Genomic DNA, 56,084 nt, shown 5'->3' with positions numbered 1-56,084 from the left:
CGCACCGGCCCGGGGGCGGCAGGGAAGCCTTCCGGGAGCTGAGCCCAAGAGGGCATGGCACGAGGCATGTCCGGGCGGGCGGGCGGCGTACGGCCCTACCCGGTGGCAGTCGGAGCCGGAGCCGGAGCCGGGGTCCGGGTCTGGGTCCGGCTCCGGGTCGGGGGCGGGGGCGGGACAGCCCCCCGTGGTCACCCGCCCCCGTCCCCCGCCGTCCCCACCCGCTCCGTGCGGAAGGCCCGGCGGTAGGCGGCGGGGGTGGTGCGCAGGGCTTCGTGGAAGCGGCGGCGGAGGTTGACCGCGGAGGAGAGGCCGACCCGGTGGGCGATGGTCTCCACGGGCAGGTCCGTCTCCTCCAGCAGGGCCCGGGTGGCGGCGATCCGGCGGTCCAGCAGCCACCGGCCGGGGCTGATGCCGAGCTGCTCGGTGAAGCGCCGGGTGAGGGTGCGGGGCGAGACGCGGGCGCGGGCCGCCATGTCGGCGACGGCCACCGGCTCGTGCAGCCGTTCGCCCAGCCACTCCAGGAGCGGTGCCAGCGAGTCGGCGACCGGTCCCGCGGCCGGCAGCTCCGCGTACTGGAGCTGGCAGCCCTCGCGGTGCGGTGGCATCACCATCCGCCGGGCGATGCGCATCGCGTACGCGGCGCCCTGGTCGGCGCTGACCAGGTGGAGGCAGAGGTCGACGCCCGCCGCCGCGCCGGCGCTCGTGGCGACGTCGCCGTGGTCCACGTACAGCACGGCGGGGTCCACGCGGACCCGGGGGAAGCGGGAGGCCAGTTCGGCGGCGCGGGCCCAGTGGGTGGCGGCCCGCCGGCCGTCGAGGAGTCCGGCGGCGGCGAGGACGAAGGCGCCCGCGCACAGGCCGACGACCCGCGCCCCGCGCGCGTGCGCCCGCCGCACCGCGTCGGCCACGTCCCGCGGCACCTCGCCGCCGGCCGCGGGCCCCCAGCCGGGCACCAGCACGGTGTCCGCGCGCTCCAGCGCCTCCAGGCCCGCGCCGACCAGCATGTCGTAGCCGGCCTCGGTCCGGACCGGCCCCGGCCGGTCGGCGCAGACCTCGAACGCGTACCGCGCCGGGACCGACGGCCCCTGGCCGCCGAACACCTCGGACGCGCAGGCCAGCGGGAAGGCCGGCTGCGGGGGCTGGAGCAGTGCCACGACCCGGTGCACGGGCGGGGGGCCGGACGGCGGTCGGAGCGTCATGGCGCGAAAGTACCCCATCATGTCGTTCGGGACACTGGGTTGGACCGCTGGTCCGGACCAGCATCGGTGCGGTGACCACCCAGCACCCCGACGCGCAGGCGCCGACCGCCCCCGCCCGACCGCACCGTCCCCGACCGCCTCTGTGGGACCGCCGGTTCACCCTCTACTTCACCGCCCGAGCGGTCTCCCTCCTCGGGGACGCGATGATGCCCGTGGCCGCCGCGCTGGCCGTCGGCGCCCTGTACGGCGTGACCGGGGTCGGCCTCGTCCTCGGCGCCTGGACCGGCACCTTCGTCCTGCTGGTCCTCTTCGGCGGCGTCCTCGCCGACCGGTTCGGCGCACGCCGGATGATGGTCGTCGCCGACCTCGTCCGGGTGGCCACCCAGGGGGTGCTGGCGGTGGCGTTCTTCGCCGGACGGCCGCCGTTCTGGCTCCTCGTCTCGATGGCGGCGGTGGCCGGCGCGGCCGTCGCCATGTTCCTGCCCGGGGTGAACGGGATGGTCCCGCTCGTCGCCCGCGACCCGCAGCGCGCCAACGCCACCCTCAAGGTGGCCGACGCGCTCGCCCACCTCCTCGGCCCCGCCTGCGCGGGCCTGCTGATCGCCGTGACCGACGCCGGCACCGTCTACGCCGCCGACGCCGCCACCTTCCTCGTCAGCGCCCTCTGCCTCGCGCTCCTCCGGCTCCCCGCGAAGGCCCCCGACTCCGCGCCCCGCACCGGGCGTTCGCTCCGCCGCGATCTGCGCCAGGGATGGCGGGAGTTCCGCGCCCGGACGTGGATGTGGGCGGTGATCCTGATCTGGGTCGTGCACGGCGTGCTCGTCTTCGGCCCGCTGGTACCGCTGAGCTCCGCCCTGATCGGTGCCCGGCTCGGCCCGGACGCGTACGGCCTGGCGGTCTCGTTCCTCGGCGTCGGCACGGTACTGGGCGGGCTCGTCGCCCTGCGGCTGCGCCCCGCACGGCCGCTCGCCGCCGGCGCCGGCGCGATGGTCCTCTACACCGCGCTGCCCCTCTCCGTGGCCCTGGACGCCGGCCTCCCGGCGCTCCTGGCCGCCCACGCCACGGCGGGCGCCGCGCTCGCCTTCTGGTCGGTGATGTGGGCCACCAGCGTGCAGACCCACACCCCGCCCGAGGTCCTCAACCGGGTCTCCGCCTACGAACTCGCCGGCTCCGTCTCCGGCATCTCCGCCGGCCAGATCCTCGCCGGCCCGGCCACCGCGGTGACCACCCCCCACCACTTCCTCCTGCTCTCGGCGGGCACCTGCGTGGCGGCGAGCGTCGCCCTCCTCGCCGTACCGGCGATCCGCGCCCTCCGCCGCGCCCCGAGCACCTGAGGCCGGCGGGGGCACCCGCCCCGGGGAGCCCGCGCGGGGCCCCGGGGCGGGACGGCCGAGGGGATGCCGCGCCGGTGTCCCCGGCCGGGCCGGTCAGCGGGAGGCCGCGCCGGGGTCCCCGGCCGGTTCCTCCGCGGGCGGGGACTCGTCCCCATCCCACGCGCCGACGTACGCGGCCGTGCCCGTGCGCCGGGCCTCGGCGAAGGCGGCGAGCCGGGTGAAGTCCCGCGGCGGCATCAGCGCCCGCCACTCCCGGAGCGGCAGGACCCGGACCTCGTCGTGCTCCGCCGGGTCGAGGACGAGGTCCGCGATCTGCCGGTCGGTCAGCCGCCCGCCGTCGAAGACGTACCCGGCGGTCGCCAGCGGCCACGAGGCGCCCGGCAGGCCGAAGACGGCCGCCAGCAGGCGCGGGGGCCCGGGCACCACGAGTCCGGTCTCCTCCTCGGTCTCCCGCACGGCGGTCTGCCACGGCCGTTCGCCCGCCTCGGCCGTGCCGCCCGGCAGCTGCCACGGGTGCTCGGCGCTGTAGACGGCGTGGAGCTGCACGGGCCGGTCGTCCATGTCGGTGAAGTACACGGCGCCGAACAGGGTCGCCTTCGGCAGCGTCGCGACGAACTCGTCGACCGGCAGCATCGCTCAGCACCTTCCCGGGGTCGGAAGGACGAGGGCGGGGGCGGGGACACGGACGGGCGCGGGGACAGCGACGGGGGCGGGGACGAGGGCGGGGACGGGCGCGGGCAGAGGGTGCATGTCGGCCTCCGGGGGGATGGGGGAGAGAGCTTCGCCCGGGTTCAACGAGCCCACCCCGCCCGGCGTGCACAGCTGTTTCGGACGCGCTGCGCCCCCGCGCGCCGGTCGGCCCGTCACCCCCGGCCCACCTGCGGAAACCGGGGAGTAGGGTGGCCGGACCAGCGCGCGCCGGGGGCGTACGCCGTCGGCCGCGTCCGGGCCGGAGCGCGTCCGACCGTCACGACCCCGAAAGGCCGCCATGAGCGAGCAGAGCGAGCAGAGCACCACCCCCGTCGTCCGCCGCGTCGACGAACGCCACCGGTACGAGATCCTCGTCGACGGGGCGCGGGCCGGGCTCACCGCGTACCGCGACCGCGACGACCGCCGGGTGTTCTTCCACACCGAGATCGACGACGCCTACGCGGGCCAGGGCCTCGCCGGGATCCTCGTCGAGCACGCGCTGACCGACGTGCGCGCCTCCGGGATGCGGATCGTGCCGGTCTGCCCGTACGTCGCCAAGTTCCTGAAGAAGCACGAGGAGTTCGCCGACATCACCGACCCGGTGACGCCCGAGGTCCTCCAGTGGCTGGACGCGCGGCTGGGCCGCTGACCCCCGGGGCGCCGGTCGCCCGGGCCGGTCCGCCGGGGCGCCGGATCCCTGCCAGGTCCGCCCCCCCAGGGCGTCAGACCCCGGGCGGGCAGGCGACCAGCAGCGGGAGGAGCGGCGCGGTGAGCACGGCCGAGGCCAGCGAGCCGCGCAGCGCCGGGTGGGGGGCCGGCCGGGGCCCCAGGATCCGCTTCATCCGCACCACCGCCGGGGACGGGCCGGCGGCGCCGAAGGCTCCCTTCGGCGGCCGGCCCGCCGCCAGTTCGTACATGGCGGTGGCGAGGACCGCGTCCGGGTGGCGGCGCAGCGCCCGGTCGTCGGCGCTCATCTCCAGGAGGAGCGCGACCTGGGCGCGGACGTGCCGGGCCAGCGGGAGACGGCGGAAGAGGGCGGCGAAGCCCTCGGCCGCCGCGAGCGGCAGGTGGTGCCGGCCGGCGACGTGCCCCCGCTCGTGCTCGACGACCGCGTCGAGCTGGCGGGGGCTCAGGAGCCGGACGGCGGCGTCGCTCACGACGACGCGGGCGCGCAGACCGGGCAGGCAGTACGCGCCCGGGACGGCGTGCGGGAGGACGGTGACCCGCAGCCGGGGGCAGCGCACCCCCACGATGTCGAGCCGGTCGCGGTGGCGGGCCCGGTGCAGTCCGGCCCGGGCGAGCCGGTGGAGCACGGCCCCGGCCCAGGCGGCGAGGACGGCGACGGGCAGGGCGACGGCGAGCCGGTCCGCCGTGCCGGGCTCCGGGTCCGCGGGGCCCGGGCCGACCCCGCAGGCGTGCAGCAGCCCGACGAGGCCGGCGTGCAGGTGCTCGGTGGGGGTGGCGAGCTGGGCGGCGGCGAGCGCGACGGCGAGGACGAAGGTGACGGTGAGGGCCAGCCAGACGGTCACGCCGAGCGCGGGCGCCCGGTGCGGCCAGGCGCTGCGCAGCAGCACGCGTGGCGCGGTGACGCCGACGAGAGCGGCGTAGCCGAGCAGGGCGGGGGCGGCGTTCATCCCTCGGTCCGCCGCTCGGCGTCGCGGAGCGCGGTGCGGAGCGCGTCGAGTTCCTCGGCGTCGAGGTTCTCGACGAAGCGGGCGAGGGCGGCCGTGCGGTCCTCGCTGGCGCCGAGGCCGTCCTCCATGAGGGCGGCGGCGTACGCCTCGCGGGTGGCCGAGGCGCGGTAGAGCCAGACCCGGCCCTCGCGGGTGCGGGTGAGGTGGCCCTTGTGGAAGAGGATGCCGGTCACCGTGGTGACGGTGGTGTAGGCGATGTCGCGGTGGCGGTTGATGTCGTCGACGACCTCGCGCACGGTGGCGGGGCGCTGCCACCGCCAGAAGCGGTCCATGATCTCCGCTTCCAGCTCCCCGAGCCGACGCATCCGTGCCTGTCCTCTCCGCCGTTCCCGGTCCCGCTCGCGGTCCGGGTCCCGTATCCCGCGACCGGCCTCATGGTAGTCGGGCCGGTCGCGGCGGCCGGGTGGCGGTGCGCCCGGGCTCGGGGGGTTCGGGCCCGGCCGCGCGGGTGGTTCAGGCGCGGCCGAGGTAGTCGTAGCCGGCGTCCTCGACGGTCTCCGCGACCACGGTGTCGTCGAGCGGGGCGGAGCTGTGGACGGTGACGCGCCCGGTGGAGATCTCGACGTGGACGGTGTCGACCGCGTCGAGGTCCCGGAGTGCGCCGCTCACGATCGCCTTGCAGTGGCCGCTGTTGACGCCGGCGACCTGGTAGGTGGTGGAGTGCGCGGACATGGGAACCTCCGTGTCGATTCTGGATCCGCGATACCCCTGGGGGGTATCGGCTCGGTTCATGTATACCCCGCCCCGCAGTGCGGGGGCAAGGGATCGCATGCCCCGATCGATACCCCTCAGGGGTATGGCCACCTGGGGTGTCGGTTCAACTCCCGCCCGGGCCCGGGATCGACTGCGCCCGTGCGTTGCGGTCCCACCCGGACCACAGCTCGTCGTCCCCGCAGTAGCCGCAGCCGGGGCCGAAGAAGACGCCGCGCGCGTTCTCGTCGCCCATCAGCCAGAACCGCAGCCACGCGGTCGTCGGGGCGCGGAAGTCGCCGCCGTCGCCGATGGACGACAGGTGACCGGCGCCGCGCACCTCCCCGTACACGGCCGGCAGATGGTCCGAGTCGCGGTACAGCGCCTTCACCAGCGCCGGCCACACCGTCAGATCGCGCTGCCCGGCGAGGTAGAAGAGCGGCACGTCGGTGAGGTCCGGGTCGGTCAGCGGCCCCGGCTGGATCGGCACGGCCGTGTCCACGCGCGCGTCGACCGCCGCGTTCACCGCCGCCGCACCGCCCTGCGAGTGCCCCGCCGAGCCGATGTGCTCCAGGTCCACCTTGCCGAAGTACTCGCTGCCCGGGTCGGCGTTCCGCCGCTCCAGCACGTCGATCCCGGCCCGCATGCTGATCGCGAAGTTGGAGGTGGGGGTGTTGGCGGCGGCGACGATGAAGCCGTGGCTCGCCCAGTGCCGCAGCAGCGAGCTGTAGATCCCGGGCACGGCGCCCGTGCCGTTCCCCCAGATCACCACCGGGTGCCGCTCGCCGGACGGGCCCATCGTCCGCGGGTGGTAGAAGGTGTGCACCGCCTCGATGTCCACGTCCACCTCGTACGGGCCCGGCGCGCCCCAGGCGGTGCCCACCGACGGGATCCCGCCGGCCGCCGCCGGGCCGGTCTCCGCGGTGGCGGCCGGTGTGGTGCCGAGCGCCAGCAGCACGGCGAGCAGCAGGCCGCCCCACAGGCGGCGCCTCGTTCTCCCTGGCATGGGAACTCCTCTGCGGTTCCGTACGGTCGCGCGTCCTCGCGACCGTGACCAGGGACATCGTGGAGCGGCCCGGACCGTATGTCTGTGCGCGCGGGCCCAGTCCTGCGCCGGCCGGCCTGTGCACCTGCCCATTCCGGCCGGGCCCGGCCGGGGTCGGCCGAGTCGCCGGTCCCGGCCGGTTCGGCCCGGTCGGCCCGCCCCGCCAGGACCGGCCCGGGTCAGTCGCCCGCCGGGGCGGCCGTCCGCGCCCGCAGGCTCAGCAGCGCGTACAGCGCGCCGGCCGCGACCAGCCCCACGAACCACCCGAAGTCGTCGAGCGGCGCGAGGAACGGCAGCAGCGGACCGTCCGTCCCGGCCCCCTCCGAGGAACCGCCCACCGCCAGCACCCCGCCCACCAGGAACGCGACGACGGCCCGCCAGTTCCAGCCGCCCGCGTACCAGTACGGCCCCCCGGCCCGGTACAGCTCGGCCGGCCGCAGCCGGGTCCGGCGCACGATCCAGTACTCCACGACCAGGATCCCGGAGACCGTGCCGAAGAAGCCCTCGGCCAGGTTCGCCCAGGCCAGCACCTGGTAGTCGCTGCTGCTCCGCGCCCACCACGCCACCGCCGTGCCGGCCAGCGCCGCCAGCACCGCCGCGCCCCGGAAGCCGATCAGCGACGGCGCGGTGCTCGACAGGTCGTAGCCCGCCGACACCAGGTTGAGACCGAGGTTGCCGCAGAGCGTCGCGACGACCAGCATCGTCGCGGCGACGAGGCTGCCGCCGGGCATGCCGTCCAGAGCGTGCAGGGTGAGCGAACCGGCGTACCCGTCCTTCCCGTACGAGGACAGCGACATCAGCGCCATCGTGTAGAGCACGGTCCCCGTCATCAGGAGCGGCAGCAGCAGCCCCACGCCCAGCCGCGTCCCGGAACCCTCCGGGCGCCGCCCGCGCGAGCCGAGGTGCACCAGGTCCGGCACGGTCAGGCCGACCGCGGCGAACAGGGCGGTCGCGGAGGCCAGGGCCGGGGCCGCCGCCAGCCAGAAGTCCGCCCCCCAGCCGATCGGCCGGACCGGCTCGGGCAGCAGCGGTCCCTCTCCATGCGCCGACGCCCAGAGGAACGCCACCACGAGCCCCGCGATCAGCACCGGCGCGGCGAGGTCCGCGAACCGGCGCAGCCCGTTCGGCCCCTTCGAGACGATCCACAGCTGAAGCCCGAGGAACACCAGATACGTGGGGCTGAGGACGTCGCCGTAGCCGGCGCCCAGGTCCCCGGTGAGCAGCTGGATGCCCTGGACGCCGAGGTCGGCCTGGAAGCCGAAGAAGACGCACGCCGAGACGAACCGCAGCAGCGCCGGCAGGGCCGCGCCCCGGACGCCGAAGGCGCTGCGCGCGAAGACCGCGAACGGCACCCCGTACCGGTCCCCGGCGTGTTCCACCAGGAACGACGGCAGCAGGACGACGAGCTGGGCGATCCCGCAGATGAGCAGGGTCTGCGGCCAGGTGAACCGGTCCTGGCCCGGCATCCCGGAGAGCATCAGGTAGGCGAGGCTCCAGGACACGCAGATCCAGAGGGCCGCGAAGTCCCACCAGCGCCAGCGGAACGCGCCGCTCCCGTGGGGGAGCAGGTCCGCGTTGGCGTACCGCCGGTCCGGCGCCTCCTCCGCGTACGGGGAGGGGGCCCCGCTCACCGCGCGCCCCGCCCCGAGCCGGTGCCGCCCCGCGCGCGGGCATGCCGCTTCCGCATCCGTACCCCCCGTACCCCCGTGGGCCACCATGGCCCAGCGGGCAGCATCGTCCCATGAACTCCCTTATCGAGAAGGGGAGTTAAGGGCAGATGGAGAAGGCGTGCGCCGGGCTCCGGGAGAGGTCCGGGTACCCGGGCGGGGCTGTGTTGACGCCGTCGGTTGACTTGTGTGACGGCAGGGGCGGGTTGTCAAGCAGGGGCCGCCGTGAACGACGTGGCCGGAATGCGTGCCGTCCGATCGGGGTGCCGGCCCGGCCCGCGACCCCCACCGGCCCGCATGCCTCCCGCCCCCTCGAACCCATGGCGGAAAGCCGACGGACCAGTCGGTAAACCAAGGGTGAAACAAGATCACCGCATCGAGGTAATGCCCCTCGTCTCTCCGGGCGGGGCGTGCTGACGGGCCGTTACTGTTCCCCCGGTCTGGACGGATGGCCAGACGACCTCCCTCCATTCCCCCTCCTCGACGGGTCCGGCGTGTCGCCGTGCCCGGTCACCACCCTCGCTAAGGAGACCCCGGTCCGATGACCGTCGACACCAGCCCGGAAGCCCAGGCGGCACCCCCGCAGCAGTCCCTCAGCACCCACGCCGCGCGGAACCTCGCCTCCACCACCAAGTCCGCCCCGCAGATGCAGGAGATCACCTCCCGCTGGCTGCTGCGGACGCTCCCCTGGGTGGAGACCAAGGGCGGCGCCTACCGGGTCAACCGCCGGCTCAGCTACACCGTCGGCGACGGCCGGGTGGAGTTCGTCCAGGACGGCGCCACCGTCCGCGTGATCCCCCGCGAGCTCGGCGAACTCGCCCTGCTGCGCGGCTTCGACGACGTCGACGTGCTGACCGCGCTCGCCGACCGCTGCGTCCAGCGCGACTTCTCCGCCGGCGACATCATCGTCGCCCGCGGCAACGCCGCCGGCGAGATCCACCTCCTCGCCCACGGCCGCATCAGCCAGACCTCCGACGGCCCCTACGGCGACGACATCGCCGTCGCCGTGCTCGGCGACGGCGACCGCTTCGGCGAGAACGCGCTCCTCGACGCCGACGCCACGTGGGACTACACGGCCACCGCCGAGACCGCCGGCACCCTCCTCACCCTCTCCCGCGCCGACTTCGCCTCGGTGATGGCGAACTCCCCGGCGCTCCAGGCCCACATCGAGGCGTTCAGCACCCTCCCCGACCAGCGCCAGAACAAGCACGGCGAAGCCGAGATCGCCATGTCCGCCGGCCACATCGGCGAGGCCGTCCTCCCCGGCGCCTTCGTGGACTACGAGCTCAAGCCGCGCGAGTACGAGCTCTCCGTCGCGCAGACCGTCCTCAAGGTCCACACCCGCGTCGCCGACCTCTACAACGGCCCGCACAACCAGACGGAGGAGCAGCTCCGCCTGACCATCGAGGCCCTGCGCGAGCGCCAGGAGCACGAGCTCGTCAACAACCGCGAGTTCGGCCTCCTGCACAACGCCGACTTCAAGCAGCGCATCCAGACCCACTCCGGCCCGCCCACCCCGGACGACATGGACGAGCTGCTCAGCCGCCGCCGGGGCACCAAGCTCTTCCTCGCCCACCCGCGCACCATCGCCGCCATCGGACGCGAGTTCAACGCCCGCGGCCTCTACCCGGACCACGTCGACCTCGGCGGCCAGTCCGTCCCGGCCTGGCGCGGCGTCCCGATCCTCCCCTGTAACAAGATCCCGATCACCAAGGAGCAGACCAGCTCCATCATCGCCATGCGTACCGGCGAGGAGAACCAGGGCGTCATCGGCCTCCGCCAGACCGGCATCCCGGAGGAGTACGAGCCCGGCCTCTCGGTCCGCTTCATGGGCATCAGCGAGCAGGCGATCATGTCGTACCTCGTCACCACCTACTACTCCGCCGCCGTCCTCGTCCCCGACGCCCTCGGCGTGATGGAGAACGTGCAGATCGCCCGCCGCCGCGACTGACGGCCCCGTCCGTCCCGGATCCGGGACGGACCCCCCACCCAGCAAGGAGCTGACGGATGCCCGACCCCGGGCTCTCCCCCCTGCCGGCGCACCTGCCCGCGGCGGCGGCCCGCCTCGGGGCCGACGTCCTCGACCGGGCCCTCGCCGGTCCGGCCGCCGAGGCGCCCGCGCCGCCGGCCGCGCCCCGCTGGATCCCCGGCGGACCCAGCGGACTCGGCGCGACCAGCGTCTCGTTCGCCCGTCCGGCACCCCTCCCGGTGCCGGACACCCTCCCGGCACCGGCGGCGGAACCGCCCGCCGTCCCGGCGGGGGAGCCGGCCGACGTCCCGGCGGTGGAGGGCCGGCCGATCCCCGGCCTCTACTTCCACCCGGTCCCGGACCCCGACCCCGCCCGCGTGGACGAGGTCAGCCGCCGGATCAAGGACTGGGCCGTGGACGAGGTCCAGCTCTACCCGGACGAGTGGGAGGGCCAGTTCGACGGCTTCTCCGTCGGGCGGTACATGGTGGCCTGCCACCCCGACGCCCCGACCGTCGACCACGTGATGCTCGCCACCCGGCTCATGGTCGCGGAGAACGCCGTCGACGACTGCTACTGCGAGGACCACGGCGGCTCGCCGATCGGACTCGGCGGCCGCCTGCTCATGGCGCACACCGCGCTCGACGCCCTCCACACGACCACGGAGTACGCCCCGGCGTGGGCGGAGTCGCTCGGCTCGGACGCCCCGCGCCGCGCCTACCGCTCCGCCATGGAGTACTTCGTCCGCGCGGCCTCGCCCTCCCAGTCCGACCGCTTCCGGCACGACATGGCCCGGCTCCACATGGGCTACCTCGCCGAGGCGGCCTGGGCCGAGACCGGCCACATGCCCGAGGTGTGGGAGTACCTGGCCATGCGCCAGTTCAACAACTTCCGCCCCTGCCCCACCATCACGGACACCGTCGGCGGCTACGAACTGCCGGCGGACCTGCACGCCCGGCCGGAGACGCAGCGGGTCATCGCCCTCGCGGGCAACGCGACGACCATCGTCAACGACCTGTACTCCTACACCAAGGAGCTCGCCAGCCCCGGCGTCCACCTCAACCTGCCGGTGGTGCTCGCGGAGCGCGAGAAGCTCTCCGAGCGCGACGCCTACCTCAAGGCCGTCGAGGTCCACAACGACCTCATGCACGCCTTCGAGGCCGCGGCCGCCGAGGTGGCCGCCGCCTTCCCCGTCCCCACCGTGCTGCGCTTCCTCAAGGGCGTCGCCACCTGGGTCGACGGCAATCACTACTGGCACCAGACCAACACGTTCCGCTACAGCCTGCCCGACTTCTGGTAGACGACTTCCACCAAGAAATGGATTCCTCTGTGACCACCGAGCTGACCTCCACCGACGCGTCCGCGATCATCCCCGGCCCGGCGACGCCGTACCAGGGCGACATCGCCCGCTACTGGAACGCCGAGGCCCGGCCCGTGAACCTGCGCCTCGGTGACGTGGACGGCCTCTACCACCACCACTACGGCATCGGCGCCGTCGACCACGCCTCCCTCGGCACCCCCGAGGACAGCGCGTACGAGAAGAAGCTCATCGCCGAGCTGCACCGCCTCGAGTCCGCCCAGGCCGAGGTCCTCCTCGACCACCTCGGCACCGTCACCGCCGCCGACACCCTCGTCGACGCCGGCTGTGGCCGCGGCGGATCGAGCGTCATGGCCCACCAGCGGTTCGGCTGCAAGGTCGAGGGCGTCACCCTCTCCTCCACCCAGGCCGAGTTCGGCAACAGGCGCGCCCGCGAGCTGGGCATCGACGGCCACGTCCGCGCCCAGGTCTGCAACATGCTCGACACCCCGTTCGAGAAGGGCAGCATCACCGCCTCCTGGAACAACGAGTCCAGCATGTACGTCGACCTGGACGACCTGATGGCCGAGCACTCCCGCTTCCTCAAGGTCGGCGGCCGCTACGTCACCATCACCGGCTGCTGGAACCCCAAGTACGGCCAGCCCTCCAAGTGGGTCTCCCAGATCAACGCCCACTTCGAGTGCAACATCCACTCGCGCCGCGAGTACCTCAAGGCGATGGCCGATCACCGTCTGGTGCCCCAGGCCGTGATCGACCTGACCCCCGACACGCTGCCCTACTGGGAGCTGCGCGCCACCTCGTCGCTGGTCACCGGCATCGAGGAGGCGTTCATCGAGTCGTACAAGGACGGCTCCTTCCAGTACGTGCTGATCGCAGCCGACCGCGTCTGATCCCCTGCGCGGCCGGTCACCGGGCCGGGTCCGTCCACCGTGACGGGCCCGGCCCTCAGCCGTCCGCGGCCCGCGCCGCGTTCCACCCGGCCAGCTCCGCCGGACGGTCCGTGATCACCCCGTCCACCCCGAACCCGGCGAGCACCCGCCACCGCGCCGGGTCGTTCACCGTCCACACGTGCACGGTCACCCCCGCCGCGTGCAGCTCCGCCACCACGCCCGGCCGCGCGGACAACGCCTCGTCCGACACGTTGTACGAGGCGAGGCCCAGCTCACGGGCGACCGCGACCGGATCCGCGTCGAGCCGGTCGCGCAGCAGCGCCCGCGGAAGCTCCGGCGCCAGCTCCCGCGCGTACCGCAGCGACACCACGTCGAAGCTCTGCACCACCACCCGCTCCGTCATCCGCTGTCCGCGCACCTCCTGGACGATCCGCGCCACCTCCGCCTCGGAGTGCGGCCCCTTCACCTCCAGGAGCAGCCGGCCGCCCCGCTCCCGCAGATCGGCCAGCTGCGCGGCGAGCGTCGGGACCCGGGCGCCCGCGAAGGCCGGGGCGAACCAGGAACCCGCGTCCAGCGCGTCCAGCCGTGCCGAGGAGAGCGCGCGCACCTGACCCGTCCCGTCGGTCGTCCGGTCCACGGTCGCGTCGTGCATCACGTACGGCACCCCGTCCCGGCTCGGCCGGACGTCGTTCTCGATCCACTCCGCTCCGCTCCGGCGTGCCACCTCGCCCGCGGCCAGCGTGTTCTCGGGCGCCGCCGCCGAGGCGCCCCGGTGGGCGATCACCGTCAGTGCGCCGGCGGGGGCCGCGGCGGGGGCCGGCGCGGGAGCGGCCACGAGGAGGAGGCACAGGGCGGCACCGGCGAGCGCGGCGCGGCGGCGGAGTCGTACGGGAGTCACGGCGGGGGAGCCTACCGTGGCCCCGGCGGCCGGGCCGCGACGCACCGGCGCCGAACCCTTAGGTGATTCGTCCGGGTCTGCGGCATCGTGGACGGGCGCCCGCAGCCGTGCCATCGGGGGACACCGGCCGGGCGGGGAGACAGGGGGAGAACGACCCATGGACCAGGGGACCAGTCCGAGACCCGACGGCCAGGAGCGGACCGCGTCCGCGGACCGGCCGGGGCGCGGCCGGGGCGTGCTCGAAGGGGCCTTCGCCCTGCTCGACGCGCTGCGCCGGTGCGGCGACGAGGCCGGCGTCACCGAACTCGCCCTCGCCTGCGGGGTGCCCAAGGGCAGCGCCCACCGGTTGCTCGACCAGCTCGTCGCCGTCGGCGCGGTCGAACGGCGCGGCAACCGCTACCGCGTCGGACCGGAGCTCTACCGGCTCGGCCAGGCGTGGGAGCCGCACCCGGGGCTGCGGATCGCCGCCCGCCTGCCGGTGCAGCGGCTGCGCGCCGCGACCGGCGCCAGCGTCGTCCTCGCGGTGCTCCGTGAGGACCAGGCCATCGTCGTCGCCTCGGCCCCGGGCGAGCTGGAGCCGCTGGTGCCGGTGCGCGACGGCACCGCGTTCCGGCTCGACACCGCCGCGGGCTTCGCCCTGCGCGGCCCGCTGCGGGGCGGGCCCGTCCTCGACCGCGAGGACGTGATGGACGGCGTGTGCTGCGCCGCCTTCCCCGTCCGGGGCCGGGACGGGCGGACCGTCGCCGCGCTCGCCGCGATGGTGCCGGCCGGGCGGCGGCTCGACGCGCTCGCCGACTCCGTCGCCGACGCCGGGGCCGCGCTCGGCCGCGCCCTGGCCCGCGGCGTACCGCACCGCGCGATCCCGTCCGCCGCGCTCGCCCCCTGACCACCGCGCTCCCCAACCCGCCCCGGAACGGGTTCCGTTGAGCGGAACGCGCGTAGAACGGGGCGGGGGAGGGGCGGCAGAGTGAGGGACGTGCCGGGGGAACGGCACGGAAGAACCAGGACGTACGCACACCTTCGGGGGAGACACACCATGCGCGAGAACCGCGTCGCACGCATCGCCGCCACCGCCCTCCTCGGGCTCGGCAGCCTCGCCGCCTTCGCCGGCACCGCCCACGCCGAGCCGATCGACTACGTACGCATCGAACTCGTCGAGCTGCACTGCCAGAAGAACAGCGAGGGCGACCACGACGAGGCGTACCTCAAGATCACCGACGCCAACGGCAACGCCGTCAAGGTCTGGCCGGGCAACGGCATCGGCTACCAGACGATGGGCTCCGGCTACGTCCGCTCCATGGCGGACGGCAACGGCAACGCCGCGCTCATCCTCGGCAAGGAGCAGGCCCGCACCCTGACCCTCTGGGACAAGGACACCTTCGGCGGCGACGACAAGCTCGGCGCCACGCTCGTCACCGGCAGCGAGGCCGGCGCCGAGACCCAGTGGCGCAGCGTCGAGGGCTCCGGCGGCGTCTATGTCATCGGCTACCGCGTCGTCGACATCTGATCGAGCCTCAAGAACACCTGAGGGCCGTGCCGGTGACCCGGCACGGCCCTTCGTCACGCCGCCGCTCAGACCGCGTCGGGCGCGTTCAGCCCGCCCGAGCGGGCCACGCCCGCGTACCAGCGGGCGCTCGTCTTCGGGGTGCGCTCCAGGGTGTCGTAGTCGACGTGGACCATGCCGAACCGCTTCGCGTAGCCGTACGCCCACTCGAAGTTGTCGAGCAGCGACCACAGGAAGTAGCCGCGGACGTCGACGCCGTCGGCCATCGCCCGGTGCACCGCCTCCAGGTGCGCGTGCACATAGGCGGTGCGCTCGGGGTCGTGGACCCCGCCGTCCTCGCCGACCACGTCCTCGTACGCGGCGCCGTTCTCGCTGATCACCAGCGGCAGGTCCGGGTACGCCTCGGCGGTCCGGCGCAGCAGGTCGTACATGCCGGTCGGGTCGACCGGCCAGCCCATCGCCGTCCGCTCGCCCGGCGCCCGGTGGAAGGCGACCCGGTCGGCGCCCGGCCAGGGCGAGTGGGCGCTGTCGCCGTGCCCGTCGTCCTGCGGCTTCTCCTCGCCGTCGGCGACGTGCGCCACCAGGGTGGGCGCGTAGTAGTTGATGGCGAGGAAGTCGAGCGGCTGGTTCGCCGCCGCCGCGTCGCCGTCCTGGACGAAGGACCAGTCGGTGAGGTGCCGGGTGTCGGCGATCAGGTCCGCCGGGTAGGCGCCCTCCAGCATCGGGCCCAGCCAGACCCGGTTGCCGACGGCGTCGATCCGGCGGGCCGCCTCCCGGTCCTCGGCGGAGCCGCTGAGCGGCCGCACCTCGTGCAGGTTGAGCGAGACCGCGATCTGACGGTCCGTCGGCAGGGAGGCGCGCAGCGCCTGGACGGCGAGCCCGTGGCCGAGGTTGAGGTGGTGGGCGGCGCGCAGCGAGGCGACCGGGTCGGTGCGGCCGGGGGCGTGCACACCGGAGCCGTAACCGAGGAAGGCGGTGCACCAGGGCTCGTTGAGCGTCGTCCACCGCTTGACGCGGTCGCCGACGGCGTCGGCGACGATCCCCGCGTACTCGGCGAACCGCTCGGCCGTGGCGCGCTCGGGCCAGCCGCCCGCGTCCTCCAGCTCCTGGGGCAGGTCCCAGTGGTAGAGGGTGAGCGCGGGCTCGATGCCGGCGGCGAGGAGCTCGTCCACGAGGGACCGGTAGAAGTCCAGGCCCTTCTGGACGGCGGGGCCCCGGCCGGTGGGCTGGACGCGGGACCAGGAGACGGAGAACCGGTAGGCGTTCAGGCCGAGTTCGGCCATGAGGGCGACGTCCTCGCGGAACCGGTGGTAGTGGTCGACGGCCACGTCGCCGGTGTGGCCCTCGAAGACCTTGCCGGGGGTGTGCGAGAAGGTGTCCCAGATGGAGGGGGTGCGGCCGTCCTCGCGGGCCGCCCCCTCGATCTGATAGGCGGCGGTGGCCGCGCCCCAGAGGAAGTCGGAGGGGAACTGGCGGACGGCGGTGAGCGGCCGGGTTTCGGACGCGGTCATAGGAGAGCGCTCCCAACGCAGGGTACGGGGCGGCCCGTCCGGGTCCGGCGACTGCGGCGGACCCGGACGGAGCCGAGAGGGATGCGGTACGGAGGAGGGGCGGGGCCGGTCAGCTCTTGACCGCGCCGGCGGTGATACCGCCCACGATGTGCTTGCCCAGGAAGGCGAAGACCAGCAGCAGCGGCACGGTCGATATCAGCGCGCCGGTCAGCACGATCGCGTGGTCGACGGTGTGGTTGCCCGCGCCGAGGCCGGCCAGCGCGACCTGGAGGGTCGGGTTGCCGTCCGGGGTGAGCGCGATGAACGGCCAGAAGAAGTCGTTCCACGCCTGGACGAAGACGAGCATGCCGAGCACGGCCATGGCCGGGCGGGCCACCGGGAAGACCACGTGCCAGATGATCCGCAGGCTGTGCGCCCCGTCCATCCGGGCCGCCTCGACGAGCTCCACGGGCAGTGCCTCGACCAGGAACTGGCGCATGAAGAAGACGCCGAAGGCCGCGACGAGCGAGGGCAGGACGACCGACTGGAGCTGGTCGAACCAGCCGAGGTCGGTGATGATCTGGTAGAGCGGGATGACGCTGAGCTGCGGCGGGATCGTCATCGTGGCGACCACGAGCGAGAGCAGCATGCCGCGGCCCTTGAAGGGCAGTTTGGCGAAGGCGAATCCGGCGAGGGTGGAGAAGAGGACGGTGGACGCGGCCACCAGGCCCGCCACCACGGTCGTGTTGATCAGCGCCGCGCCCATGTCGACCTGGTCCCAGGCGAAGCTGAGGTTGTCGAGGAGGCGGGAGCCGGGCAGCAGCGGGGCCGGGGCCTGGACCACGCGGTCGCCGGTGTGCGAGGCGGCGACCACGTTCCAGTACAGGGGGAAGAGCGAGACCACCGTGGCGACGATCAGCAGGACGTAGGTGAGCGGTCCCGCGTGGTGCTGCCGGCCCGCCGTCTGGCGGAAGCGGCGGCGCGCCGGGCGTTCCCCGGCCGTCTTGGGCTCGACGGGCGCGGAGGTGTCGAGGGTGCGGGCCATGGTCAGTCCCCCAGCTTCTTGCGGTTGCGGCGGGAGACGAGCGCCTGGATGCCTCCGACGAGCAGCAGGAGCGCCAGCATGACCCAGGCGATCGCCGAGGCGGAGCCCAGCGCGCCGGTGATCCAGCCCTTTTCGTACATGAGGAGACTCAGCGTCTGGAACTGGTGGCCGCTGCCGCCGCTGATGCCGACGCTGCCGCCGAAGAGCATCGGCTCGCCGAAGAGCTGGGTGGCGCCGATGGTCGAGACGATGATCGTGAAGAAGATCGTCGGCCGGATGGAGGGGATGGTGACGCTGATGAACTGGCGCCAGCGGGACGCGCCGTCCAGCGAGGCGGCCTCGTAGAGGTCCTGCGGCACGGCCTGCATGGCGGCGAGGTAGATCAGCGCGTTGTACCCGGTCCAGCGCCAGGTGACGATGACGGAGATCGCGATCTGCGCCGGCCACTTGGAGTTCTTCCAGTCGACCGGCCCGATCCCGGCCCAGTCCAGGACGCTGTTGATCATCCCGTAGTCGGTGTTGAAGAGCTGGGCGAAGACCAGGGTCGCCGCCGCGATCGAGGTGGCGTACGGGGCGAGGACGGCGACCCGGAAGAAGCCGCGGCCGCGGAGCTTGTAGTTCAGCAGATGGGCGAGGCCGAGGGCCATCAGCAGCTGCGGGACGGTGGAGATGACGCCGATGGTGAAGGTGTTGAGGAGCGCGTTCCAGAAGAACTCGCTGGTGGCGAGGTCGGTGTAGTTCTCCAGGCCCTTCCACTCGGCGGTTCCGCCGAGCTCGACCCGGTTGAGCGACAGCCAGCCCGTGTAGATCAGCGGGAAGAGGCCGAAGGCGGCGAAGGTGAGGAAGAAGGGGGTGATGAAGACGTACGGGATCGCCTTGACGTCCCAGCGGTACAGAGTGCTGCGCCAGCCGCCCGGGCCGGAGCGGCGGCGCCGGCCGCGCGGGGCGGGCGGGGAGGGCGGTGCGGCGGGCGGCGGGGTGCCGTCCTGCGTCGCCCGTACGGAGGTGGCCACGGGTGGCGTCCTTCCAGGTCGATGCGTGCGGTGGTGCGGACGGTGCCGGCCCGCCGCCGGCAGGTGGCGGCGGGCCGGCACGCGGTCCCCGCTACTGCTGGATCTTGTCGTCGACCAGCTTCTTGACGTTCTCCCATGCCTTGGCCGGGTCGGTGCCGCGCTGCTCGATGTCGAGGATGCCGTTGTCGGTGAGGAAGGTCTTCACCTGGCCGTCGTAGCGGCTGATGACGGCGGGGGTGATGCCGGCCGCCGCCGAGGAGAAGATCTTGCCGACCGGGGTGTCGCCGAAGTAGGGCAGCTTGGCGTTCTGCACGGCGGGGGAGAGGAGCGTGTCCTTGGAGGACGGGATGTTGCCGTTCACCGCGAAGACCTTGGCGTGCTGCTCGGGAGCGGTCAGCCAGGCCGCGAGCTCGGCGGCCTCCTTCGGGTGCTTGCTCGCCTTGGGCACGCCGAGGAAGGCGCCGCCCCAGTTGCCGGCGACGGGGGGCGCGGCGATGTCCCACTTGCCCTGGTTGGCGGGACCGGCCTGGTCCTTGATGATGCCGGTCATCCAGGACGGGCAGGCGACGGTGGCGAACTTCGAGTTCTTGAAGGCCGCGTTCCAGGTGCCCGCCTCGTCGAACTGCCGCAGCTTGGCGGTGAGTCCGCCCTCGGCGGCCTTGACGCCGAGCTCCCACGCCTTCTTCACGCCGGGGCTGTTCTCCCAGTCGAGCTTCCCGCTGGAGTCGGCGTACTGGACGGGGTCGCTGGAGAGCACCGCGTTGAACAGGCCGCTCGCGGAGTCGTGGAAGGAGGTGCCGGCGGGGGCCTTCTTCTTGTACGTCTCGCCGACCGTGAGGAACTTCGACCAGTCGCCGCTCCACAGGTTGGCGACCTCGTCGCGCTCGGTGGGCAGCCCGGCCTTGGCGAAGAGGTCCTTGTTGTAGCAGACCGCCATGGGGCCGATGTCGGTGCCGAGGCCGATGACCTTGCCGTCGGCGGTGGTGGCCTGCTTGACCTTCCAGTCGAGGAACTTGGAGGTGTCGGCGCCGCCCTCCTTGACGACGTCCAGCCACTTGGCGGCCATGGTCGGGCCGGTCGCCTCGGCGATGTAGCCGACCTCGATGGCCTGGATGTCGGCGACGCCGCTGTTCTGGGAGAGGCGCAGCTTCAGGGTGTCCCAGTACTTCTGACCGTCGGAGACGTTCGACTCCTCGATCTTGATGTTCGGGTGGAGCCGCTCGTACTCGGCGTAGAGCTTCGCGCCGGTCTTGTTGTCGTAGCCGAACGAACCGAAGGTGCCGACGCGCAGGGTGATCTTGCCGCCGTCCTTCCCCGCCTCGTCGTCCTTGTCGCTTCCGCAACCGGTGAGCAGGACCGTGCCGGTCACCACTGCGGCGACCGCCGCGGCGGCCGTGCGGCGTCCGCGTCTGCTGCTGGAAGTGCGCATTCCACTCTCCTCGTCCAAGGTGGTGCTCGTTGTGCGCCAAGAGGTCCGGCCGGCTGCTCGCGGCTCGGCGGGCCCTGCCGGGACCTGATGCAGGCTGTCTCGCGCCCTGATGGGAGCGCTCCCACGTCGTTGCCGGAAGGTTGCCGCCGGGGGGGTGGGGGTGTCAAGACATGAACGCGGATTCGTTACCGGAAGGTGTTCGGCGGGTTTCGGGCCGCCGGGGCCCGGGTCTTCACGTCATCTCCTGAACGCACGCGTGGCGCGGCGGGAGCGCGGTGCTCTAGGGTGGGAGCGCTCCCATCCCGGTGTGGCCCCTCACGGGCACCTTCCTCCGGCACGGCCGCTCCGCTGCGTCGGAGGGCCCGCCCCCGCCGCGGCCCTGGTGAGCGGCACGAGGTCCGACGAGGGGAGTACGGCGACGGTGAACGGACGGCAGAACAGCAGACCCACCCTGGAGCAGGTCGCGGCCCGCGCCGGGGTCGGCCGGGGCACCGTCTCACGGGTCATCAACGGCTCCCCGCGCGTGAGCGAACAGACCCGCGCCGCCGTGGCCCGGGCGGTCGCCGAACTCGGCTACGTACCGAACCAGGCCGCCCGCGCGCTCGCGGGCAGCCGCACGGACGCCGTCGCCCTCGTCATCCCCGAGGCCGAGGCGAGGCTCTTCGCCGAGCCCTACTTCCTCGACCTGATCCGCGGCGTCAGCGCCGAACTGGCCGAGGCCGACAAGCAGCTCCTCCTGACCCTGGTCCGCAGCGAGCAGGAGCGCCAGCGCTTCGAGCAGTACCTCGCCGCCCAGCGCGTCGACGGCGTCCTCCTCGCCTCCGTCCACGGCGACGACCCGCTCCCCGACCGCGTCCGCGAGCTCGGCATCCCGGTCGTCATGAACGGCCGCCGCTCCGAGGCCGAATCCGTCCCGTACGTCGACTCCGACAACATCGGCGCCGGCCGCGCCGCCGTCGCCCACCTGGTCGGCCGCGGCAGGGAACGCATCGCCACCGTCACCGGGCCCCTGGACATGTACGTGGCCCGCGCCCGGCTCGGCGGCTACCGCGCGGGCCTCGCCGAGGCCGGCCACGCCCCGGACGAGGGCCTGGTCGCCGCGGGCGACTTCACCGAGGACGGCGGGCGCGCGGCGATGCGCGGCCTCCTCGAACGCCGCCCGGACCTGGACGCCGTCTTCGCCGCCTCCGACGTGATGGCGGCCGGGGCCCGCGCGGCCCTTCGCGAGGCCGGCCGCCGCGTCCCCGAGGACGTCGCCCTCGTCGGCGTCGACGACTCCCCGGTGGCCCGCCTCATGGACCCGCCCCTCACCAGCGTCCGCCAGCCCATCGAGGAGATGGGCCGCACCATGGCCCGCATGCTCCTCGACGACGTCGCCGGCACCCTGGAACCCGTCCCGAAGCGCGTCCTGCCGACGGAGCTGGTGGTGCGGGGATCCTGCTGAGGCGGCCCCGCCGGGGCGGCCCGCGGGTGCGCCCGGCCGCCGTGCCGGCGGCGGGGCCTGGCGCCCGGGAGGGACGGGGGGAACGGACGCAGCCGGACGGGTCCTCGCGGACTCGTCCGGCTGCGTCTGTGGCCGCGTCTCCGGATTCCCCGGGCCACCGGGCCCGGCCCCGCCGGGCCGGGCGCGGTGGCCGCGCCGGGGGGAGGGTCAGAGCGCCGGGTGGGCGTTCTTCAGGAGCTCCTGGAACTGGGCGGAGAACCACTGGCCCGAGATGGGGGCTTCGGGGAGGGCCCCGGACATGCTGTTGCCGTTGCGGGCGTTGCCCGTGTAGGTCGGGTCGCACATGCGGTCGAAGCCCTTGCCCTCGTCGTTCGGGATCTCCTTCGAGGCGCCGTCGGACTCGCCCGGGGGCTTCATCCAGACGTAGGCGTCGATGCCGGCCGCGGGGGCCGCCTGGGGACGCTCGCCGAGGCCGGCGCCGGACTGGTTGCACCAGTTGCCGAGGTGGATGCGGCGGTCGTAGCGGCCGCCGTTCACGTAGGTGTCGACGCTGGTCAGCGCGCCCGGGCCGGCGGGCCGGGCGGTGCCGCCCCAGCCGTTGCGGGAGGTGTCGATCAGCATGCCGAGCTTGCTGTCGAAGCCGAGCGAGACCAGCTTGTCGCGCATGGCCTGGGCGTAGGACAGCTCGTCGGCGTACTGGTTCCAGTCGACCCACTTCGACGTGCGCACGGAGGTGCCGTTGACGCTGTCGGTGATCTTGAAGTTCTCCTCCTTCAGCGCGCTGTAGTTGGCGGTGTTCACGATGAAGCCGTGGACGTTGGAGACGGTCGAGCCCTCGGCGGTCGCGGCCTGCTTGAACAGCTCCGCGGAAGGGCCGAAGTTGGAGTCCCAGCCGAGCCAGCCGTGGTGGCCGGCGTCGACGTAGTTGTAGACGTTGGAGATCGCGCCCAGCTTGTTGAGGGCGTAGCCGACGCCCTTGATGTAGTTGCCGTTCGCCTTCATGACGTTGCAGTTGGCCGTCTCGGTCGGCCGGCCGGCGACGTTGGTGACCAGGTTGGGGAGGGAGTCGATCTCCACCGTCGTGACGATCCGCAGACCCGCGTACTTCGGGTCGGCGAGGATCGCCGCGATCGGGTCGATGTACTGCGTCTTGTACGCGTCGATCTCCGTCGGGCCCAGCTCGCCGTTGGAGGCGAGCGCGGCGCAGTCGCGGCCGGGCAGGTTGTAGATGACCAGCTGGACGACGAGCTCGCCGCCGCCCTTCTGGACCAGGGCCTCGTCGAGGTGGGCGCGCAGGCCCATGCCGCCGTTCACGCCGGCGATGGCCGCGGTGCGGTCCAGCCAGACGCCGGTGGGCTGGTCGGAGATCTTGGTGCCGCCGGGCTCGGCCGCGGCCTTGGCGCGCCACTCGGGGTTGACGTACACCTTGGCGCCCGCGTACGGGTTGTCCGCCTTCGTGCCGGCCGGCGGCGGGGTGGTCGGCGGCGTCGTGGGCGGGGTGGTGGGCGGCGTGGTCGGCGGGTCCGTCGGCTGGGTGGCGGTGTTGCAGGTGACGCCGTTCAGCTTGAAGGTGGCCGGGACGGCGTTGGTCCCGCTGTAGGAGCCGTTGAAGCCGAAGGAGGTCGAACCGCCGGTGGCGAGCGTGCCGTTGTAGGACAGGCTCTTCGCGGTGACGGCCGCGCCGGACTGGGTGAGGGTGGCGTTCCAGCCCTGGGTGACCTGCTGGTTGCCGCCGTAGGTCCACTCCAGGGTCCACGCGGTCACCGGGTCGCCGGTGTTGGTGACGACGACGTTGGCGCCGAAGCCGGTGTTCCACTGGTTGGTGATGCTGTAGTCGACCTTGCAGCCGGGGGTGGCTGCGCCGGCGGTGGCGCCGAAGACCGTGGCCGTGGCTCCGGTCGCGGTGACGAGGCCGAGGGCCGCCAGGAGGGCGGTACGGCTGGTGCGGCTCATGGGGGTGGGGGTTCCTTTCGGGGAGGTGTGCGGGGGATGTGCGGGGTGCGCGGGGCGGACGTGCGTCACGGGGTGACCGCGCGCAGGTGGTCGCGCAGTCCGATGCCGAACGCGGTGGGTGTGCCGTCGTACGAACTGATCAGCGCGGGACCGGAGTTGCAGTTCCAGGTGTTCCAGGTCCAGCCCAGGTACGAGAGCCCGCGGTCGTCGAACCACTTCATGACGCGGTCGATGAACGCGTGTCCGCAGGTGTTCTCGCCGATCTCGCCCGCCAGCAGGGGGACCTGCGCGGCGACGGGGGCGAGGGTGTCGTTCCAGCACGTCTCGGTGGAGCAGGTGTTGAAGTTGTAGACGTGCCAGGCGGCGCCCAGATTCTGCGCCGGGTCGGTGGGGCGGTACGTCAGCCACTGGCTGAGGTCGTTGGAGTACGCGAGGCCGGGCACGAGGACGAGGTTCTTCGCTCCCGTGGCGCGGACCGCGTCCACCAGGTCCTGCATGCCGGCGACCTCGTACCCGATGCCGGGGCAGGTTCCGCCGTCGCGCCAGCAGGTCCACGCCTGGGTCGCGGTGGAGGTCGCCCGGTCCGGATAGGGCTCGTTGAAGAGGTCGAAGACGACGCGCTCGTCGTTCTTGAAGGTGTCGGCCACCGAGGTCCAGAACGCCGGGGTGTACTGGGCGTTCGGCATCGGCTTCTGGCAGGTGGCGTGCACGTCGCCGCAGCCCGAGGAGTTGCCGGTGTACTGGCCGTGGGTCCAGTGCAGTTCGACGACCGGGGTCATGCCGTGGGCCAGGACCTTGGTCACCAGGTCCTTCACGGCGTCGATGTAGTGCGTGCCCCGGTACTCGGGCTTGACGTTGTCGAGGCCGAGCCAGCACTCCTCGTTGAGGGGGATGCGGACCGTGTTGGCCTTCCAGTCGGCGATCGCCTTCACGGAGGCGTCGTCGGCCGGACCGTCCCAGATGCCGTAGCCCTGGACGCACATGAACTCGCCGCCGGAGCGGTTGACGCCGAGGAGGCGGCGGACCGCGCCGTTCTGGTCGGTGAACTTGTTCCCGGTGACGGAGAGTTCGGGCGCCCCGGTGACCGGAGTCGGCGGCGGGGAGGTGGGTGGGGTGGTCGGGGGAGTGGTGGGTGGTGTGGTCGGGGGGTCGGTCGGGGGAGTCGTGGGCGGATCGGTCGGGGGAGTGGTGGGCGGGGCCGTCGGCCCGTCCACGGTGCAGGGCGCACCGCCGAGCGTGAACGCGATGGGGGCCGTGTTGGCCCCCGCCCACGAGGCGATGAAGCCCGCCGTCACCTTCGCGCCGGCGCCCAGCTGGGCGTTCCAGCTCTCGTTGGCGACGGTCACCGCGGCACCGGACTGGGTCCACTTGCCGCCCCAGCCCTGGCTGACCTGCTGGCCGGCCGGGAAGGAGAAGCCGAGGCTCCAGCCGTTCAGCGCCGTGCTGCCGTTGGTGACGGTGACGGCACCCTGGAAGCCTCCGGTCCACTGGTTGGTGACCGAGTACTCCACGGTGCAGACGGGTGCGGCCGCGGCTCCTGTGGCCGTACCCACGACGGCGAGCGCGGTGCTCGCCATCGCGACCGCTGCTCCTGCGAGCAGCGCGGTGAGACGGGGGGGATGTCGCATGAGCGAGTCCTCACAGCGAGGGCACGCCCCCTACGGCGTGCCGACTGGATGGAATCGCTCCCACTGGTCGGGGCAGACCGTAGCGTCAACCGCGGCCAAGCAAAAGAGGAGTTGAGGAAATTCCTCGTCGCTTGCCTTCGACTCTTCACGCATCTTGACGTGGTTGCGTCACGCTTGCACAGTGGGAGCGCTCCCACTGGTTCACGGCTTGTTCACGCACCCCCCGTACGGCCCGCTCGGCGCCCTTCGCGCCACCCGCTCGACGCACTCCGTACGGCCCGCTCTTCGCACACCCCGACCTCCCGAGCCGCGAGGAGACCCACCCGCATGCCACGCCTGAGACCACGCCGCCCGCGCAGGCACCTGACCGCCCTGACCGCAGCACTCTCCCTCCCCCTCGGCCTCCTGGCCGCCGGTGCCGGCGCCGGCACCGCGCAGGCCGCCGCCGTGCAGTGCAGCGTCGACTACAGAACCAACGACTGGGGTTCGGGCTTCACCGCCGAACTCACCCTGACCAACCGGGGATCCGAAGCCCTGAACGGCTGGACCCTCACCTACTCCCACGCCGGCGACCAGAAGCTCACCAACGGCTGGAACGGCGTCTGGTCCCAGTCCGGAAAGAACGTCACGGTCACCAGCGCCGGCTGGAACGGCACCGTCGCCGCAGGCGCCGCCGTCACGGCCGGAGGCCAGTTCACGTACAGCGGCACCAACGCCGCCCCCGCGGACTTCGCCGTCAACGGCACCCTCTGCGCCGGCGCCCACCAGCCGCCGGTCGCCGTCCTCACCAGCCCCGCCGCCGGCGCGGTCTACGCCGCGGGCGACGCCGTCCCGCTCGCCGCCACCGCCGCCGCGGCCGACGGCGCCACCGTCGACAAGGTCGAGTTCTACAGCGACACGACCCTGCTCGGTACCGACACCGCCGCGCCCTTCACGCACAGCGCGGCCGGTCTCGCCGCGGGCGCCCACTCCGTCTACGCCAAGGCGTACGACAACCGGGGCACCTCCGCCGAGTCCGCGCCGGTCGGCATCACGGTGGCCGCGGGACCCGCGCTCGTCGCCACCCCGGGACAGCTCGCCGTCCGCCAGGGCGCCACCGGCACCTTCGACCTCAAGCTGTCGGCGGCCCCGACGGCGAACGTCACGGTCACCGTGGCCCGTACCTCCGGCAACACCGGCCTGACCGCCGCCCCGGCCTCGCTCACCTTCACCCCGGCGAACTGGAACACCGCCCAGAAGGTGACCGTCACCGCGGCGGCCACCGGCACCGGCACCGCCGTCTTCACCGCGACCGCCCCGAACCACGCCGCGGCGGAGATCCAGGCCACCCAGCTCGCCGCGGACTCCACCTACGACGCCCGCTTCCTCGACCTGTACGGGAAGATCACCAACCCCGCCAACGGCTACTTCTCGCCCGAGGGCATCCCGTACCACTCCGTCGAGACCCTGATCGTCGAGGCCCCCGACCACGGGCACGAGACGACCTCGGAGGCGTACAGCTACCTGATCTGGCTCCAGGCCATGTACGGCAAGATCACCGGTGACTGGGCCAGGTTCAACGGCGCGTGGGACACCATGGAGAAGTACATGATCCCCACCCACGCGGACCAGCCGACGAACTCCGCCTACAACGCCTCGAAGCCGGCCACCTACGCCCCCGAGTGGGACCTCCCCTCGCAGTACCCGGCGAAGCTGGACTCCGGCGTCACCTCCGGCTCCGACCCGATCGCCGCCGAGCTGAAGAGCGCCTACGGCACCGACGACATCTACGGCATGCACTGGATCCAGGACGTCGACAACGTCTACGGCTTCGGCAACGAGCCCGGGAAGTGCTCCGCGGGACCGGCGGCCACCGGCCCCTCGTACATCAACACCTTCCAGCGCGGTCCGCAGGAGTCCGTCTGGGAGACCGTCACCCACCCGACCTGCGACAACTTCACCTACGGCGGGAAGAACGGCTACCTCGACCTCTTCACCGGGGACGCCTCCTACGCCAAGCAGTGGAAGTACACCAACGCCCCCGACGCCGACGCCCGCGCCGTCCAGGCCGCCTACTGGGCCGACCTCTGGGCCAAGCAGCAGGGCAAGGGCGCGCAGGTCTCCACCACCGTCGGCAAGGCCGCCAAGATGGGCGACTACCTGCGGTACGCCATGTTCGACAAGTACTTCAAGAAGGTCGGCGACTGCGTCGGCCCGACCGCCTGCCCCGCCGGCACCGGCAAGAACAGCTCCCACTACCTGATGTCCTGGTACTACGCCTGGGGCGGCGCCGTCGACACCTCGGCCGGCTGGTCCTGGCGGATCGGCTCCAGCCACGCCCACGGCGGCTACCAGAACCCGCTCGCCGCCTACGCGCTCAGCGCCTACGCCCCGCTCAAGCCCAAGTCGGCGACGGGGCAGGCGGACTGGGCCACCAGCCTCGACCGGCAGCTGGAGTTCTACCGCTGGCTCCAGTCCGACGAGGGCGCGATCGCGGGCGGCGCCACCAACAGCTGGCAGGGCCGCTACGCCACCCCGCCGGCCGGCACGCCGACCTTCCACGGCATGTACTACGACGAGAAGCCCGTCTACCACGACCCGGCGTCGAACCAGTGGTTCGGCTTCCAGGCGTGGTCGATGGAGCGGGTCGCCGAGTACTACCAGCAGACCGGTGACGCCGAGGCGAAGACCGTCCTCGACAAGTGGGTCTCCTGGGCGCTGTCGAAGACCACGGTCAACCCCGACGGCACCTTCCGCATCCCCTCCACCCTCCAGTGGTCCGGCGCCCCGGACACCTGGAACGCGGCGGACCCCGGCGCCAACGCCGGCCTGCACGTCACCGTCGCCGACTACACGAACGACGTCGGCGTCGCCGCCGCCTACGCCAAGACCCTCACCTACTACGCGGCCAAGTCCGGCCACGCGGAGGCCAAGCGGGTCGCCAAGGCCCTCCTCGACGGCATGTGGGACCACCACCAGGACCCGCTGGGCATCGCCGTGGAGGAGACCCGCGCCGACTACCACCGCTTCGACGACCCGGTGTACGTGCCGACCGGCTGGACCGGCGCGATGCCGAACGGCGACACGGTGAACGGCACCTCCACCTTCGCCTCGATCCGCTCCTTCTACCAGGACGACCCGGCCTGGCCGAAGATCGAGGCGTACCTGGCGGGCGGCGCCGCCCCCGTCTTCACCTACCACCGGTTCTGGGCCCAGGCGGACATCGCCCTGGCCATGGGCTCGTACGCGGAGCTGCTCGAATAACAGCCCGCCCCGCGCGAGGGGCTCCGCGTACGACGAGGGGTGTGGCGCCGGCCCGGCCGTGAGCCCGGTGCGGCCGGCGGGACATCCTTCGAGGCCGGGCGGTTCCCGTAAGGGGCCGCCCGGCCTTCGCGCGTTCCGGCCCGGGGCTCCGGCCGGGGCGGTGCGCCGCCGGCGGGGCCTCAGACGTCGCGGTGGCGGACCGCCGCCACCGCGACGGCGAGCCCGGCCACGCCCCAGGCGCCGAGGACGGTCCACGCCTCCGTCACCGTCGCCGGGTACCTCTCCGTCACCGGAAGCGCCGGATCGCGGACGAGCGTCGTCCAGGCGTCCAGGGGCAGCAGATGGCCCGTCTCCCTGACCCAGCGGTACGTGTCGCCCTGGAACAGCGCGGGCAGCAGCAGGAGCACGCCGATCACCGTGACGGCGGCTCCGGCCGCGTGGCGCACCACCGCCCCCGCCGCCATGCCCGCGAGCCCGCACACCGGCGCGAGCAGCGCGGACGCGGCGACCGACCGCAGCGCGCCCGGGTCCGACAGGGACAGGCCGCCGTGCTCCCGCAGCAGGGCCTGCGTCACCGCGAACGACGTCAGGGCCACACAGGCGCCGAAGACCAGCAGCACGCCCGCCACCACGGCCGCCTTCGCCGCGACGACCGCCCGCCGGTCCGGCACGGCGGCGAACGTGGTCCGCGCCAGGCCCGTCGCGTACTCGCCGGAGAGCGCGACCGCGCCGAGGCAGGCGGCGAGGACCATCAGCAGCTGCCAGGCGGGATCGACGAACGCGGTCCCCAGCGCGTCGAACGCGAAGGCCGCGGGCTCGGGCCCGGTGCCGGCCCCCGGGCCCGGGCCCCGGTCGAGCCGGTCCGCGTTCGACCGGGCCGCGTTGACGCAGATCCCGGTCACCACGAGCCCGCCGGCGGCGAGGACGCCCGGGGTCGAGCGCAGCGACCACAGCTTGATCCACTCCGCGCGGAGCAGGTGCCGGAACCGCGCCGGCGCCTCCGGCGGGGTGAGGTGACGGACGGGTGCGGGGGCGTTCATCGGGCGGACTCCTCACGGGCGGATCCGGACACGGGCAGCGGGGCGGCAGGCGGGCCGGGCTCCGGCCCGGCGGGATCCGAGGCGCCGAACTCGACGCGGTCGGCGGTCAGTTCGAGGAACACCTCCTCCAGCGAGGCCGACCGGGCCGTCAGCGCGTGCAGCCGTACGCCGTGCGCGTGCGCGAGGTCGCCGACGCGCTCGGCGCTCGCGCCGGTCACCGTCCAGCCGCCGTCGCCCGCGTCCCGGAGCACCGCGCCCGGCTCGGCCCGCAGCGCCCCGGCGAGCGCCGAGGGGTCCGGGGTCCGGACCGCGACGGCCGGGCCACCGCCCCTGCCGGCGAAGACGGCGAGCGGCTCCGCGGCGACGAGCCGGCCCCGGCCCACCACGAGCAGGTCGTCGGCGGTGTGCTCCATCTCGCCCATGAGGTGGCTGGAGACCAGGACCGCCCGGCCCTCCGCCGCCAGCGTCCGGAACAGGCCCCGCACCCAGCGCACGCCCTCCGGGTCGAGGCCGTTGAGCGGCTCGTCGAAGAGGAGCACGGGAGGGTCGCCGAGGAGCGCGGCCGCGATGCCGAGCCGCTGCCTCATGCCCAGGGAGAAGCCGCCGATCCGGCGGCCGGCCGCCGGATCCAGGCCGACGGTCCCGAGGACCTCGTCGACCCGGCGGGCCGGCAGGCCGTTGCCGTGCGCCAGCGCGGCGAGATGCGCGCGGGCGGTACGGCCCCCGTGCACCTCGTGCGCGTCGAGGAGGGCTCCGACGTGCCGGAGCCCGCGCGGCCGGTCGCGGAACGGCCGCCCGTCGACCGTCACCGTGCCGGACGTCGGTGCCGTCAGGCCCAGGACCATGCGCAGGGCGGTGGACTTCCCCGCCCCGTTGGGGCCGAGGAAGCCGGTCACGCGGCCCGGCCGGACGGTGAAGGACAGGCGGTCGACCGCCGTGACGCGTCCATAGCGTTTCGTGAGTGCGTTCGCTTCGATCACGGTCTCCACGCTGCCGCCGAGGCCCCTTCCCCGGCATCGGCCGGCGGGCGGGCCCCGAGGCCCGCCGTGTCGCCCGCGGGCGTAAGCCCGTGGGCCGATGCGCCGCCGCGGGGCGCTTCCTAGGATTCCGGCATGACCGTTCCTCCGGCCGTGACCGGGGCCCTCACCTGGGCCGCCGCCCTCGCCCACCTCGTGGTGCCGACCGTCGTGGTCCTGCACACCGCGGAGCCCACCGGGACACGGCTCGTGCTCCCCGTGCTGGCGGCCGCCCTGGTGGTGCCGCTGTTCCGGCACCGGCCCGGGACCGCGCTCGCGCTGCTGCTCGCCGGTTCGGCCCCGGCGGCGGTCGCGGCCTCCTCGCGGATCGCCGCCGTGTACGCGCCCGGCACCGACGCCGGCTGGCAGCTCGGACAGGTACAGGCGCTCCTCGCCGACCTCGCCGTCGCGTACGTGGCCGCCACCCGCCGCCCCCTCGCCGCGGCCGCCGCGGCCGCCGCGACCCTCGCCACCCAGGCGGTCTCCCTGACGTACGCGCGCACGGGAGCGGACGCGTACCTCTCCCACCTCGTCGTCCTCGTGCTCACGGTCGCGCTGGCCTGGACCGCCGGCCACCTGCTGCGCGAGCGGCGCGAGCACGCCCGCGAGCTGCGGTCCAGGGAGGCGGCCGAGGCCGTCACGGCGGAACGGCTCCGCATCGCCCGCGAGCTGCACGACATGGTCGCCCACAGCATCGGCGTCATCACCATCCAGGCCGGGGTCGGCCGCCGGGTCGCCGACGCCCGGCCCGAGGAGGCCCGCCGGGCGCTCGCCGCGATCGAGAGCACCGGGAAGGACACCCTCGCGGGCCTGCGCCGGATGCTCGTCGCCCTGCGCGCGGACGACCCGGAGGGCGCGCCGCGCGACCCCGCGCCCGGCCTCGCCGACCTCGACCGGCTGGTCGCCGCGACCGCCGGCGCGGGCGTGCGCGTCGGCCTGGAGCGGCGCGGGACGCCCCGCCCCCTCCCGCCGGACGTGGAACTCGCCGCGTACCGGATCGTGCAGGAAGGAGTCACCAACGTGGTGCGGCACGCGGGCACCGACTCCTGCCGGGTCGTCGTCGACCTGACCGGCGACGCCGTCGGCGTCGAGATCACGGACGAGGGCACCGGCGCGGCCGGGAGCGGCGCCCGGGCGGACGGCGCCGGATACGGCATCACCGGCATGCGCGAGCGGGCCGCCCTGCTGCGCGGCCAGTTCACGGCCGGGCCCCGGCCGGGCGGCGGCTTCCGCGTCGCCGCCCGCCTGCCCCTCCCGCGGGAGGCCCGGTGACGACCGCCCCGGTCCGGCTCCTCCTCGTCGACGACCAGCCCCTCATCCGGGCCGGCCTGCGCCTGCTCGCCGCCGAGACGCCCGACCTCGACGTGGTCGGCGAGGCGGCCGACGGCGCCGAGGCGGTCGTCCTCGCCGAGCGGACCAGGCCCGACGTGGTGCTGATGGACGTACGCATGCCGGGCATGGACGGCATCGAGGCCACCCGCCGCATCACCGAGGGCCCCAGCGGCGCCCGGGTGCTGGTCCTCACCACCTTCGACGACGACGACAACGTGTACGGGGCGCTGCGTGCCGGCGCCGGCGGCTTCCTCGTCAAGGACATGGACCTCGACGACATCCTCGGCGCCGTACGGGTGGTCGCGCGCGGGGACGCGCTGATCGCCCCCGCGGTGACGACCCGTCTGATCGCGGCCTTCGCCCGGCCGCCCGCCCCCGCCGCTCCCGCGCCCCGCCCGCTCCCCGAAGCCGTCACCGACCGGGAGCGGGAGGTCCTCACCCTGGTGGGGCGCGGGCTCTCCAACGCGGAGATCGCGGGCGAGCTCTTCATCAGCCCGGCCACGGCCAAGGCGCACGTGGCCAGGCTGCTCACCCGGCTCGGCGCCCGGGACCGCGTCCAGCTGGTGATCCACGCCTACGAGTTCGGGCTGGTGAGCCCGTACTCGTGACGGAGGCCGGCGGGTTCCGTCCCCCCGTACCGCACGCCCCCGCACAACCCCGCGCGACGCCCGGGCCCTTGGACTCCTCGCACCCCGCCTGGACAGTCCGGCGAGCGGCCGCTTAGGGTCGGGGGTCCCTGTCGCCGACGGGCACCCCACCCACCCCGGACCAGCCCAGGAGCGCGCACGTGGTCACCCTCGCCGACGTCGCCCGTCACGCCGGTGTGTCGGCCAGCACCGTCAGCTACGTCCTGAGCGGCAAGCGCTCCATCTCCGCCGCCACCCGCGAGCGCATCCAGCACTCCATCGACGAGCTCGGCTACCGCCCCCACGCCGGGGCCCGCGCCCTCGCCGGCGGCCGGACCAGCATCCTCGCCCTGATGATGCCGCTGCGCACCGGCCTCTACGTGCCGGTCATGATGGAGATCGCCATGGCCGTCACCACCACGGCCCGCGCCCACGGCTACGACGTGCTGCTGCTCACCGGCGAGGAGGGCCCCGAGGCCGTCCGCCGCGTCGAGGGCAGCGCCGTCGCCGACGCCATGATCGTCATGGACGTCGAGCTCGACGACCCCCGCCTCCCCCTCCTCCGGGAGGCCGAGCGGCCCTCCGTCCTCATCGGCCTGCCCGCCGACCCCGCCGGGCTCGACTGCGTGGACCTCGACTTCGCCGCCGCCGGCGCCCGCTGCGTCGACCACCTCGCCGGCCTCGGCCACCGCCGCCTCGCCGTCCTCGGCGAACCCCCCGCCGTCTACGCCCGGGGCACCGGCTACGCCGAGCGCACCCTCACCGGCGTCCGCTCCGCCGCCGCCGCGCACGGCCTCGACGTGCTCCACCGCCCCGTCGACGGCACCTACGCGGCCGTCGCCGCCGCCGTCACCCGCGTCTTCGAGGAACGCCCCGGCACCACCGCCCTCCTCGTCCAGAACGAGGCCGCCGTCGAACCCCTCCTCGCCGTCCTGCGCCACCAGGGCCGCGCCGTCCCCGAGGACGTCTCCGTCGCCGCCCTCTGCCCCGACCAGGTCGCCGCCCACGCCTCCGTCCCCCTCACCGCCGTCGCCGTGCCCGCCCAGGACATGGGGCGGATCGCCGTCGAGCGGCTCGTCGCGCGGCTGCGCGGCCACGCCCCGCACGGCACCGAACTCCTCGCGCCGCGGCTCACCGTCCGCGCCAGCAGCGGCCCGGCGCCCGCCGCACCGGGGGGCGGCCGTGGCCGGGACTGACGCCGGCGAGGACCGGGACGACGCGGCCGAGTTCCGGGACTTCTTCGACCGCCACTACGCCGAACTCGCCCGCCTCGCCCACCTCCTCACCGGCGAGACCGACGCCGCCGACGACCTCGCCGCCGACGCGATGCTCGCCCTCTGGCACCGCTGGGACCGGGTCCGCGCCGCCGACCACCCCGCCGCCTACGCCCGGGGCGTCGTCGCCAACCTCGTCCGCACCCGCATCCGCGGCACCGTCCGCGAACGCCGCCGGATCGCCGCCTTCTGGGACCGGCGCCCCGAGCACACCGAGGACCCGGACGTGCCCGCCGTCGTCGACGTCAGGACCGCGCTGCGCGCCCTGCCGTTCCGCAAGCGCGCCTGCGTCGTGCTCCGCCACGCCTTCGACCTCTCCGAGCGGGACACCGCCCTGGCCCTGGGCGTCTCGGTCGGCACGGTCAAGAGCCAGACGGCCAAGGGCATGGCCGAACTCCAGAAGCTGCTCGGCGGCCGGGCCGCCACCGAACTCGCCGCGGGGAGGCGCTGATGGACGAGACACGGCTGCGCGGCGAGCTGCGCGAGGCGGCGCTCGCGCACCGGCCGGACCGGGCCCGGATGCTGGCCCGGGTCGAGCGGGGCATGGCCGGTCCGCCGCCCGCCCGCCCCCGGACGCCCGGCCGCGCCTCCTGGGCCGGCCGCCGGTGGACGGCGACCGCGGCCGTCGCCGCGACCGTCGTGGGCGTCGTCGGTCTCGGCGGCCTCGCCGTCACCGCTCTCCAGGACAGGCCCGCGCCCCCGGCGGCCGTCGCGGCGCCCGGGCCGGTGGCCCGCGCGGCCGGCACCATCGACCCGGGCAGCAACCGCTGGTGGGCCCAGAGCGACCTGGCCGTCACCACGGACGCCGAGGTCACCGGCCTCACCGTCGAGGTGCGGGTCGCCCTCACCGGCGGGATCGTGAGCACCGGCCACTGGCAGACCCGGTCCGCCGGCGACTTCACGGTGACGGTCGCGGAGGAGTCCGGCGCCCTCGTCCACCGCTGGACGCTGAAGGAGGGCCGCACGGTGCCGGCGGGCCCGCACACCTTCGCCGCCCAGTACAACCACGCCGAGGGCACCCGGGACGCCTCGGGCGACACGTACACCGTCGTCCTCACCGGCCGTGACGGCGGCAGGACGACCCTGCGGGGCGGCTTCTCCTGACGGTGCGGCCGGACACCCGGCCGCACCGCCGCTCCCGCGTCCGCGCCGTGCTCAGGGGCGGACCCCGGCGGCCGGGTCCCAGTCGCCGAGGTACCCGGCCCGGGTCGCCCCCGCCGCCTGCGCGGCGGTCAGCAGCGGACGGTTCTCCGGCACCGTGACCAGCGCGCCCCGGCCCGTGTTGCGGTACTCCGCGAAGCGCTGCTCCTGCCAGGGGTACGCGTCCCGCATGTTCGCGTACGGCGCCACCGCGTCGATCCCGGCGCCCAGCACGCTCTCCCGGACCACCAGCGACGGCCGGGCCGTCGGATCGGAACCGGGCACCCACGGCCGCGCCAGCTTGTAGAAGCCGTCCGGGGCCTCGCTGGTGACCCGGCACCTGGAGACCAGGAAGCCGTACGGGTTGGCGCGGGCCGTCGACGGGGCGAAGACGAAGCCGTACGGCGGGCCCGCCAGGTCCGTGCGGACCAGCGTCCGGAAGCGGCAGTGCTCGAAGACCGCCGTGGCCCGCCCGAAGACGAAGTCCACGTCGCCCTCCACGAAGCAGTGCGCGAAGTACTGGCGGGCGAAGGCGGTCAGCGACATCGAGTCCGCGTACAGGGTGTCCTGGTGGCCCAGGAACCGGCAGTGGTAGAAGGCCGAACGGTCGCCCTGGGCCTTCACCGCCACCGCCTGCGTGCCCGGATCGCCCGGCAGGTCGGTGCGGAGGAAGTCGTTGGCGAAGGTGACCGCGTGGGCGGTGAAGTCCGCGGCCTGGAGGGTCACCGTGGCGGAGCCGGTCGTGCCGTAGGTGCCGGAGCCGTCCGGCTTCGGCGTGCCGGCCGCGTTGTCGTACACGACCACGACGTCCCGGGCGTCCCCGCTCGCCCCGATCCACGTCATGCCGGTCCTGGCCGCGCTCACGGCGACCGTCTCCCGGTACGTGCCCGGCGCGAGCACCAGCGTCCAGCCGGCCCCGTCCGCCGCGCCCACCGCCGCCTGGACGGAGGCGTGGTCCCCGAGGCCGCCCGGGTGGACGTAGAGCGTCCGGGGCGTCAGCCGCGCGGCCGGCGAACCGTACCGCCCGAAGGGGCCGGCCGGACGCGCCGCCGCGAGGGCGGGCGCCGCCGGCACGGCGAGCGCGGCGAGGGCCGCGCCCGCGCCGGTGAGGAAGGCACGGCGGCCGGGAGGCGTGCGGGGGTGGTGGTGCGAGGGCATGCGGATGCTCCTTCGCCGAAGCAGTGACAGGGGAGAGGAGGGGAGGGGAGGGAGAAGGGAACCGGGCCGGGGCGGGCGCGACGGGACGGGGGTGCCGCGCTCCGCCCCGGCCCGGGGCAGGGGGGTCGGTCAGCGCAGGCGGCCGGCTCCGGCGCCGAGACCGACGAGGAGCGGCACCGCCCGCGGGTGGTCCACCCGGGTGCGCAGGACGGGCGTCCAGCCCGCGTCGCCGCGCAGCGTCTCCTCGGGGAACCGCTCGTTGTGGACGGCCAGCAGGTCCACCGGACGGCCGTTGACGTAGTTGCCCGTGGTGGTGACGGGCGCGTCCTTCCACTTCTTGAGGATCTGTCCGGCGGGGACCTCCGAGGACAGGGTGAAGGCGTTCTTCTCCGCGTACAGCTGCGACTCCTGGCCGATGCCCAGGCTGTACACGTAGTCCGTGTCCGGCACCTTGAAGTGGTTGTTGTACGCGTCGACCTGGCCGAAGCGGACCCGCGGCGCCCGCTCCACCACGTCGTCGAAGAGGTTGTGGTGGAGGGTGACGCGGAGCTTGCCGCGGTCGGTGGCGCCCGCGCTGTCGCTGTTGCCGATCATCAGCGTCTTGTCGTGGTCGGTGAAGACGTTCCACGAGACCGTGACCAGGTCCGCGCCGCGCACGACGTCCAGCTCGCCGTCGTGCTGCTGGTACACCTCGCCGTAGTACGACGGCAGCGAACTGTCGGGGTGGCGGCCGTCGGTGAAGGTGTTGTGGTCGATCCAGACGTGGGTGGAGCCGTACACGACCAGGCTGTCGTACTCCGAGTTCCAGGCGCCGGTGGCACCGTCCGTCGGGTCCCACTGCGGGAAGCAGTCGAGCGGGCTCTCCAGCTGCAGGTTGCGGATCACCACGTTGTCGACGCCGGTGACCTGGAGGCTGGCGCCGAGGATCGTGGCGTTCCGGCCGACGCCGACGAGGGTGGTGTGGGCGGGCACCTTCACCTTGATGGCCTGGCCCTGGGCGGCGGCGGAGGCGGCGCGCAGCTCCTCCTGGGGGCCGCTGACCTCGGTCTCGTACCCCCAGACGGCGGGGTCGTAGTCGGCGAGATAGCGGTCGAAGTCGTAGCCGGGGGCCTCGAAGGCGGCGCAGCCGGCCTCGGTGGCGTTCAGGGTGCCGACGACCTTGACGATCCGCGGCTCGGTGCCGGGGACGGCGAGCGCGGCCCGCAGCTCGGCCCAGGTGGTGACGGTGAAGACGCGGGAGGCGTCGGCGGCGGCGCCTCCGGTGGTGCCGGCGCCCTCGGAGGCCCAGCCGTCGCCGGCGGGGAGGGTGGCCCGGGCCGGGTCGGCGGCCGGGCGGTGCCCGGAGTGGGCGCCGGCGGCGGGTGCGGTGACGGTGAGGACGAGGGCGGCGGCGGCCACCGCTCCCAGCTTCGTGCTTCTGTTCACGCGCGGTTCTCCTCAGGATGCGGAAGGGACTGCGGGGGGCCAGGTGATCCACCGGGCGGGGAGCTCGTCGTCGAGCCGGCGGGTCTCGCGCGGGGCGAGGACCCGGGTGCGGAGCAGTTCGCGGGCCACGAGCCGGGCCACCTCGATCGCCCCGGGCGGGTTGAAGTGGGTGTTGTCCTGCTCGGTGGCGGTCCAGTTGAAGTAGGTCTTCGTCGCCTCGGGGCCGAGCCGCTGCCACAGCGCCAGCGACAGCGCCTCGATGTCGAGCAGCGGGACGCCGGAGGCGGCAGCGGCCGCGCGGGCGGCGGCCGGGTGGTCGCCGAGCGAGCGCTGGGCGGTGCCGGCGGAGTCGAAGCGGCGGCGCTCCACGGAGGTCGCGATCACCGGGTGGGCGCCCCGCGCGCGGGCGGTCTCGACGAAGACCCGCAGGTTGTCCTGGTAGGCGCCCCAGGGGGCGGCGTACCGGGCGGGGTCGGTGGCCTTGGAGTCGTTGTGCCCGAACTGGACGAGCAGCACGTCCCCGGGGCGCAGGGCGGCGGCGATCGGTTCGAGCCGCCCTTCGTCGAGGAAGCTCTTGGTGGAGCGGCCGTTGACCGCGTGGTTGGCGACGGCGAGCTCCCGGTGCAGGAAGAACGGGAGGGCCATGCCCCAGCCGGTCTCGGGGGCCGCGTCGGCGTACTTCTGCGCGGCGGTGGAGTCTCCGGCGAGGAAGAGGGTGCGGCGGCGGGCGGAGGACCCCTCACCGGTGCGGGAGGAGGCGGCCTCGGCGGGGGCGGGGTCCTCGGTACGGGCGGCGGCCGGCCGGGCGGCCAGGGCGAGCACCAGGCCCGCCCCGGCCACGACCGCCTCACGGCGGCCGACCGTCACTTCTTCTGCGACTTCCACTCGGCCTGGGCCTCGTTCAGCTGCTCGGCCAGGGCGTCCGCGAAGTCCTTCGCGGACATCGAACCGAGCAGCACCTTCTGGAAGTTGGCCTCGTTGTCGGCCTTGGAGATGGTGTTCCAGTCCGGCAGGTAGTACGGCAGCTGGACGATGGTCGCCTTGCCGCTGAAGAGGACCTCGGCGGCGAGCTTGGTCGGCTCGGCCTCCTGGAGCCACGGGTCCCGCGCCGCCTCGGTGTGGGCGGGGATGGCGCCGGCGGACTTGTTCCACTTGGAGTTGGAGGCGTGACCGGCCGCGAACTCGATGAACTTCCAGGCGGCCGCCTTGTTCTTGCTGGAGGAGAAGAGGCCGAGGCCGTCGACGGGGTTGGAGACCATCACGCGGGTGCCGTCGTCGAGCGTCGGGTTCGGTATGCCGCGGAACTTCTCGGTGCCCAGGGCCTTCACGTGGTCCTGGTAGGAGCCGAGGTTGTGGTTCAGCATGCCGATCTCGCCGCTGTCCCACTGGGCGACCATCTTGGTGAAGTCGTTGTTGACGTCCGCCGCCGGGGTGTTCTTCTTGAAGAGGCCGGCGTACTTCTCCAGCGCGGCGACGTTCTCCGGGTCGTTGACGGTGGTCCGGTCGCCCTCCCAGAAGGACTGGATGCCGCTCTGGCCGTACATGGCGTCGAGGGCCTGGGCGATGGAGCCGGCGCCGCCGCGGATGGTGTAGCCGAAGCGGTTCTCGTCCCGGGCGGTGAGCTTGCCGGCCGCCGCGTAGAACTTCGACCAGGTGGTGGGCTCCTCCAGGCCGGCCGCCTCGAACAGGTCGGTGCGGTAGTAGAGGACGCCGTTGCTGGCCGAGGTGGGGACGGTGAAGAGCTTGTCCTGGCCGCCGGCCGCCTTGACGGACTCGACCATGCCGGGGTTCAGCTTGCCGAAGAGGGAGCTGCCCTCGATCCGCGCGTCCAGCGGCTCCAGGGCGCCCTGCGCGGCGATCCCGGCGAGCATCGCCGCGCCGACGCCGCCGACGTCCGGCAGCGCGCCGCCCTGGATGGCGGTGTCGTACTTGGACTGCACCTCCTTCGAGGCGACGCCGACGTACTCGACGTCGATGTCCGGGTTCGCCTTCTCGAAGTCGGCGATGATCTCCTTCCAGACGTCCGTGCGGACACCGCCGTTGTTGTCCCAGAAGGTGATCTTGCCCTTGCCCGATCCCTCGGTTCCCTCGCCGCCGGCGCCGCTGCCGTCGTCACCGCAGGCGGTGACGGTCAGCGCGAGGACGCCGGAGAGGGCGAGGGCGAGGGCGGCTCTGCGCCGGCCGGGGAAGATGGTCATCGTCGGCTCTCTTCTCTCGGGGTGGTGCTCGGGGGTGGTGCTCGGGGTGGTGCGGGGGAGGGGAAGGGGTGTGGGGGAGTACGGGCGCCCGCCGGGGTTCAGCGGGCGGTGGTGGCGGCGAGGGTGCGGAAGCCGGTGAACACGCCCGTCCCGGCGTGCCCCTCGCCCTCGGGCGCGGCGGCGAACAGGCCGAGCAGGGCGCCCACCCACCGCCAGGGGGTGGCCGCGAACTCCGGGCCGAGCCGGACGGGTCCCTCGCCGGCGTCGCAGGAGAAGCGGCAGCGGGCGTCGGCCGTGACCTCGATCCGCAGCAGCGCCTCGTCGGTGCCGATCGGCCGGGCCCGGTCCGCGTCCCGCTCGCGGTCGGCGTTGCCCGGCGCGAAGCGGTGGGTGAGGAACACCCGTCCGTCGGCGGCCCGTTCCAGGCCGATCCAGGCGTACGCGTCGCCGAGCACGACCAGGCCGGCCCGGGCCCCGGGCGCCCCGGACTCCAGCCGCAGCCGGACCTCCACGGTCCGGGCCCCGGCGGGCAGCCGCTGCGTCAGCACGTGCGGCACCGTCCGCAGGTCGCCGGCCCGGTCCGTGCGGACGCAGGCGAGCCGCAGTCCGTGCCCCCGGTGCGGGGTCGTCCACTCCGCACCGGGGTTGGCGGTCCACGTCCACTGCGGCCCGAAGGAGCCTCCGGGGAAGGCGTCGTCCACCACCGGGCGGGCCGGCGGGGCCTCGGGCAGGGCGGGCTTGCGGTGGACGCGGACGGGGGAGCCGTCGTCGCCCATCACCGGCCAGCCGTCCGCGTCCCAGCGCATCGGCTGGAGGTGGACGAGACGCCCGTGCGCGCCGGTCTGCTGGAAGTGCAGGAACCAGTCCTCGCCGGCGCCGGTCCGCACCCAGCCGCCCTGGTGGGGGCCGTTGACGTCGGTGTCGCCCTGGGAGAGGACGATCCGCTCCTCGTACGGGCCGAGGAAGGAGTCCGCCCGGAAGGCGCCCTGCCAGCCGGTGGCGACCCCGCCGGCCGGGGCGAGGATCCAGAACCGGCCGTCGTGCCGGTACAGCTTGGGGCCCTCCAGGGTGAACCAGCCGGGGAGGAGGTCGGCGTCGACGAGCGTCCGGCCCTCGTCGAGGACCCCGGCGCCGTCCGGGCTCATCCGGTGCCCGGTCAGCCGGTTGTTGAACCCGGCGCGGGACCTGGCCCAGCCGTGCACCAGGTACGCCTCGCCGGTCTCCGGGTCCCACAGCGGGCAGGCGTCGATCAGTCCCCGCCCCTCCTTCACCAGGTGCGGCCGGCTCCACGGACCGTCGACCGACGCCGAGTGGACCTGGAAGATCCCGTGGTCGGGGTCGCCCCAGAAGATCCAGAACCGGCCGTCGTGGTGGCGGAAGGACGGCGCCCACACCCCGCGGTCGTGCCGGGGCGCGGTGAACGCCTCCTCGGGGACGAGCCGTTCGAGGGCGTGCCCGACGAGCGTCCAGTTCACCAGGTCGCGGGAGTGCAGCAGCGGCAGGCCGGGGGCGCGGCCGAAGCTGGAGGCGGTGAGATAGAAGTCCTCGCCGACCCGGACGACGTCCGGGTCGGACCAGTCCGCCGCCAGGACCGGGTTGCGGTACGTGCCGTTCCCCAGGTCGCCGGTGATCCCGGGCACCGCGGGCCCGGTCACGGCGTGACCGCCTTGCGCACCAGGGCCGCGGCCGCGTCGCGGTCGAGCCGCCCGTCGGCGACGACCGTGACCACGCGCCGGACGAAGGTCGCGCCGGCCGGGACCGCGAGCCGCTCGTCATGGGCGAGGGAGGAGCCGACGCCGGGGTACTCGGCGGCGCGGACGAACCACGGGTCGCGCCGGGTCGTCTCCGTCGCGCCCGCGAAGACCAGCGTCCAGCCGTCGCCGGCCATGGCCACCCAGTCGGCGCGGGCGCCGTGGACGGCCTCCTCGCCGTCGGCGGCGGGACCGAACACCTCGGGCGCCGCCGGCTCCTTGGGGGCGCGCCAGAAGAATCCGCCGTAGGCCGCGCCCGGCCGCCCGTTGGTGGCCGGGCTGCCGATGGACAGGTCGCGGCCGGAGACGTTGGCGACGGAGGACGTCAGGTCGAGCGCCCACGCCGTGCCGGTGAGGGCCACCGCGGCGACCGTGCGGTGCTCGGCGAGCAGCCGCTCCCCGCCGGCGGTCCAGCTCAGCTCCTCGACGAAGCCGTCCGGGTCGCACAGCTTGAAGCCGTCGTGCCGCTGGACGCCGTGGTTGTCGAGCGCGACCGGGCCGCGGCCGCGGACGAAGGTCCGCCCGCCCCAGAAGTTCTTCCCCCCGACGTCCGGGACGGCGATCCCGGCGCCGAGGTGGTGCACGTGGTCCTCGGGCAGCACCTCGGTGACGGCCCGCCCGGCGAGCGTCGTCACCGGGTGCAGGTAGGGGCGCGGGGAGTGGCCGGCGGCGAGCGCCGGCCGGGTCACGCAGTGGGCGACCGCGCGTCCCGCGACCCGCAGCGCGGTGGTGGTGCCGGTGGCGCTCATCGGACCTCCGCCGGGGCCGCTGTCGCCCAGGGGGCGCCGAGCTCGGAGTAGAGCCGGAGCTGTTCGGCGCTCGCGTCGACCAGCGCCTCCACGCCTTCCACGACCCGCCGTTCCGCGCTCTCGCCGGGCTCGGCGCGCCAGTGGGCGGCGGGCAGCGGCAGCGGGTCGGGGGCGGTGCGGACCGCCTCGACGACCCGCATGAAGGCGCCCGTCCCGGCCGGCGGCACGAGGAGCGGGGTGCCGCCGGTGACGTGCGCGACCAGGTTCTCCAGGAGGTCGGTGCGTCCGTACACGGTCTCCTCCGGGCCGTGCCCGGCGCGCTGGAGCAGGACCCGGTCCTCGCGGTACCAGAAGGTGATCCGGCCGCGGGTGCCGTGCACGACCACGTACGGCTCCCCGGTCCGCTCCGCGCAGAGCGTCGCCGCCACGGTCACCGGGAGCCCGGCGGTGGTGGTGACGCGGACGGCGGAGGTGTCGTCGGACTCGATGGCGTGGGCGTGGAAGAGCTCGGTCTCGACGCCGGCGACGTCCTCGGCGCGGGTGGTCCCGGCGAGCGCGAGGGCGGTCGCGACGGCGTGGGCGAGCGGGTTGGTGAGCGCCCCGTCGACGACGTCGCGGCCGTCGAGCCGGCGCCGGCCGGCCCAGGGGGCGCGCCGGAAGTAGGCCGCGTCGCGGACCCAGGCGCCGGCCGCGCCGACGCCCCGGACCTCGCCGATCGCGCCCCGGGCGACGAGGTCGCGGACGGCGGGGACGGCGTGCGAGCCGAGCGACTGGAAGCCGATCTGGCAGGCCCGGCCGGCCGCTTCGACGCCGTCGGCCATGCGGCGGAACTCCGCGTAGGACGGGGCCGGCGGCTTCTCCAGGAGGAGGTCGGCGCCGTGCCGGGCGGCGGCCAGTGCCATGTCGGTGTGGGTGTGGATCGGGGTGCTGAGGACGGCCAGCTTCGCGCCGGTGGCGGCGAGCAGCGCCTCGAAGTCGTCGGACTGGGCGGGGTCGCCGAGGCCGTCGAGCTCGGTGGCGTCGAGCGGGCGGAGCTCGCAGACGCCGGCGAGGCGGACCAGGCCGAGCCGTTCGAGGCGGTGGATGTTGAGGAGGTGGCTGCGGCCGTGGCCGCGGGCGCCGGCGAGGACGACGGGCAGGGGTTCGGTCGCGGACACGGGGCTCATCCCTTCACCGCCCCGGCGCTGAAGCCGGTGACGAGCCACTTCTGGATGAAGGCGAAGACGATCACGACGGGGACGGCGGCGATGACGCCGCCCGCGGCGAGCGCGCCGAGGTCGACGCTGTCGGCGCCCATGAGGGTGTTGAGGCCGACCGGGATGGTCTGCTTGCTCTGGCTGCTGAGGAACATCAGGGCGAAGAGGAAGTGGTTCCAGGCGTGGACGAAGGCGAAGGAGCCGACGGCGACCAGGCCGGGCCGCAGCAGCGGGAGGACCACGATCAGGAAGGCGCGGAAGCGGTTGCAGCCGTCGACCCAGGCGGCCTCCTCCAGGGAGGGGGGCACGTTCCTGATGAAGCCGCTGATGAGGATCATCGACAGCGGGAGCTGGAAGACCGTCTCGGCGAGGATGACGCTGCCGATCGAGTTGATCATCCGCAGTTCGGCGAAGATCTGGAAGAGCGGGACGAGGAGCAGGGCGCCCGGCACGAACTGGGAGCAGAGGAGGGCCAGCATGAAGCCCTTCTTGATCCGGAAGTCGAAGCGGGCGAGGGCGTATCCGCCGGCCAGCGCGACGAGCGTGGTGCTGATGAGCACGGCGACGCCGATGAGCAGGCTGTTCTGGAAGAAGACCCCGAAGCTGCGGTCGGTCCACACCTTCTCGAAGTGCTCGGTGGTCATCGGCCAGGGCAGCAGCGAGGTGGAGCCGGCGGGCCGGACGGCGAAGAGGAAGATCCAGTAGAAGGGGACGAGGGTGAAGACGAGGTAGACGCCGAGCGGCAGGTAGATCTGCCAGCGGGGGACCTCGTCCCAGGCCCGGTGCCGCTTGCGGGCGGCGGAGGGCGGGGTGCCCTGCGGCGGCTCGGCGGGGGGCGTGGCCCCGTCGGCGGGGGCGGTGCGGGTGCGGGTGGCTGCGGCGGTCACTTGCTGTCGCCTCCGAACTTGCTCAGGCGCAGATAGACGATCGAGCAGAAGAGAAGGATCACGAACGCCACCGTGGTGAGGGCGGAGGCGTAGCCGAAGTTGTGGGCGTCGACGCTGGTCTCGGCGACGTAGAGCGGCAGGGTCGTGGTGACGCCCGCGGGTCCGCCGCCGGTCAGCGTGTAGAGCAGGTCGACGTTGTTGAACTCCCACACCGCGCGCAGCAGCGTGGAGAGGACGATCGCGTCCCGGATGTGGGGGAGCGTGATGTGGAAGAACTGCCGCAGCCTGCCCGCCCCGTCGACCTCGGCGGCCTCGTACAGGTCGCCCGGGATCGACTGGAGGTCGGCGAGGATGAGGATGGCGAAGAAGGGCACGCCGCGCCAGAGGTCCGCGACGATCGCGGCCCAGAAGACGGTGCCGGTGTCGGAGAGCAGGGAGGTGCCGTACTCGCCGATGCCGAGGTCCGCCAGGTAACGGGTGATGCCGGTCTGCGAGTTGTAGAGCAGGACCCAGATCGCCGAGGTGAGCACACCGGAGACGGCCCAGGGGGAGAAGACCAGGGCGCGGCCCAGGGCCCGGCCGGCGAAGGTCTGGTTGACGATGAGGGCGAGCGCGAGCCCGAAGAGGAGCTGGAGCGTCACCTCGACCACGACCCACTTGAGGCTGAAGCTGAGCGTGCCCCAGAAGTGCGGGTCGTCGGTGAAGATCTTGGTGAAGTTGTCGAGGCCGGCGAAGCCGTTCCGCCAGGGCTTGGTCGGGTTGTAGTGCTGGAGGCTGTAGTAGAAGACGCTCAGCACGGGGTAGGCGATGAAGCCCAGCATCAGCAGGCCGGCGGGGGCGATCAGCAGATACGGCAGCCGGCGGGGCGTCGCTCCCGTGCGGCGGCGCTCCCGTGCCGTGGCGGCTCGGGGCGGTTTGGTCACAGCTGTGGCCATGACGGCGGCTCCGTTCTCGGGCGGGCGGTGCGAGAGGTTCGGGAAGCGCTTTCTGTCAGAGGTGAAGCGCTTCGCGAACAGCGTTCGGTATGTCGAACAAGAAGGGCGGTGACGGTCGTGGCGGGGAGTCAGCCCGCGTAGGGTTCGGGGGTCGTGCCCGGCCGGGCCAGGAACTCGAAGTCGCAGCCCGTGTCGGCCTGGGAGATCTGCTCCATGTACAGCGCGCCGTAACCGCGCTCGTACCGGGCCGGCGGTGGCGTCCACGCGGCCGCGCGGCGCTCCAGCTCCTCGTCCGTGACCTGCAGATGGAGGGAGCGGGCCGCGACGTCGAGGGTGATCGTATCGCCCGTGCGGACCAGGGCGAGAGGTCCGCCGACATGCGATTCCGGCGCCACGTGCAGCACACAGGCCCCGTAGCTCGTCCCGCTCATGCGCGCGTCCGAGATCCGGACCATGTCCCGCACCCCCTGCTCCAGGAGGTACTTCGGGATCGGCAGCATCCCGTACTCCGGCATCCCCGGGCCGCCCTTGGGCCCCGCGCCGCGCAGCACCAGGACGTGGTCGGCGGTGATGCCGAGCGCCGGGTCGTCGATGGTCCGCTGCATCGTGCGGTAGTCCTCGAAGACGACGGCCGGGCCGGTGTGCTTGAGGAACCGCTGCTCCATGGCGACGTGCTTGACGACCGCCCCGTCCGGGCACAGGTTGCCCCGCAGCACCGCGAGTCCGCCCTCGGCCGCCAGCGGCCGGTGCCGCTCCCGGATCACCTCGTCGTCGTGGACGAGGGCCCCGTCGAGCTGCTCGCGCAGGGTCGCGTGGGAGACCGTCGGCCGGTCCAGGTGGAGCACGTCCGTGAGCCGCGACAGGAATCCGGTCATCCCGCCCGCGAAGTGGAAGTCCTCCATCAGGTACGCCCCGCCGGGCCGCAGGTTCGCGAGCACCGGCACCGTCCGCGCGATCCGGTCGAAGTCGTCCAGCGTCAGCTTCACGCCCGAGCGGCCGGCCATCGCGATCAGGTGGATCACCGCGTTGGTCGAGCCGCCCAGCGCGAGCACCGCGGCGACCGCGTCCTCGTACGCCTCCCGGGTCAGCAGCCGTGAGAGCCGCAGGTCCTGACGGACCAGCTCCACGATCCGCATCCCCGACGCGGCGGCCATCCGGTCGTGCCCCGAGTCCACCGCCGGCACCGACGAGGCGCCCGGCACGGTCACGCCCAGGGTCTCCGCCGCCGCCGTCAGCGTCGACGCCGTCCCCATCGTCATGCAGTGGCCGGGGGAGCGGGCGAGCCCGCTCTCCAGCTCGGCCATCTCGCAGTCGCCGATGGTGCCGGCCCGCCGCTCGTCCCAGTACTTCCACATGTCGGTGCCGGAGCCGAGGGTCTCCCCGCGCCAGTGGCCCGGCAGCATCGGCCCCGCCGGCACGAACACCGCCGGCAGGTCCACCGAGGCCGCGCCCATCAGCAGCGCCGGCGTCGTCTTGTCGCAGCCGCCCATCAGCACCGCCCCGTCCACCGGGTACGAGCGCAGCAGCTCCTCCGTCTCCATGGCGAGGAGGTTGCGGTAGAGCATGGGCGTCGGCTTCTGGAAGGTCTCGGACAGCGTGGACACCGGGAACTCCAGCGGGAAGCCGCCCGCCTGCCACACCCCCCGCTTGACGGCCTGCGCGCGGTCGCGCAGGTGGACGTGGCAGGGGTTGATGTCCGACCAGGTGTTGAGGATCGCGATCACCGGCTTGCCGAGGTGCTCCTCCGGCAGGTAGCCGAGCTGGCGGGTCCGGGCCCGGTGGCTGAACGACCGCAGCCCGTCGGTCCCGTACCACTGGTGACTGCGCAGCTCCTCGGGGCGCACCTCGCGGGGGCCGGCCCCGCCGTCCGCCCGCTCCCCGGGGCGCCTCTCCGGTCCGCCGGTCATATCGGCCACCCGCCCGCGATCGCCGCGACCTCGGCCCGCTCGCTCTCCGGGAGCTCCCGGCTCGGCGGCCGGATGTCGCGGCGGCACAGCCCGAGCGAGGCCAGCGCCTCCTTCACCACGGTCACGTTGTCCGCGCTGCCGTTGGCGGCGCGCAGCTCCTCGAAGCGGCGGATCCGCTCCCACACCTTCATGGCGGTCCCGTAGTCGCCGGCCCGCAGCGCCTCCAGCATCTCCAGGGAGAGCGCGGGGGCGACGTTGACCAGGCCCGAGGTGAAGCCGGTGGCCCCGGCCGAGAAGTACGAGGGCGCGTACGGTTCCGCCAGCCCGGCCACCCACACGAACCGGTCCAGGCCCGCGTCCCGGGCGAAGCCGGCGAACCGGGCGGCGTCCGGCACCGCGTACTTCACGCCGACCACGTTCGGGCAGGCGGCGCCGAGGTCGGCCAGCCGCTCCCCGCTCAGCAGCGGATTGCGGATGTAGGGGACGACGCCGAGCTCCGGCACCGCGTCGGCGATGGCCCGGTGGTAGTCGACCCAGCCGCTCTCGGAGACGTACGGGTGCACCGGCTGGTGGACCATCACCATGTGCGCCCCGGTGTCCCGGGCGTGCCGGGCCGCCTCGACCGCGGTCGGCACGTCGTGTCCGACGCCGACCAGGATCGCGGCGCGGCCGGCCGCCTCGGCGACCGTCGCCTCGGTGATCGAGCGCCGCTCGTCGGGGGTGAGGGCGTAGAACTCGCCCGTGTTGCCGTTGGGGGTGAGGGTGCGCACCCCGCCGTCGAGCAGCCGGCGCAGCAGCGCCCGGTGGGCGGCGGAGTCCACCCGGCCGTCCTCGGCGAACGGCGTGACCGGGATGGCCACGACGTCGGCGAGGGCGGCCCGAAGGGTCTCGAATGTCATTGTCACTCGCTGTCCAGAGGGGAGGAGCCCGCGGGCTCCAGGGGGTTCGCGGGGAAGGCGCGCTCCACGAACGAGGCGATGTGCGCGTGCACCGCGCGGCGCGCCCCGTCGGCGTCGCCCGCGGCGGCGAGCCGCAGGATCTCCTCGTGCTCGGCCGCCTCGCGGTCCCAGGACGGGACGGCGGCCCAGGCGACGGTGGAGACGAGCGCGGCCTGGTCGCGCACCTCGTCGAGCATCCGCCCGAGCAGCGGGTTGCCGCAGGGGAGGTAGAGCGCGCGGTGGAACGCCCGGTTGGCGAGAGAGCGTTCGGCCGGGTCCTCGGCGCCGGCGGCGCGGGCGAGCGCCTCGCGTGCGGCGTCGAGCGGGGCGCCGGAGGCGACCGCGCGGCGGACCGCCTCCGGTTCCAGGAGCAGCCGGACGTCGTACACGGCCCGGGCCATGTCGGCGTCCACCATCCGCACCGTGACGCCCTTGTACTGGCTCATCACCACGAGTCCGCTGCCCGCGAGGGTTTTCAGCGCCTCGCGCACCGGGGTCTTGGAGACCCCGAAGCGCGCGGCGAGTTCGGCCTCCACGAGCGCCTGCCCGGGTCTGAGCCCCCCGGTGAGGATGTCGTGCTTGATCGCCTCCAGGACGTACTGGGTCCGGGAGGGGATGGGGCTGGGGGCGAAGGCCATGGAGCACTCTCAGATCTCGTGTATGGCGTCTGGTGTATCGCGTCTCATATATGACGTACGAAGTGCAACGGGCATGAAGTTAAGGGGACGTTGTTGTTTCGTCAATGCTTCGCGCAGCCGCGGAGAAAGCGTTTTCTATCCGTCACCTCCGGCCAGGCCGCGCTCCACCCGCCCGGTGGCCGAAAGGGGCTGGTCCCGGGTTTTGTTTTCTGGGATAACTATTGGGGGCTCGGTGACGCAGCCCTCCGGGGCCGCCGCAGCCGCCCCCGGCCCCGGCGCGGCCCCCTCCCCACCCCACCCCAAGGACCCGCATGAAGTTCACCGACGGCTTCTGGCTGATGCGCGAGGGCGTCCACGCCTCGTACGCCACCGAAGTCCGCGACCTGCGCGTGGCCCCCGGCCGCTTCACCGCGCACGCCTCCGTCAAGCGGGTCCGCACCCGCGGCGACACCCTGAACTCCGCGCTGCTGACGGTGGAGTGCCACGCGCCCGCCGAGGGGGTGATCGGCGTCCGGATCACCCACCACGCGGGCAAGGCCCGGCGCGGCCCCGACTTCGCCCTCGCCGCCCCCGACCCGGAGGCCGGCACGGTCCACGACGACGGCACGGCCGTCGAGCTCACCTCCGGGCCGCTCCGCCTCCGCCTCGACCGCGCGCGCCCCTGGTCCCTGGAGTTCCTCGACGCCGGCGGGCGCCCCCTGACCACCTCCGGCCGCAAGGGCACCGCCTTCGTCACCACCCCCGACGGCGGCCACCACATGGCCGTCCAGCTCTCCCTCGGCGTCGGCGAGCAGGTCTACGGGCTCGGCGAGCGCTTCACGCCTTTCGTCAAGAACGGCCAGACCGTCGACGTCTGGCAGGCCGACGGCGGCACCAGCAGCGAACAGGCGTACAAGAACGTCCCGTTCTACCTCTCCTCGCGCGGCTACGGCGTCTTCGTCGACCACCCCGGCCGCGTCTCCTTCGAGGTCGGCTCCGAGGCCGTCGGCCAGGTCCAGTTCAGCGTCGAGGACCAGACGCTGGAGTACTACCTCGTCGCCGGCCCCACCCCCAAGGACGTCCTGCGCCGCTACACCGCCCTCACCGGCCGCCCCGCCCTGCCCCCGCCGTGGTCCTTCGGCCTCTGGCTCAGCACCTCCTTCACCACCCCCTACGACGAGGCGACCGTCACCTCCTTCGTCGACGGCATGGCCGCCCGGGGCATCCCGCTCTCCGTCTTCCACTTCGACTGCTTCTGGATGCGCGAGTACCAGTGGTCCGACTTCCGCTGGGACCCGGAGACCTTCCCCGACCCCGACGGCATGCTCGCCCGCCTCAAGGCCCGCGGCCTGCGTGTCGGCCTCTGGATCAACCCGTACATCGCCCAGAAGTCCGCCCTCTTCGACGAGGCCGCAGCCGCCGGACACCTGGTCGCACGCCCGAACGGCGACATCTGGCAGTGGGACCTCTGGCAGCCCGGCATGGCCCTCGTCGACTTCACCAGCCCGTCGGCCCGCGGCTGGTTCCAGGACAAGCTGCGCCCCCTGCTCGACCAGGGCGTCGACTGCTTCAAGACCGACTTCGGCGAACGCATCCCCACCGACGTGGCCTGGCACGACGGCTCCGACCCCGAGCGGATGCACAACCACTACACCCACCTCTACAACCGCACCGTCTTCGAACTCCTGGAGAAGGAGCGCGGCCCCGGCGAGGCCGTCCTCTTCGCCCGGTCGGCGACCGCCGGCGGCCAGCAGTTCCCCGTCCACTGGGGCGGCGACTGCTGGGCCTCCTTCGAGGCCATGGCCGAGTCGCTGCGCGGCGGACTCTCGCTCTCCCTCAGCGGGTTCGGCTTCTGGAGCCACGACATCGGCGGCTTCGAGGGCACCCCCGAACCGGAGGTCTTCACCCGCTGGCTCGCCTTCGGCCTGCTCTCCTCGCACAGCCGGCTGCACGGCAGCGACTCGTACCGGGTGCCCTGGGAGTTCGGCGACGAGGCCGTCGGGGTGGCCCGCCGCTTCACCCGGCTCAAGCACCGCCTCATGCCCTACCTGTACGCGGCCGCCGCCGAGGCCCACACGACCGGCGTCCCCGTGATGCGCCCCATGCTCCTCGAATTCCCCGGCGACCCCGCCTGCCGCACCCTCGACCGCCAGTACATGCTCGGCCCCGACCTCCTCGTCGCCCCCGTCATGGAGGCCGGCGGCGAGGTCGAGGTGTACGTCCCCGAGGGCGCCTGGACCCACCTCCTCACCGGCGAGACCGTCCACGGCCCCGCCTGGCGCCGCGAGACCCACGCCCTCGACAGCCTCCCCCTGTACGTCCGCCCCGGCGCCGTCCTGCCGCTGGCCGCGCCCTCGGACCGCCCGGACGGGACGTGGCCCGACGGCCTCACCCTGCTGGTCGCCCCCGGCGCCGCGCCCGGCACGACGACCACCGTCACGGTGCCGGACCACCGGGGCGACCCGGCGGCCGAGTACGCCGTCACCCACGGCGGCACGGGTCCGACGGCCACGGCCGCGGGGACGGAACTGCCCTTCACGGTGCGGACGCTGGGCCCGGGAGGGGTGGGGGACGACCCCACCGGCTGAGGCGGGGGCGTGGCGGGCGCGAGGGAGGGGGCGGTGCCCTCCTCCGGCCCTCCTCCGGCCCTCCTCCGGCCCTCCTCCGGCCCTCCTCCGGCCCTCCTCCGGCCCTCCTCCGGCGACGGGCCCGGGCCGGGCCGGGGCCGGGGACAGGTCGGGCCCTGGGTGGTGGCGAGGCCGGGCCCGGGCGGTGGCCAAGGGGCCGGCTCCCGTCACTCCTCGCCGGAGAACCGCTCCCACGCCGACTGGCGGGTGATGCCGAGGGTCTCGCCGATCCGGCTCCAGGTCACACCCCGGCGCCGGAGTTCCTGCACCCACAGCCGCAGGTCGGCCTCGGCCCGCTCGATGTGCCGGGCGACGTGCGGGAGGCGGTGGAGGACGTCCTCGTCCGTCATGGCGGCCCAGATCCGCACGCGCTCCGCGTCGGGGGCCCCGAGCGACTCGGCGACGATCCGCTCCGCCAGGGCCACGCACTGGTCGCAGATGTACACGCCCGGGCCGGCGACCAGCTTGCCGACCTCGGCGGCGGGCTTCCCGCAGAACGAGCAGTGCGTGGGGCCGGCGGGCTGGGCGGTGGCTGCCATGGCCGTCCTTCCGGTCGAGCGTGTCAGGCTTCCCCTGACACGCTAGGCCGTCAGGGGAACCCTGACAACCTTCCCCGGCCCAGGAGGACAGGAACTGACCTGATGGCGCGCCAGCATGGGCCCATGAGCGACGACACCACTCCCGTCAGGCCCGTCCCCGAGGGCTACACCACCGTCACCCCCTGGATCATCGGCTCCGACACCGCCGGTCTCATCGACTACCTGGAGCGCGCCTTCGGCGCCGAGGACCTGGGGCGCTTCGTCATGGAGGACGGCACCGTCGGCCACGCCGAACTCCGCATCGGCGACGGCCGGATCATGGCCTTCGACAGCCCGCCCGGCTGGCCGCCGACGCCCGCTTTCGTCCGCCTGTACGTGGACGACGCGCGGGCCGTCCACCGGCGCGCGGTCGAGGCCGGCGGCACCTCGGTCACCGAGGTCACCCACCTCTTCTTCGGCGACCTCGTCGGCCGCGTCCGCGACCCCTTCGGCAACCTCTGGTGGATCCAGACCCACATCGAGGACGTCGGCGAGGAGGAGGCCGCCCGCCGCCTCACCGACCCCGTCTTCACCGAGGCGATGGAGTACGTCCAGTCGGCGCTGTACACCCCGGAAGGACCCGGCGACGGGACCCCGTGACGGACCCGGCGGAGGCCCGCCCCTTCCGCGATCACCCGCCGGAGTACCCTGCGACAGGGCTTCCAGGGGCCCTCGGGAACGGACGGATCTTCATCGGGGGGCCGCATGCGGCGCACACACGGAGCCGCCGCGCCGGTCGCCGCCCTGCTGGCGGCGGTGGCGGCGGTCGCGGTGACGGCAGGATGTTCCTCGTCCGGCGGCGGGGACGAGGAGCGGCGGACCGAACTGCGGCGGGACTACTGCCTGCGGCTGGGGGAGTGGCGGGCGGCGCGGAGCGCCGAAGGAGCGGGAACGCCGTCGTCACCGGCGTTCGAGAAGATCGAACCCGCCGCCCAGGGCGCCTTCCTCGCAGCGCGCCGGCTCCAGGACGAGAGCGCCGGGGCGGGCCGCGCCCTGAGCGAGGACACCTGGTCGGTCATCAGGATCGGTGACGCCGAGGCGGAGACCCGCGTCCTGCGGTACTGCGAGGACGCGGGCTTCGAGACGTTGGTCTGAGCCGCCTCCTTCGCATCGGATCGGGCCGCGGGCGGGGTCACGGGCGCTCCCGGGGGAGCGTCAGCTTCGGCTCGGTGTGCGGATGGTTGCGCATCTCGATCCGGAAGTCCGCGGCCCGGGAGTAGTCGTGCCGGCGGAGGCAGTTCCGCTCCCACACGGCCACGAGCTCGCACGTCGCACAGCCCGGCGCCGGCACGGCCGGCGGCACGGGGTGCTCGGGCAGCACCACCGCCGGCTCCGGGCAGCTCCGGTGCGCGGGCGCGGGCGCCGGGACCGGGGTCGTGAGCACGCGGATCAGCGCGGACTCCTCCTCGGTCGGCCGGCGCAACTCCGCCGGCCCGGCCGTCCAGACGGCGCCCCCGCCGGGCTGTTGCAGATGGACCGACTCCCCGTCCCAGGCGGTCACCTTCCCGAGGCGCGGCCGGCCCTCGGGGGTGTCTGCCGCCATGAACGTGCCGAGGGCGGGGACCGGGGTGGGGTGGTCGCGTTCGGGCATGGGGTTCCTCTCTGTAGCGGAGTCACTACCGGGAGCCATCAGCGTGACCTATATTCGGCAAGTCTTCAAATCTTCAACTGAGATGTGAGAGAGGAGAGTTGTGGTCAACCGGAAGGAGCTGGACCCGGACGCCGGGGTGACTGCGGCGTACGGTGCGCGTTTGCGCAGGCTGCGCGAGGAAAGGGGATGGAAGCAGGAGGACCTGGCGGAGCGGATCTCGTACTCGGGAAAACACGTCTCCGCCGTCGAGACCGCCCGCAGATCTCCAACTCTCGGATTCTCGCGAGAGATCGACTCGGCGCTCGGGCTGGCGGGGAAGGCCGAGGCGTTCGAGCGTGAGTGGCGGAGGACGCGGGACGGAGTACTGCTGGAGGGGTTTCCGGAGTACGTCCACTACGAGCGGCAGGCCGTGGAGATCCGCGTGTTCGACATCGGCGTCGTCCCGGGACTGCTCCAGACGACCGCGTATGCGGAGACGCTGGCCGCGTTCAATGTCGAGCGGGGGTCCGTGACGGCCGGCCAGGCCGCACAGCGCGTGGCCATTCTGCGTGAGCGTCAGCAGCTCCTGGAGCTGCGGCGCCCGCCCCTGTGCTTCGTGGTGATGGACGAGAGCTGCCTGCGCCAGATGGTCGGCGGCCCTGGAGTCATGGCGGCGCAGCTCGACTGGATCGTCCACCTGGCGGCCCGGCCGCACACCTACGTCCAGGTGGCCCCGTTCAGCCTGGGGGAGAGACGCCCGTCGCACATGCCCCTGACCCTCCTGACCCTGGCCGACCGGTCCCTGCTCGCCTACACCGAGGCGCAGGCCCGAGGGCACGTGGTGCGGGAAGGCGCGACCTTGTCGTACTTGAACGCGACCTACCATCGACTTGCCGCGGAGGCTCTCTCGCCCGCGGATTCACTGGTCATGATCAAGGCTCTGCGAAAGGACATGCTGTGACGGCCGAACCCCCTCGCTGGTTCTCTTCCTCCTACAGCGGCAACGGCGGCGCCGACTGCGTAGAGGTCGCCCACAACCTCGTCCCGACCCTCGGCCTCGTCCCGCTGCGGGACTCCAAGGTCCCCGCCGGCCCCGCTCTCGCCGTCTCCGCCGCCGCCTTCTCCGCCTTCATCGACGCGGTCAAGCGGTGACGGGCGCCGTCCCGCCGCGCGACCGGGCGCAGCGGATCAAGGACGTACGAGGCAGGCTGGAGCGCGAGACGGACCTCTGGGTCGCCTCCGCCGGGTCCGGCGGGCTGCCCTACCTCGTGCCGCTCTCCTTCTTCTGGGACGGGGCCGACGTCTGGCTCGTGACCCGGCTCTCCAACCCCACCGGCCGCAACCTTTCCGCCAACCCCCGTACCCGTCTCGCCCTCGGCGACACCAGGGACGTCGTCCTCCTCGACGGCGAGGTCACGACGTACACCCATGACGAGGTACCGGCGGAGGCCGCCGACGGTTTCCACGCCAAGACCGGCTGGAACGCTCGCCGTTCCGGTCCGGCCTACCGCTGGTTCCGGGTCCGCCCGACGGACCTCCAGGCATGGCACGAGGAGCCCGAGCTGCCGGGCCGGCACGTGATGACGGACGGGGAGTGGGCGGCCGAGGGCTGACGCTCCCGGGCGTAAACCCGGTGCGTGCGGGGGACGGGACCGTTAGCCTGCCGCGTATGGCGAGCCCCGAGGCATCCAGAGCGGGGGGCTTTCGGTCACGCGCCGTCAGCCCCTGAGCCTGCGCCCCCCGAGCCGGTGACTCCACCGATCCGCCGCGCGACCGCGCGGCCGGTCGCGTGTGCCCGCGTACGGGCGGGCGGGCCTCCGGGCCGGCGGCGGTGACGAGACGACGTCCACCGTCCTCGCCTCACCCCGGAGCCACCCGTGCCCCAGCCTTCCCCTCAGCCCCAGCCTTCCCCTCAGCCCCAGCCCGGGCACCAGCCCCAGCCCGTACCCCGGCCCCAGCCCGTACCCCAGCCCGGACCGCGGCCCCGGACCCGCCGCCGTGTCCTGCCGCGCCCGCTGTCGCCCCGGTCCGCACCGCACCGCGACGGCGGCCGCGACCGCGTCCCTCGCGGCGTCCGGTCCCGGCCGTCCCGCCGTCCGCTCCCGCTCGCCCTCCATCTGCTCGCCCTGGCCGTGTTCGCCATGGGCACCTCGGAGTTCATGCTCGCCGGTCTGCTGCCGGACCTCGCCCGCGACCTGGGGGTCGGGGTCGGCACCGCCGGGGCGCTGACCTCCGCGTTCGCGCTCGGCATGGTGGTCGGCGCGCCGCTCATGGCCGTGCTCGCGCGGGGGCGGTCCGGGCGGTCGGGGCTGCTCGTGTGCGTCCTGGTCTTCCTCGCCGCCCATGTCGCCGGCGCGGTGACGACCAGCTTCGCCGTCCTGCTCGTGAGCCGGGTCGCCGCCGCCCTCGCGAACGCGGGGTTCCTCGCCCTCGCCCTCACCACGGCCATCGCGATGGTCCCGGCGGACCGCACGGCGCGGGCGCTCGCCGTGCTGCTCGGCGGGACGACCGTCGCGACCGTCATCGGGGTGCCCGGGGGCGCGCTGCTCGGCGCCTTCGCCGGATGGCGCGCCGCGTTCTGGGCGGTCGCCGCGCTCTGTGTGCCCGCCGCGCTCGGCATCCTGCGGGGCGTGCCCGGCGGACGGTCCGAACGGAGCCCGCTGCGGGCCGAGTTCGGCGTTCTCCGATCGCCCCGGCTCGTCCGCGTCCTCGTCCTGGCCGCGCTGGTGAACGCCGCCACCTTCAGCGCCTTCACCTTCCTCGCCCCGGTCGTGACCGGCCCGGCCGGGCTCGGTGCGGCCTGGGTCTCCGTGGCCCTGGTGCTGTTCGGCGCGGGCTCCTTCGCCGGGGTCACGGCGGCCGGGCGGCTGGCCGACCGCCACGCCGCCGGGGTCCTCGCCGCCGGCGGGCCGCTGCTGCTCGCCGGCTGGGTCGCCCTCGCCGCCCTCGCCGACCGGCCGGCGGCCCTGCTGGGCCTGC

50 protein-coding genes and 2 pseudogenes (2 of these 52 running past the window's edge) are annotated in these 56,084 nt (G+C 74.0%); 22 read left to right on the top strand and 30 right to left on the bottom strand.

Annotated elements, in window-relative coordinates; genetic code table 11:
* On the top strand, positions 1-42 hold the end of the coding sequence (locus ACFVU3_RS05510; RefSeq protein ID WP_390063902.1) for a hypothetical protein. The gene continues 966 nt to the left of window position 1, outside the view; the window shows 42 of its 1,008 coding nt (coding positions 967-1,008); its start codon lies beyond the left edge, outside the window; the stop codon is at positions 40-42.
* Positions 43-188: 146 nt separating this feature from the next.
* Here ACFVU3_RS05510 and ACFVU3_RS05505 read toward each other — a convergent pair whose 3' ends face one another.
* Complete coding sequence (locus tag ACFVU3_RS05505; RefSeq protein WP_390063901.1) at positions 189-1,199, bottom strand: GlxA family transcriptional regulator; 1,011 nt, start codon at positions 1,197-1,199, stop codon at positions 189-191.
* Between the two features lie 71 nt (positions 1,200-1,270).
* On the opposite strand from ACFVU3_RS05505, the gene ACFVU3_RS05500 reads away from it, so the two are divergent.
* Positions 1,271-2,533, top strand: coding sequence for an MFS transporter (locus tag ACFVU3_RS05500; protein WP_390063899.1), 1,263 nt, complete (start codon positions 1,271-1,273; stop codon positions 2,531-2,533).
* Positions 2,534-2,626: 93 nt separating this feature from the next.
* Here ACFVU3_RS05500 and ACFVU3_RS05495 read toward each other — a convergent pair whose 3' ends face one another.
* Positions 2,627-3,166: an NUDIX domain-containing protein gene (locus ACFVU3_RS05495; RefSeq protein ID WP_390063898.1), complete on the bottom strand. Its 540-nt coding sequence runs from the start codon at positions 3,164-3,166 to the stop codon at positions 2,627-2,629.
* A 355-nt stretch (positions 3,167-3,521) separates the two neighbouring features.
* Here ACFVU3_RS05495 and ACFVU3_RS05490 point away from each other — a divergent pair, with 355 nt between their 5' ends.
* On the top strand, positions 3,522-3,872 hold the full coding sequence (locus tag ACFVU3_RS05490; RefSeq protein ID WP_390063897.1) for a GNAT family N-acetyltransferase: 351 nt from the start codon (positions 3,522-3,524) through the stop codon (positions 3,870-3,872).
* 73 nt (positions 3,873-3,945) lie between these two features.
* On the opposite strand, the gene ACFVU3_RS05485 is transcribed toward ACFVU3_RS05490, so the two are convergent.
* From ACFVU3_RS05485 to ACFVU3_RS05465, 5 genes are all read right to left on the bottom strand, one after another.
* On the bottom strand, positions 3,946-4,857 hold the full coding sequence (locus ACFVU3_RS05485) for a M56 family metallopeptidase (protein WP_390063895.1): 912 nt from the start codon (positions 4,855-4,857) through the stop codon (positions 3,946-3,948).
* On the bottom strand, positions 4,854-5,222 hold the full coding sequence (locus ACFVU3_RS05480) for a BlaI/MecI/CopY family transcriptional regulator (RefSeq protein WP_390063893.1): 369 nt from the start codon (positions 5,220-5,222) through the stop codon (positions 4,854-4,856). The genes ACFVU3_RS05485 and ACFVU3_RS05480 overlap by 4 nt, the downstream gene beginning before the upstream one ends.
* Before the next feature lie 148 nt (positions 5,223-5,370).
* On the bottom strand, positions 5,371-5,589 hold the full coding sequence (locus ACFVU3_RS05475; RefSeq protein WP_390063892.1) for a heavy-metal-associated domain-containing protein: 219 nt from the start codon (positions 5,587-5,589) through the stop codon (positions 5,371-5,373).
* Positions 5,590-5,734: 145 nt separating this feature from the next.
* A complete protein-coding gene (locus ACFVU3_RS05470; protein WP_390063891.1) occupies positions 5,735-6,613 on the bottom strand; it encodes an acetylxylan esterase in 879 nt (292 codons plus the stop codon).
* Between the two features lie 218 nt (positions 6,614-6,831).
* On the bottom strand, positions 6,832-8,283 hold the full coding sequence (locus ACFVU3_RS05465) for a cytosine permease (RefSeq protein WP_390063890.1): 1,452 nt from the start codon (positions 8,281-8,283) through the stop codon (positions 6,832-6,834).
* Between the two features lie 577 nt (positions 8,284-8,860).
* Here ACFVU3_RS05465 and ACFVU3_RS05460 point away from each other — a divergent pair.
* From ACFVU3_RS05460 to ACFVU3_RS05450, 3 genes are read left to right on the top strand one after another with little or no spacing between them, the layout of a single operon-like run.
* The gene (locus tag ACFVU3_RS05460) at positions 8,861-10,270 is read left to right on the top strand and encodes a family 2B encapsulin nanocompartment shell protein (protein WP_390063888.1); all 1,410 of its coding nucleotides are present in this window, start codon (positions 8,861-8,863) and stop codon (positions 10,268-10,270) included.
* A gap of 56 nt (positions 10,271-10,326) precedes the next feature.
* On the top strand, positions 10,327-11,586 hold the full coding sequence (locus ACFVU3_RS05455) for a family 2 encapsulin nanocompartment cargo protein terpene cyclase (RefSeq protein ID WP_390063887.1): 1,260 nt from the start codon (positions 10,327-10,329) through the stop codon (positions 11,584-11,586).
* 29 nt (positions 11,587-11,615) lie between these two features.
* Positions 11,616-12,494, top strand: coding sequence for a geranyl diphosphate 2-C-methyltransferase (locus ACFVU3_RS05450; protein WP_390063885.1), 879 nt, complete (start codon positions 11,616-11,618; stop codon positions 12,492-12,494).
* Positions 12,495-12,549: 55 nt separating this feature from the next.
* Here the strand turns inward: ACFVU3_RS05450 and ACFVU3_RS05445 are convergent, their stop codons facing one another.
* Positions 12,550-13,392: a glycerophosphodiester phosphodiesterase family protein gene (locus ACFVU3_RS05445; protein WP_390063883.1), complete on the bottom strand. Its 843-nt coding sequence runs from the start codon at positions 13,390-13,392 to the stop codon at positions 12,550-12,552.
* Between the two features lie 157 nt (positions 13,393-13,549).
* Between ACFVU3_RS05445 and ACFVU3_RS05440 the strand changes: the two genes are divergently transcribed.
* Both ACFVU3_RS05440 and ACFVU3_RS05435 read left to right on the top strand, forming a co-directional pair.
* Positions 13,550-14,278 carry an IclR family transcriptional regulator gene (locus tag ACFVU3_RS05440; RefSeq protein WP_390063882.1) on the top strand — a complete coding sequence of 243 codons (729 nt, stop codon included), beginning with the start codon at positions 13,550-13,552 and terminating at the stop codon, positions 14,276-14,278.
* Between the two features lie 150 nt (positions 14,279-14,428).
* The gene (locus tag ACFVU3_RS05435; protein WP_390063880.1) at positions 14,429-14,899 is read left to right on the top strand and encodes a hypothetical protein; all 471 of its coding nucleotides are present in this window, start codon (positions 14,429-14,431) and stop codon (positions 14,897-14,899) included.
* A gap of 65 nt (positions 14,900-14,964) precedes the next feature.
* Here ACFVU3_RS05435 and ACFVU3_RS05430 read toward each other — a convergent pair whose 3' ends face one another.
* The 4 genes from ACFVU3_RS05430 to ACFVU3_RS05415 form a co-directional block, all read right to left on the bottom strand.
* A complete protein-coding gene (locus tag ACFVU3_RS05430; protein ID WP_390063878.1) occupies positions 14,965-16,407 on the bottom strand; it encodes a GH1 family beta-glucosidase in 1,443 nt (480 codons plus the stop codon).
* A gap of 109 nt (positions 16,408-16,516) precedes the next feature.
* On the bottom strand, positions 16,517-17,431 hold the full coding sequence (locus ACFVU3_RS05425; protein WP_390063877.1) for a carbohydrate ABC transporter permease: 915 nt from the start codon (positions 17,429-17,431) through the stop codon (positions 16,517-16,519).
* Positions 17,432-17,433: 2 nt separating this feature from the next.
* On the bottom strand, positions 17,434-18,444 hold the full coding sequence (locus tag ACFVU3_RS05420; protein WP_390063876.1) for a carbohydrate ABC transporter permease: 1,011 nt from the start codon (positions 18,442-18,444) through the stop codon (positions 17,434-17,436).
* 91 nt (positions 18,445-18,535) lie between these two features.
* Positions 18,536-19,873, bottom strand: coding sequence for an ABC transporter substrate-binding protein (locus tag ACFVU3_RS05415; RefSeq protein ID WP_390063874.1), 1,338 nt, complete (start codon positions 19,871-19,873; stop codon positions 18,536-18,538).
* A 421-nt stretch (positions 19,874-20,294) separates the two neighbouring features.
* Between ACFVU3_RS05415 and ACFVU3_RS05410 the strand changes: the two genes are divergently transcribed.
* A complete protein-coding gene (locus ACFVU3_RS05410; RefSeq protein WP_390063873.1) occupies positions 20,295-21,317 on the top strand; it encodes a LacI family DNA-binding transcriptional regulator in 1,023 nt (340 codons plus the stop codon).
* Positions 21,318-21,524: 207 nt separating this feature from the next.
* Here the strand turns inward: ACFVU3_RS05410 and ACFVU3_RS05405 are convergent, their stop codons facing one another.
* Positions 21,525-23,270: a glycoside hydrolase family 6 protein gene (locus ACFVU3_RS05405; RefSeq protein WP_390063872.1), complete on the bottom strand. Its 1,746-nt coding sequence runs from the start codon at positions 23,268-23,270 to the stop codon at positions 21,525-21,527.
* Positions 23,271-23,335: 65 nt separating this feature from the next.
* Complete coding sequence (locus ACFVU3_RS05400) at positions 23,336-24,898, bottom strand: cellulase family glycosylhydrolase (RefSeq protein WP_390063871.1); 1,563 nt, start codon at positions 24,896-24,898, stop codon at positions 23,336-23,338.
* Between the two features lie 327 nt (positions 24,899-25,225).
* On the opposite strand from ACFVU3_RS05400, the gene ACFVU3_RS05395 reads away from it, so the two are divergent.
* On the top strand, positions 25,226-28,141 hold the full coding sequence (locus tag ACFVU3_RS05395; RefSeq protein WP_390063869.1) for a glycoside hydrolase family 48 protein: 2,916 nt from the start codon (positions 25,226-25,228) through the stop codon (positions 28,139-28,141).
* 179 nt (positions 28,142-28,320) lie between these two features.
* On the opposite strand, the gene ACFVU3_RS05390 is transcribed toward ACFVU3_RS05395, so the two are convergent.
* Positions 28,321-29,181: an ABC transporter permease gene (locus ACFVU3_RS05390; RefSeq protein WP_390063868.1), complete on the bottom strand. Its 861-nt coding sequence runs from the start codon at positions 29,179-29,181 to the stop codon at positions 28,321-28,323.
* Positions 29,178-30,161 carry an ATP-binding cassette domain-containing protein gene (locus ACFVU3_RS05385; protein ID WP_390063866.1) on the bottom strand — a complete coding sequence of 328 codons (984 nt, stop codon included), beginning with the start codon at positions 30,159-30,161 and terminating at the stop codon, positions 29,178-29,180. Before ACFVU3_RS05385 ends, ACFVU3_RS05390 begins: the two co-directional genes overlap by 4 nt.
* Positions 30,162-30,293: 132 nt before the next feature.
* Between ACFVU3_RS05385 and ACFVU3_RS05380 the strand changes: the two genes are divergently transcribed.
* The 5 genes from ACFVU3_RS05380 (at position 30,294) to ACFVU3_RS05360 (ending at position 34,533) form a co-directional block, all read left to right on the top strand.
* Positions 30,294-31,469, top strand: a complete 1,176-nt coding sequence (locus ACFVU3_RS05380) for a sensor histidine kinase (RefSeq protein WP_390063864.1) — start codon at positions 30,294-30,296, stop codon at positions 31,467-31,469.
* Positions 31,466-32,137 (top strand): response regulator, encoded by a 672-nt coding sequence (locus ACFVU3_RS05375; protein ID WP_390063863.1) that lies wholly within the window; start codon positions 31,466-31,468, stop codon positions 32,135-32,137. The genes ACFVU3_RS05380 and ACFVU3_RS05375 overlap by 4 nt, the downstream gene beginning before the upstream one ends.
* Before the next feature lie 179 nt (positions 32,138-32,316).
* Entirely contained in the window at positions 32,317-33,351 is a 1,035-nt protein-coding gene (locus ACFVU3_RS05370; RefSeq protein WP_390063861.1) for a LacI family DNA-binding transcriptional regulator, read from the top strand.
* On the top strand, positions 33,338-33,880 hold the full coding sequence (locus tag ACFVU3_RS05365; RefSeq protein WP_390063860.1) for a SigE family RNA polymerase sigma factor: 543 nt from the start codon (positions 33,338-33,340) through the stop codon (positions 33,878-33,880). Before ACFVU3_RS05370 ends, ACFVU3_RS05365 begins: the two co-directional genes overlap by 14 nt.
* The gene (locus tag ACFVU3_RS05360; protein WP_390063859.1) at positions 33,880-34,533 is read left to right on the top strand and encodes a hypothetical protein; all 654 of its coding nucleotides are present in this window, start codon (positions 33,880-33,882) and stop codon (positions 34,531-34,533) included. The genes ACFVU3_RS05365 and ACFVU3_RS05360 overlap by 1 nt, the downstream gene beginning before the upstream one ends.
* 51 nt (positions 34,534-34,584) lie before the next feature.
* On the opposite strand, the gene ACFVU3_RS05355 is transcribed toward ACFVU3_RS05360, so the two are convergent.
* From ACFVU3_RS05355 to ACFVU3_RS05300, 12 genes are all read right to left on the bottom strand, one after another.
* Positions 34,585-35,727 carry a pectinesterase family protein gene (locus tag ACFVU3_RS05355; RefSeq protein WP_390063857.1) on the bottom strand — a complete coding sequence of 381 codons (1,143 nt, stop codon included), beginning with the start codon at positions 35,725-35,727 and terminating at the stop codon, positions 34,585-34,587.
* A 129-nt stretch (positions 35,728-35,856) separates the two neighbouring features.
* Positions 35,857-37,152, bottom strand: a complete 1,296-nt coding sequence (locus ACFVU3_RS05350; RefSeq protein ID WP_390063855.1) for a polysaccharide lyase family 1 protein — start codon at positions 37,150-37,152, stop codon at positions 35,857-35,859.
* A gap of 12 nt (positions 37,153-37,164) precedes the next feature.
* The gene (locus ACFVU3_RS05345; RefSeq protein WP_390064300.1) at positions 37,165-38,019 is read right to left on the bottom strand and encodes a rhamnogalacturonan acetylesterase; all 855 of its coding nucleotides are present in this window, start codon (positions 38,017-38,019) and stop codon (positions 37,165-37,167) included.
* Entirely contained in the window at positions 38,016-39,350 is a 1,335-nt protein-coding gene (locus ACFVU3_RS05340) for an ABC transporter substrate-binding protein (RefSeq protein WP_390063853.1), read from the bottom strand. Before ACFVU3_RS05340 ends, ACFVU3_RS05345 begins: the two co-directional genes overlap by 4 nt.
* Before the next feature lie 98 nt (positions 39,351-39,448).
* Positions 39,449-41,005: a family 43 glycosylhydrolase gene (locus ACFVU3_RS05335; protein WP_390063852.1), complete on the bottom strand. Its 1,557-nt coding sequence runs from the start codon at positions 41,003-41,005 to the stop codon at positions 39,449-39,451.
* Entirely contained in the window at positions 41,002-41,850 is an 849-nt protein-coding gene (locus tag ACFVU3_RS05330) for a PmoA family protein (protein WP_390063851.1), read from the bottom strand. The genes ACFVU3_RS05335 and ACFVU3_RS05330 overlap by 4 nt, the downstream gene beginning before the upstream one ends.
* The gene (locus ACFVU3_RS05325; protein ID WP_390063850.1) at positions 41,847-43,016 is read right to left on the bottom strand and encodes a Gfo/Idh/MocA family protein; all 1,170 of its coding nucleotides are present in this window, start codon (positions 43,014-43,016) and stop codon (positions 41,847-41,849) included. The genes ACFVU3_RS05330 and ACFVU3_RS05325 overlap by 4 nt, the downstream gene beginning before the upstream one ends.
* The gene (locus ACFVU3_RS05320; protein ID WP_390063848.1) at positions 43,013-43,933 is read right to left on the bottom strand and encodes a carbohydrate ABC transporter permease; all 921 of its coding nucleotides are present in this window, start codon (positions 43,931-43,933) and stop codon (positions 43,013-43,015) included. The genes ACFVU3_RS05325 and ACFVU3_RS05320 overlap by 4 nt, the downstream gene beginning before the upstream one ends.
* A complete protein-coding gene (locus ACFVU3_RS05315; RefSeq protein WP_390063846.1) occupies positions 43,930-44,868 on the bottom strand; it encodes a carbohydrate ABC transporter permease in 939 nt (312 codons plus the stop codon). The genes ACFVU3_RS05320 and ACFVU3_RS05315 overlap by 4 nt, the downstream gene beginning before the upstream one ends.
* A gap of 128 nt (positions 44,869-44,996) precedes the next feature.
* On the bottom strand, positions 44,997-46,775 hold the full coding sequence (araD, locus tag ACFVU3_RS05310) for an L-arabinonate dehydratase (RefSeq protein ID WP_390063844.1): 1,779 nt from the start codon (positions 46,773-46,775) through the stop codon (positions 44,997-44,999).
* Positions 46,772-47,674 (bottom strand): dihydrodipicolinate synthase family protein, encoded by a 903-nt coding sequence (locus ACFVU3_RS05305; RefSeq protein WP_390063842.1) that lies wholly within the window; start codon positions 47,672-47,674, stop codon positions 46,772-46,774. The genes araD and ACFVU3_RS05305 overlap by 4 nt, the downstream gene beginning before the upstream one ends.
* Before the next feature lie 2 nt (positions 47,675-47,676).
* On the bottom strand, positions 47,677-48,351 hold the full coding sequence (locus ACFVU3_RS05300; protein WP_390063841.1) for a GntR family transcriptional regulator: 675 nt from the start codon (positions 48,349-48,351) through the stop codon (positions 47,677-47,679).
* A gap of 311 nt (positions 48,352-48,662) precedes the next feature.
* On the opposite strand from ACFVU3_RS05300, the gene yicI reads away from it, so the two are divergent.
* Entirely contained in the window at positions 48,663-50,918 is a 2,256-nt protein-coding gene (yicI, locus tag ACFVU3_RS05295; protein WP_390063840.1) for an alpha-xylosidase, read from the top strand.
* 428 nt (positions 50,919-51,346) lie between these two features.
* Here yicI and ACFVU3_RS05290 read toward each other — a convergent pair.
* Positions 51,347-51,496, bottom strand: a pseudogene (locus ACFVU3_RS05290) (ClpX C4-type zinc finger protein); the annotation flags it as partial.
* Positions 51,497-51,619: 123 nt separating this feature from the next.
* On the opposite strand from ACFVU3_RS05290, the gene ACFVU3_RS05285 reads away from it, so the two are divergent.
* Together ACFVU3_RS05285 and ACFVU3_RS05280 are read left to right on the top strand one after the other, a co-directional pair.
* Positions 51,620-52,135: a VOC family protein gene (locus ACFVU3_RS05285; protein ID WP_390063839.1), complete on the top strand. Its 516-nt coding sequence runs from the start codon at positions 51,620-51,622 to the stop codon at positions 52,133-52,135.
* A gap of 105 nt (positions 52,136-52,240) precedes the next feature.
* Positions 52,241-52,630: a hypothetical protein gene (locus ACFVU3_RS05280; RefSeq protein ID WP_390063838.1), complete on the top strand. Its 390-nt coding sequence runs from the start codon at positions 52,241-52,243 to the stop codon at positions 52,628-52,630.
* A 37-nt stretch (positions 52,631-52,667) separates the two neighbouring features.
* Here ACFVU3_RS05280 and ACFVU3_RS05275 read toward each other — a convergent pair whose 3' ends face one another.
* Positions 52,668-53,126 (bottom strand): hypothetical protein, encoded by a 459-nt coding sequence (locus ACFVU3_RS05275; protein ID WP_390063836.1) that lies wholly within the window; start codon positions 53,124-53,126, stop codon positions 52,668-52,670.
* Positions 53,127-53,286: 160 nt separating this feature from the next.
* On the opposite strand from ACFVU3_RS05275, the gene ACFVU3_RS05270 reads away from it, so the two are divergent.
* From ACFVU3_RS05270 to ACFVU3_RS05255, 4 genes and pseudogenes are all read left to right on the top strand, one after another.
* On the top strand, positions 53,287-54,066 hold the full coding sequence (locus ACFVU3_RS05270) for a helix-turn-helix transcriptional regulator (protein ID WP_390063835.1): 780 nt from the start codon (positions 53,287-53,289) through the stop codon (positions 54,064-54,066).
* The gene (locus ACFVU3_RS05265; RefSeq protein WP_390063834.1) at positions 54,063-54,257 is read left to right on the top strand and encodes a DUF397 domain-containing protein; all 195 of its coding nucleotides are present in this window, start codon (positions 54,063-54,065) and stop codon (positions 54,255-54,257) included. Before ACFVU3_RS05270 ends, ACFVU3_RS05265 begins: the two co-directional genes overlap by 4 nt.
* Positions 54,254-54,718 carry a pyridoxamine 5'-phosphate oxidase family protein gene (locus ACFVU3_RS05260; protein ID WP_390063832.1) on the top strand — a complete coding sequence of 155 codons (465 nt, stop codon included), beginning with the start codon at positions 54,254-54,256 and terminating at the stop codon, positions 54,716-54,718. Before ACFVU3_RS05265 ends, ACFVU3_RS05260 begins: the two co-directional genes overlap by 4 nt.
* Positions 54,719-55,204: 486 nt before the next feature.
* Positions 55,205-56,084, top strand: a pseudogene (locus tag ACFVU3_RS05255) (Cmx/CmrA family chloramphenicol efflux MFS transporter) (its annotated part continues 266 nt past the right edge of the window); the annotation flags it as partial.

This window comes from Streptomyces sp. NPDC058052, assembly GCF_042885515.1.
In the GTDB taxonomy this organism is placed as follows: Bacteria; Actinomycetota; Actinomycetes; order Streptomycetales; family Streptomycetaceae; genus Streptomyces.
This window is presented reverse-complemented; position numbering and strand designations above follow the sequence as displayed.

Bases quoted from the DNA above. Each gene is read 5' to 3' on its own strand.
- ACFVU3_RS05505 (WP_390063901.1), bottom strand. From the start codon at position 1,199: ATGACGCTCCGACCGCCGTCCGGCCCCCCGCCCGTGCACCGGGTCGTG.
- ACFVU3_RS05495 (WP_390063898.1), bottom strand. From the start codon at position 3,166: ATGCTGCCGGTCGACGAGTTCGTCGCGACGCTGCCGAAGGCGACCCTG.
- ACFVU3_RS05490 (WP_390063897.1), top strand. From the start codon at position 3,522: ATGAGCGAGCAGAGCGAGCAGAGCACCACCCCCGTCGTCCGCCGCGTC.
- ACFVU3_RS05485 (WP_390063895.1), bottom strand. From the start codon at position 4,857: ATGAACGCCGCCCCCGCCCTGCTCGGCTACGCCGCTCTCGTCGGCGTC.
- ACFVU3_RS05480 (WP_390063893.1), bottom strand. From the start codon at position 5,222: ATGCGTCGGCTCGGGGAGCTGGAAGCGGAGATCATGGACCGCTTCTGG.
- ACFVU3_RS05475 (WP_390063892.1), bottom strand. From the start codon at position 5,589: ATGTCCGCGCACTCCACCACCTACCAGGTCGCCGGCGTCAACAGCGGC.
- ACFVU3_RS05470 (WP_390063891.1), bottom strand. From the start codon at position 6,613: ATGCCAGGGAGAACGAGGCGCCGCCTGTGGGGCGGCCTGCTGCTCGCC.
- ACFVU3_RS05460 (WP_390063888.1), top strand. From the start codon at position 8,861: ATGACCGTCGACACCAGCCCGGAAGCCCAGGCGGCACCCCCGCAGCAG.
- ACFVU3_RS05455 (WP_390063887.1), top strand. From the start codon at position 10,327: ATGCCCGACCCCGGGCTCTCCCCCCTGCCGGCGCACCTGCCCGCGGCG.
- ACFVU3_RS05440 (WP_390063882.1), top strand. From the start codon at position 13,550: ATGGACCAGGGGACCAGTCCGAGACCCGACGGCCAGGAGCGGACCGCG.
- ACFVU3_RS05435 (WP_390063880.1), top strand. From the start codon at position 14,429: ATGCGCGAGAACCGCGTCGCACGCATCGCCGCCACCGCCCTCCTCGGG.
- ACFVU3_RS05430 (WP_390063878.1), bottom strand. From the start codon at position 16,407: ATGACCGCGTCCGAAACCCGGCCGCTCACCGCCGTCCGCCAGTTCCCC.
- ACFVU3_RS05425 (WP_390063877.1), bottom strand. From the start codon at position 17,431: ATGGCCCGCACCCTCGACACCTCCGCGCCCGTCGAGCCCAAGACGGCC.
- ACFVU3_RS05415 (WP_390063874.1), bottom strand. From the start codon at position 19,873: ATGCGCACTTCCAGCAGCAGACGCGGACGCCGCACGGCCGCCGCGGCG.
- ACFVU3_RS05405 (WP_390063872.1), bottom strand. From the start codon at position 23,270: ATGAGCCGCACCAGCCGTACCGCCCTCCTGGCGGCCCTCGGCCTCGTC.
- ACFVU3_RS05400 (WP_390063871.1), bottom strand. From the start codon at position 24,898: ATGCGACATCCCCCCCGTCTCACCGCGCTGCTCGCAGGAGCAGCGGTC.
- ACFVU3_RS05395 (WP_390063869.1), top strand. From the start codon at position 25,226: ATGCCACGCCTGAGACCACGCCGCCCGCGCAGGCACCTGACCGCCCTG.
- ACFVU3_RS05390 (WP_390063868.1), bottom strand. From the start codon at position 29,181: ATGAACGCCCCCGCACCCGTCCGTCACCTCACCCCGCCGGAGGCGCCG.
- ACFVU3_RS05380 (WP_390063864.1), top strand. From the start codon at position 30,294: ATGACCGTTCCTCCGGCCGTGACCGGGGCCCTCACCTGGGCCGCCGCC.
- ACFVU3_RS05360 (WP_390063859.1), top strand. From the start codon at position 33,880: ATGGACGAGACACGGCTGCGCGGCGAGCTGCGCGAGGCGGCGCTCGCG.
- ACFVU3_RS05355 (WP_390063857.1), bottom strand. From the start codon at position 35,727: ATGCCCTCGCACCACCACCCCCGCACGCCTCCCGGCCGCCGTGCCTTC.
- ACFVU3_RS05340 (WP_390063853.1), bottom strand. From the start codon at position 39,350: ATGACCATCTTCCCCGGCCGGCGCAGAGCCGCCCTCGCCCTCGCCCTC.
- ACFVU3_RS05330 (WP_390063851.1), bottom strand. From the start codon at position 41,850: ATGAGCGCCACCGGCACCACCACCGCGCTGCGGGTCGCGGGACGCGCG.
- ACFVU3_RS05325 (WP_390063850.1), bottom strand. From the start codon at position 43,016: ATGAGCCCCGTGTCCGCGACCGAACCCCTGCCCGTCGTCCTCGCCGGC.
- ACFVU3_RS05315 (WP_390063846.1), bottom strand. From the start codon at position 44,868: ATGGCCACAGCTGTGACCAAACCGCCCCGAGCCGCCACGGCACGGGAG.
- araD (WP_390063844.1), bottom strand. From the start codon at position 46,775: ATGACCGGCGGACCGGAGAGGCGCCCCGGGGAGCGGGCGGACGGCGGG.
- ACFVU3_RS05305 (WP_390063842.1), bottom strand. From the start codon at position 47,674: ATGACATTCGAGACCCTTCGGGCCGCCCTCGCCGACGTCGTGGCCATC.
- ACFVU3_RS05300 (WP_390063841.1), bottom strand. From the start codon at position 48,351: ATGGCCTTCGCCCCCAGCCCCATCCCCTCCCGGACCCAGTACGTCCTG.
- yicI (WP_390063840.1), top strand. From the start codon at position 48,663: ATGAAGTTCACCGACGGCTTCTGGCTGATGCGCGAGGGCGTCCACGCC.
- ACFVU3_RS05285 (WP_390063839.1), top strand. From the start codon at position 51,620: ATGAGCGACGACACCACTCCCGTCAGGCCCGTCCCCGAGGGCTACACC.
- ACFVU3_RS05280 (WP_390063838.1), top strand. From the start codon at position 52,241: ATGCGGCGCACACACGGAGCCGCCGCGCCGGTCGCCGCCCTGCTGGCG.
- ACFVU3_RS05275 (WP_390063836.1), bottom strand. From the start codon at position 53,126: ATGCCCGAACGCGACCACCCCACCCCGGTCCCCGCCCTCGGCACGTTC.